At 51.1% G+C, this 56,527-nt stretch carries 61 protein-coding genes and 1 riboswitch (2 of these 62 cut by a window edge); of the genes, 12 read left to right on the top strand and 49 right to left on the bottom strand.

Annotated features, from left to right (window positions below; translation table 11 throughout):
• The 6 genes from alr to LOK74_RS23630 all read right to left on the bottom strand — a co-directional run.
• Positions 1-723, bottom strand: the 5' portion of a protein-coding gene (gene alr, locus LOK74_RS23655; RefSeq protein WP_230044448.1) for an alanine racemase. 459 nt of this gene lie to the left of the window's left edge; only the first 723 of its 1,182 coding nucleotides appear in the window; the start codon lies at positions 721-723; its stop codon lies beyond the left edge, outside the window.
• A gap of 3 nt (positions 724-726) precedes the next feature.
• The gene (locus LOK74_RS23650) at positions 727-1,167 is read right to left on the bottom strand and encodes a hypothetical protein (RefSeq protein WP_230044447.1); all 441 of its coding nucleotides are present in this window, start codon (positions 1,165-1,167) and stop codon (positions 727-729) included.
• Positions 1,168-1,304: 137 nt separating this feature from the next.
• The gene (locus tag LOK74_RS23645) at positions 1,305-2,333 is read right to left on the bottom strand and encodes an outer membrane lipoprotein-sorting protein (protein WP_230044446.1); all 1,029 of its coding nucleotides are present in this window, start codon (positions 2,331-2,333) and stop codon (positions 1,305-1,307) included.
• Positions 2,334-2,607: 274 nt separating this feature from the next.
• Positions 2,608-2,991, bottom strand: coding sequence for a holo-ACP synthase (gene acpS, locus LOK74_RS23640; protein WP_230044445.1), 384 nt, complete (start codon positions 2,989-2,991; stop codon positions 2,608-2,610).
• A 102-nt stretch (positions 2,992-3,093) separates the two neighbouring features.
• Positions 3,094-3,282: a gamma-type small acid-soluble spore protein gene (locus tag LOK74_RS23635; RefSeq protein WP_230044444.1), complete on the bottom strand. Its 189-nt coding sequence runs from the start codon at positions 3,280-3,282 to the stop codon at positions 3,094-3,096.
• A 101-nt stretch (positions 3,283-3,383) separates the two neighbouring features.
• Positions 3,384-4,304: a DMT family transporter gene (locus LOK74_RS23630; RefSeq protein WP_230044443.1), complete on the bottom strand. Its 921-nt coding sequence runs from the start codon at positions 4,302-4,304 to the stop codon at positions 3,384-3,386.
• Positions 4,305-4,528: 224 nt separating this feature from the next.
• Here LOK74_RS23630 and LOK74_RS23625 point away from each other — a divergent pair, with 224 nt between their 5' ends.
• Positions 4,529-4,717 carry a glutaredoxin family protein gene (locus LOK74_RS23625; RefSeq protein WP_420908708.1) on the top strand — a complete coding sequence of 63 codons (189 nt, stop codon included), beginning with the start codon at positions 4,529-4,531 and terminating at the stop codon, positions 4,715-4,717.
• A 92-nt stretch (positions 4,718-4,809) separates the two neighbouring features.
• Here the strand turns inward: LOK74_RS23625 and LOK74_RS23620 are convergent, their stop codons facing one another.
• From LOK74_RS23620 to LOK74_RS23605, 4 genes are all read right to left on the bottom strand, one after another.
• Entirely contained in the window at positions 4,810-5,148 is a 339-nt protein-coding gene (locus LOK74_RS23620) for an ArsR/SmtB family transcription factor (protein ID WP_230047114.1), read from the bottom strand.
• A 143-nt stretch (positions 5,149-5,291) separates the two neighbouring features.
• Entirely contained in the window at positions 5,292-6,929 is a 1,638-nt protein-coding gene (locus tag LOK74_RS23615; RefSeq protein ID WP_230044441.1) for a GMC family oxidoreductase, read from the bottom strand.
• The gene (locus LOK74_RS23610) at positions 6,919-7,518 is read right to left on the bottom strand and encodes a gluconate 2-dehydrogenase subunit 3 family protein (protein ID WP_230044440.1); all 600 of its coding nucleotides are present in this window, start codon (positions 7,516-7,518) and stop codon (positions 6,919-6,921) included. The genes LOK74_RS23615 and LOK74_RS23610 overlap by 11 nt, the downstream gene beginning before the upstream one ends.
• Positions 7,519-7,523: 5 nt before the next feature.
• Complete coding sequence (locus LOK74_RS23605; RefSeq protein WP_230044439.1) at positions 7,524-7,916, bottom strand: hypothetical protein; 393 nt, start codon at positions 7,914-7,916, stop codon at positions 7,524-7,526.
• A 413-nt stretch (positions 7,917-8,329) separates the two neighbouring features.
• Here LOK74_RS23605 and LOK74_RS23600 point away from each other — a divergent pair, with 413 nt between their 5' ends.
• On the top strand, positions 8,330-8,782 hold the full coding sequence (locus LOK74_RS23600; protein ID WP_230044438.1) for an SRPBCC family protein: 453 nt from the start codon (positions 8,330-8,332) through the stop codon (positions 8,780-8,782).
• Between the two features lie 122 nt (positions 8,783-8,904).
• On the opposite strand, the gene pstB is transcribed toward LOK74_RS23600, so the two are convergent.
• From pstB to LOK74_RS23580, 4 genes are all read right to left on the bottom strand, one after another.
• The gene (pstB, locus tag LOK74_RS23595) at positions 8,905-9,657 is read right to left on the bottom strand and encodes a phosphate ABC transporter ATP-binding protein PstB (RefSeq protein ID WP_230044437.1); all 753 of its coding nucleotides are present in this window, start codon (positions 9,655-9,657) and stop codon (positions 8,905-8,907) included.
• Positions 9,658-9,731: 74 nt separating this feature from the next.
• Complete coding sequence (gene pstA / locus LOK74_RS23590) at positions 9,732-10,577, bottom strand: phosphate ABC transporter permease PstA (RefSeq protein ID WP_230044436.1); 846 nt, start codon at positions 10,575-10,577, stop codon at positions 9,732-9,734.
• Positions 10,577-11,485 carry a phosphate ABC transporter permease subunit PstC gene (gene pstC / locus LOK74_RS23585; RefSeq protein ID WP_230044435.1) on the bottom strand — a complete coding sequence of 303 codons (909 nt, stop codon included), beginning with the start codon at positions 11,483-11,485 and terminating at the stop codon, positions 10,577-10,579. Before pstC ends, pstA begins: the two co-directional genes overlap by 1 nt.
• 115 nt (positions 11,486-11,600) lie before the next feature.
• Positions 11,601-12,608: a PstS family phosphate ABC transporter substrate-binding protein gene (locus LOK74_RS23580; RefSeq protein ID WP_230044434.1), complete on the bottom strand. Its 1,008-nt coding sequence runs from the start codon at positions 12,606-12,608 to the stop codon at positions 11,601-11,603.
• Positions 12,609-12,856: 248 nt separating this feature from the next.
• Here LOK74_RS23580 and LOK74_RS23575 point away from each other — a divergent pair, with 248 nt between their 5' ends.
• Both LOK74_RS23575 and LOK74_RS23570 read left to right on the top strand, forming a co-directional pair.
• Positions 12,857-14,554 (top strand): methyl-accepting chemotaxis protein, encoded by a 1,698-nt coding sequence (locus LOK74_RS23575; RefSeq protein ID WP_230044433.1) that lies wholly within the window; start codon positions 12,857-12,859, stop codon positions 14,552-14,554.
• A 64-nt stretch (positions 14,555-14,618) separates the two neighbouring features.
• Positions 14,619-14,813 carry a DUF378 domain-containing protein gene (locus LOK74_RS23570; protein ID WP_230044432.1) on the top strand — a complete coding sequence of 65 codons (195 nt, stop codon included), beginning with the start codon at positions 14,619-14,621 and terminating at the stop codon, positions 14,811-14,813.
• Between the two features lie 85 nt (positions 14,814-14,898).
• On the opposite strand, the gene LOK74_RS23565 is transcribed toward LOK74_RS23570, so the two are convergent.
• From LOK74_RS23565 to LOK74_RS23515, 11 genes are all read right to left on the bottom strand, one after another.
• On the bottom strand, positions 14,899-15,429 hold the full coding sequence (locus LOK74_RS23565) for a GerMN domain-containing protein (protein WP_230044431.1): 531 nt from the start codon (positions 15,427-15,429) through the stop codon (positions 14,899-14,901).
• Between the two features lie 26 nt (positions 15,430-15,455).
• Positions 15,456-17,276 carry an N-acetylmuramoyl-L-alanine amidase gene (locus LOK74_RS23560; RefSeq protein WP_230044430.1) on the bottom strand — a complete coding sequence of 607 codons (1,821 nt, stop codon included), beginning with the start codon at positions 17,274-17,276 and terminating at the stop codon, positions 15,456-15,458.
• Between the two features lie 148 nt (positions 17,277-17,424).
• Positions 17,425-17,892 (bottom strand): hypothetical protein, encoded by a 468-nt coding sequence (locus LOK74_RS23555; RefSeq protein ID WP_230044429.1) that lies wholly within the window; start codon positions 17,890-17,892, stop codon positions 17,425-17,427.
• 9 nt (positions 17,893-17,901) lie between these two features.
• Positions 17,902-18,162, bottom strand: coding sequence for a hypothetical protein (locus LOK74_RS23550; protein WP_230044428.1), 261 nt, complete (start codon positions 18,160-18,162; stop codon positions 17,902-17,904).
• Between the two features lie 218 nt (positions 18,163-18,380).
• Entirely contained in the window at positions 18,381-20,018 is a 1,638-nt protein-coding gene (locus LOK74_RS23545) for a peptide ABC transporter substrate-binding protein (RefSeq protein ID WP_230044427.1), read from the bottom strand.
• A gap of 231 nt (positions 20,019-20,249) precedes the next feature.
• Complete coding sequence (locus LOK74_RS23540; RefSeq protein ID WP_230044426.1) at positions 20,250-21,131, bottom strand: MetQ/NlpA family ABC transporter substrate-binding protein; 882 nt, start codon at positions 21,129-21,131, stop codon at positions 20,250-20,252.
• Between the two features lie 42 nt (positions 21,132-21,173).
• Complete coding sequence (locus tag LOK74_RS23535) at positions 21,174-21,857, bottom strand: methionine ABC transporter permease (protein ID WP_277613412.1); 684 nt, start codon at positions 21,855-21,857, stop codon at positions 21,174-21,176.
• A complete protein-coding gene (locus LOK74_RS23530; RefSeq protein ID WP_230044425.1) occupies positions 21,857-22,888 on the bottom strand; it encodes a methionine ABC transporter ATP-binding protein in 1,032 nt (343 codons plus the stop codon). The genes LOK74_RS23535 and LOK74_RS23530 overlap by 1 nt, the downstream gene beginning before the upstream one ends.
• A 204-nt stretch (positions 22,889-23,092) precedes the next feature.
• Positions 23,093-24,070 (bottom strand): LCP family protein, encoded by a 978-nt coding sequence (locus tag LOK74_RS23525; protein ID WP_230044424.1) that lies wholly within the window; start codon positions 24,068-24,070, stop codon positions 23,093-23,095.
• A gap of 134 nt (positions 24,071-24,204) precedes the next feature.
• Positions 24,205-24,465, bottom strand: coding sequence for a hypothetical protein (locus LOK74_RS23520; RefSeq protein WP_230044423.1), 261 nt, complete (start codon positions 24,463-24,465; stop codon positions 24,205-24,207).
• 74 nt (positions 24,466-24,539) lie between these two features.
• Positions 24,540-27,374, bottom strand: a complete 2,835-nt coding sequence (locus tag LOK74_RS23515; RefSeq protein ID WP_420908809.1) for a calcium-translocating P-type ATPase, SERCA-type — start codon at positions 27,372-27,374, stop codon at positions 24,540-24,542.
• 125 nt (positions 27,375-27,499) lie between these two features.
• Here LOK74_RS23515 and LOK74_RS23510 point away from each other — a divergent pair, with 125 nt between their 5' ends.
• Complete coding sequence (locus LOK74_RS23510) at positions 27,500-27,790, top strand: hypothetical protein (protein WP_230044422.1); 291 nt, start codon at positions 27,500-27,502, stop codon at positions 27,788-27,790.
• A 199-nt stretch (positions 27,791-27,989) separates the two neighbouring features.
• Positions 27,990-28,583 carry a YdeI/OmpD-associated family protein gene (locus LOK74_RS23505; RefSeq protein ID WP_230044421.1) on the top strand — a complete coding sequence of 198 codons (594 nt, stop codon included), beginning with the start codon at positions 27,990-27,992 and terminating at the stop codon, positions 28,581-28,583.
• Between the two features lie 63 nt (positions 28,584-28,646).
• On the opposite strand, the gene LOK74_RS23500 is transcribed toward LOK74_RS23505, so the two are convergent.
• The 10 genes from LOK74_RS23500 to LOK74_RS23460 all read right to left on the bottom strand — a co-directional run bounded on the left by LOK74_RS23500 (position 28,647) and on the right by LOK74_RS23460 (position 38,294).
• Positions 28,647-30,098: a copper amine oxidase N-terminal domain-containing protein gene (locus tag LOK74_RS23500; RefSeq protein WP_230044420.1), complete on the bottom strand. Its 1,452-nt coding sequence runs from the start codon at positions 30,096-30,098 to the stop codon at positions 28,647-28,649.
• Between the two features lie 334 nt (positions 30,099-30,432).
• Complete coding sequence (locus tag LOK74_RS23495; RefSeq protein ID WP_230044419.1) at positions 30,433-30,894, bottom strand: hypothetical protein; 462 nt, start codon at positions 30,892-30,894, stop codon at positions 30,433-30,435.
• Positions 30,891-31,013 (bottom strand): hypothetical protein, encoded by a 123-nt coding sequence (locus tag LOK74_RS24135; protein WP_255679483.1) that lies wholly within the window; start codon positions 31,011-31,013, stop codon positions 30,891-30,893. Before LOK74_RS24135 ends, LOK74_RS23495 begins: the two co-directional genes overlap by 4 nt.
• Before the next feature lie 15 nt (positions 31,014-31,028).
• On the bottom strand, positions 31,029-31,496 hold the full coding sequence (locus LOK74_RS23490) for a hypothetical protein (RefSeq protein ID WP_230044418.1): 468 nt from the start codon (positions 31,494-31,496) through the stop codon (positions 31,029-31,031).
• Positions 31,497-31,832: 336 nt separating this feature from the next.
• Entirely contained in the window at positions 31,833-32,573 is a 741-nt protein-coding gene (locus LOK74_RS23485) for a hypothetical protein (protein ID WP_230044417.1), read from the bottom strand.
• A gap of 258 nt (positions 32,574-32,831) precedes the next feature.
• Positions 32,832-33,710: an aldo/keto reductase gene (locus tag LOK74_RS23480; protein ID WP_230044416.1), complete on the bottom strand. Its 879-nt coding sequence runs from the start codon at positions 33,708-33,710 to the stop codon at positions 32,832-32,834.
• An 81-nt stretch (positions 33,711-33,791) separates the two neighbouring features.
• Entirely contained in the window at positions 33,792-34,676 is an 885-nt protein-coding gene (locus LOK74_RS23475) for a putative RNA methyltransferase (protein WP_230044415.1), read from the bottom strand.
• Positions 34,677-35,043: 367 nt separating this feature from the next.
• Positions 35,044-35,475 (bottom strand): BrxA/BrxB family bacilliredoxin, encoded by a 432-nt coding sequence (locus LOK74_RS23470; protein ID WP_230044414.1) that lies wholly within the window; start codon positions 35,473-35,475, stop codon positions 35,044-35,046.
• A gap of 118 nt (positions 35,476-35,593) precedes the next feature.
• Positions 35,594-37,243 (bottom strand): ribonuclease J1, encoded by a 1,650-nt coding sequence (gene rnjA, locus LOK74_RS23465; RefSeq protein WP_255679482.1) that lies wholly within the window; start codon positions 37,241-37,243, stop codon positions 35,594-35,596.
• Positions 37,244-37,655: 412 nt separating this feature from the next.
• Complete coding sequence (locus LOK74_RS23460) at positions 37,656-38,294, bottom strand: SCO family protein (protein WP_230044413.1); 639 nt, start codon at positions 38,292-38,294, stop codon at positions 37,656-37,658.
• Positions 38,295-38,516: 222 nt separating this feature from the next.
• On the opposite strand from LOK74_RS23460, the gene LOK74_RS23455 reads away from it, so the two are divergent.
• On the top strand, positions 38,517-38,939 hold the full coding sequence (locus LOK74_RS23455) for a VOC family protein (protein WP_230044412.1): 423 nt from the start codon (positions 38,517-38,519) through the stop codon (positions 38,937-38,939).
• 74 nt (positions 38,940-39,013) lie between these two features.
• On the opposite strand, the gene LOK74_RS23450 is transcribed toward LOK74_RS23455, so the two are convergent.
• Positions 39,014-39,325 carry a rhodanese-like domain-containing protein gene (locus LOK74_RS23450; RefSeq protein ID WP_230044411.1) on the bottom strand — a complete coding sequence of 104 codons (312 nt, stop codon included), beginning with the start codon at positions 39,323-39,325 and terminating at the stop codon, positions 39,014-39,016.
• Positions 39,326-39,532: 207 nt separating this feature from the next.
• Here LOK74_RS23450 and LOK74_RS23445 point away from each other — a divergent pair, with 207 nt between their 5' ends.
• From LOK74_RS23445 to LOK74_RS23435, 3 genes are all read left to right on the top strand, one after another.
• Positions 39,533-39,937 carry a hypothetical protein gene (locus LOK74_RS23445; RefSeq protein WP_230044410.1) on the top strand — a complete coding sequence of 135 codons (405 nt, stop codon included), beginning with the start codon at positions 39,533-39,535 and terminating at the stop codon, positions 39,935-39,937.
• Entirely contained in the window at positions 39,912-40,193 is a 282-nt protein-coding gene (locus tag LOK74_RS23440) for a polysaccharide deacetylase family protein (protein WP_230044409.1), read from the top strand. The genes LOK74_RS23445 and LOK74_RS23440 overlap by 26 nt, the downstream gene beginning before the upstream one ends.
• 111 nt (positions 40,194-40,304) lie before the next feature.
• Positions 40,305-40,412: riboswitch (SAM riboswitch) on the top strand.
• Between the two features lie 83 nt (positions 40,413-40,495).
• Positions 40,496-41,782 carry a homocysteine synthase gene (locus LOK74_RS23435; RefSeq protein ID WP_230044408.1) on the top strand — a complete coding sequence of 429 codons (1,287 nt, stop codon included), beginning with the start codon at positions 40,496-40,498 and terminating at the stop codon, positions 41,780-41,782.
• A 252-nt stretch (positions 41,783-42,034) separates the two neighbouring features.
• Here LOK74_RS23435 and LOK74_RS23430 read toward each other — a convergent pair whose 3' ends face one another.
• From LOK74_RS23430 to LOK74_RS23370, 13 genes are all read right to left on the bottom strand, one after another.
• Positions 42,035-43,147: an AbrB family transcriptional regulator gene (locus LOK74_RS23430; protein ID WP_230044407.1), complete on the bottom strand. Its 1,113-nt coding sequence runs from the start codon at positions 43,145-43,147 to the stop codon at positions 42,035-42,037.
• Positions 43,148-43,428: 281 nt separating this feature from the next.
• Positions 43,429-43,707, bottom strand: a complete 279-nt coding sequence (locus LOK74_RS23425) for a YciI family protein (protein ID WP_230044406.1) — start codon at positions 43,705-43,707, stop codon at positions 43,429-43,431.
• Between the two features lie 25 nt (positions 43,708-43,732).
• The gene (locus LOK74_RS23420) at positions 43,733-45,166 is read right to left on the bottom strand and encodes an aldehyde dehydrogenase family protein (RefSeq protein ID WP_230044405.1); all 1,434 of its coding nucleotides are present in this window, start codon (positions 45,164-45,166) and stop codon (positions 43,733-43,735) included.
• Between the two features lie 4 nt (positions 45,167-45,170).
• On the bottom strand, positions 45,171-45,485 hold the full coding sequence (locus LOK74_RS23415; protein WP_230044404.1) for a hypothetical protein: 315 nt from the start codon (positions 45,483-45,485) through the stop codon (positions 45,171-45,173).
• Positions 45,482-46,492 (bottom strand): 3,4-dihydroxy-2-butanone-4-phosphate synthase, encoded by a 1,011-nt coding sequence (locus tag LOK74_RS23410; RefSeq protein ID WP_230044403.1) that lies wholly within the window; start codon positions 46,490-46,492, stop codon positions 45,482-45,484. The genes LOK74_RS23415 and LOK74_RS23410 overlap by 4 nt, the downstream gene beginning before the upstream one ends.
• A gap of 27 nt (positions 46,493-46,519) precedes the next feature.
• Positions 46,520-47,053 (bottom strand): NADPH-dependent FMN reductase, encoded by a 534-nt coding sequence (locus LOK74_RS23405; protein ID WP_230044402.1) that lies wholly within the window; start codon positions 47,051-47,053, stop codon positions 46,520-46,522.
• Between the two features lie 136 nt (positions 47,054-47,189).
• Positions 47,190-48,674: an aldehyde dehydrogenase gene (locus LOK74_RS23400; RefSeq protein ID WP_230044401.1), complete on the bottom strand. Its 1,485-nt coding sequence runs from the start codon at positions 48,672-48,674 to the stop codon at positions 47,190-47,192.
• Positions 48,667-49,482: an alpha/beta fold hydrolase gene (locus LOK74_RS23395; protein WP_230044400.1), complete on the bottom strand. Its 816-nt coding sequence runs from the start codon at positions 49,480-49,482 to the stop codon at positions 48,667-48,669. The genes LOK74_RS23400 and LOK74_RS23395 overlap by 8 nt, the downstream gene beginning before the upstream one ends.
• 1 nt (position 49,483) lies before the next feature.
• Positions 49,484-50,062 carry an amino acid synthesis family protein gene (locus LOK74_RS23390; protein ID WP_230044399.1) on the bottom strand — a complete coding sequence of 193 codons (579 nt, stop codon included), beginning with the start codon at positions 50,060-50,062 and terminating at the stop codon, positions 49,484-49,486.
• Between the two features lie 38 nt (positions 50,063-50,100).
• Positions 50,101-51,231, bottom strand: coding sequence for an LLM class flavin-dependent oxidoreductase (locus tag LOK74_RS23385; RefSeq protein ID WP_230044398.1), 1,131 nt, complete (start codon positions 51,229-51,231; stop codon positions 50,101-50,103).
• Positions 51,232-51,402: 171 nt separating this feature from the next.
• The gene (locus tag LOK74_RS23380; protein WP_230044397.1) at positions 51,403-52,080 is read right to left on the bottom strand and encodes a GntR family transcriptional regulator; all 678 of its coding nucleotides are present in this window, start codon (positions 52,078-52,080) and stop codon (positions 51,403-51,405) included.
• Positions 52,081-52,227: 147 nt separating this feature from the next.
• Positions 52,228-52,608: a 4-carboxymuconolactone decarboxylase gene (gene pcaC / locus LOK74_RS23375; protein WP_230044396.1), complete on the bottom strand. Its 381-nt coding sequence runs from the start codon at positions 52,606-52,608 to the stop codon at positions 52,228-52,230.
• An 89-nt stretch (positions 52,609-52,697) separates the two neighbouring features.
• Positions 52,698-54,269: a BCCT family transporter gene (locus LOK74_RS23370; protein ID WP_230044395.1), complete on the bottom strand. Its 1,572-nt coding sequence runs from the start codon at positions 54,267-54,269 to the stop codon at positions 52,698-52,700.
• 368 nt (positions 54,270-54,637) lie between these two features.
• Between LOK74_RS23370 and LOK74_RS23365 the strand changes: the two genes are divergently transcribed.
• Both LOK74_RS23365 and LOK74_RS23360 read left to right on the top strand, forming a co-directional pair.
• A complete protein-coding gene (locus tag LOK74_RS23365; RefSeq protein ID WP_230044394.1) occupies positions 54,638-55,579 on the top strand; it encodes an AAA family ATPase in 942 nt (313 codons plus the stop codon).
• A protein-coding gene (locus tag LOK74_RS23360) for a DUF58 domain-containing protein (RefSeq protein ID WP_230044393.1) crosses the window boundary here: on the top strand, positions 55,579-56,527 show its 5' portion. Its footprint extends 245 nt past the window's final position; the window shows 949 of its 1,194 coding nt (coding positions 1-949); its start codon is at positions 55,579-55,581; its stop codon lies off the right edge, out of view. Before LOK74_RS23365 ends, LOK74_RS23360 begins: the two co-directional genes overlap by 1 nt.

The following is a 56,527-nucleotide window of genomic DNA, read 5'->3' as shown; positions in this document are numbered from 1 at the left end:
CTCGCGCAGAAAAGCGGATGGGGACAGCCCGTACAAGCTGATGCCCAGCCGTATCGCATCATACCCCCACTCCGGAAAAGCGGTGGCCGCCGCACTGTTGCAGCAATGGACCTGTGGCAGGGCATATCCTCTCGCCCGCAGCCCATCTAGCAGCTCCCGAAACCGCCTGTGCTGTGCTTCCACATGTGCCGTATCCGGCTCGTCGGCACAGGCGAAATGCGTAAAAATCCCTTCCCAGGACAACTCGTGCGATCGCTCAACTGCTTCAACCACTGCGAGCAGTTCCGCTTCTGAGCGCACCCCCAGGCGGCCCATGCCCGTGTCCACCTTGACATGAACAGCCAACCGGTTCAGACTGTCAGCATGCTGAAGCCGCCGTGTCACCTGTTCGATCCACTCAGCATGGTACACGGTTAGAGCTACGTTCCATTCCGCTGCCTGGTCTACGGATTCAACCGGTGTATATCCCAGCACGAGAATCGGCGCCGTAATGCCTGCCCGACGCAGGACAATCGCTTCATCCAGCATGGCCACAGCTAGCGACGCGGCACCGCTTTCCAGAGCCGCACGCCCGACGTGAACCGCTCCGTGACCATATCCGTCCGCCTTGACAACGGCCATAATCGCCGAAGACGGAGGGATGTGCTCCCGGAACGCCAGCACGTTGGCGCCGATCGCGTCCAAATCCACCTCAATCCACGTATCACGACAATAGGGTTTCATGATTTATCGCCTCTTCCCCTTACGCTGAAGGAGAAATAACCGTTCGTCCAGATGGGCGAGGAATTCGCGCGAAATCATCAAAGATTCTTTCTTCCCCTGCAGCCGATAGACGTTTCTCCCCTCGTACACCTGCTCAACCGCAGAAAGCGGATACGACCGTTCCTGACCGGCAATCGAGACGATCAGATGCGATTTCGTCAGTGTGTAACGCGGGCGTAATACAGCTTTGTACAGAAAAGGCGAAAGACCGACTACTCCAAAGGCAATCGCAAAGGCCAACAGCTTAAACGTATTGCTTTGCGATCCAAACAAGACAGAGAGCAGCACCATGCCGACGACAAAAACGGCCGTCTCCCATATGCGCAGCTTCATATTTTTCCGCAAAAGCAAATCCTTATAGCTCGCTTCTGCTTGAAACAGTACTTCTTCCGTTCGCTTCTTCATGCCCTTGTCTGTCACCTCACGTCATGACTATGCGTATCTTATCGCTTTTTGGGCTGACGTGTCAACAAACAGGATGCCAAGAAAAAAGAGAAAAAAGAGGCAGGGTTCACCTGCCCGCGCGTGTGGATCAGCTTGTTTTACTTCCCGCTCACACCATACGTAGAGTTAGCGATTTTAACCATCTCTTCCTCCGGCAGGTTCCCCACCAACGTAAACTCTACGCCGTCCAGCTCCCAAGTCAGCATCCGCTGCTGGTCGGCCGAACCGGTCAGAACACCAACGGTAAATCCTAGGTTGATCGGCATCCCCACATCATAGCTAACGGTTGTAGCCGTAGGACGAGCCTCCATCAGCTTATAATTGTATGTCCCTTCGTACTGCAGCACGACACTATACTCTTCCCCACGCTTTACCGGTTCTACTGCACCCAACTTTACCCCTTGCGGCATATAGGTAGGCTGGATCACACCAAAAGAGCCCGATGGCGGCTCCTCAAGTCCCCCCTGCGCAAACGTTGGAATAGCCATCATCGCACTTTGCATGTTGCGGTCTTTATCGAATGCATCTTTGTCGAACTGAGGATCAAAGATAAACTCTGCGAACGAAATCTCTACCATCGTATTCATGTTGCCATCCATGATTTCGGCATGGGTCGGTTTGAAGTCTTCCGTCAGCCAGATTTTTTGCCTGGTAAGGGAACGATTGCCGCTGTAGTTCGCCTTCACCTCAAATACGTACTGCTTGTCGTCCATGTTTACCTTCCGTTCCGAGTCGTCCAGGATACTCCGTACCAACGTCTCGTACAAGTAGAGCGGACCGTTGTTTTCCGGCCAACCACTTTGGAAACGGAAGCTTTTGTTCAGGTGGGGAGTCAGCACAAACACACCTTCGTCATTACGCAGTATGATCTGTGTAATGTTCCGCTGCTTGGAGGTGAGTGCGACCCGATAGTTTGTCGGCTTTTGATACCAAACTTCCACATCATACTCTTGCGGGGTCGAACCTGTCTGCAATGTCAGCACAGCAGTTGTCTTGTAACCGGACATCTTTTCAAGCGTACTGCTCAAGTCCCCTACCACGTCTTCCGGCGACTTCGTGCCAAAGCAACCTGCTGTAAAAACGGAAAGGACAAGTCCGATCACCAACCATAAAGCTCCCCGTTTCATAGAAAACAACTCCTCCTTGTCTAGTTTCGACAAAGGAGGGCTCCCCTGTCTATTTCCAGGGAAATTTGTAAGCCCGAAAACCCCACCCATCAACGTGGTGTCGCATCTGCTTGTAACTCGTATGTCGAGTATGACGAGACGATGCAAGTAGATACGATATCGCTTTTTGAGAAGGGTCGGACCGACATTCCCGGTGCATTCACCAGAACAGGTAGTCCCTCCTAATCTACGCGATATATATCTATGTCTCTTCTCGTCCCAATATGCAGACAAGTTAGAGTTGTTCGATCACCACATAGGCGAGCGCATATGACGTACAGTGGGAAATGCTGACGTGCAGCCGCAGTTTGCTGTCGGGAAACAAGGCGGCAAGTATAGCTGGCGTGATCGACAGCAGAGGTTTTCCCCGCTCATCCGGAATGATCTCTATATCGGTAAAAGCAACCCTGGCACCAATTCCGGTGCCCAGCGCCTTGGCTGCCGCCTCCTTGGCCGCGAACCGACCTGCTGTGTACTCAACCACGCGCTGCTGCGACCCTGTCGGGACATAAAGCTGCTCACGCGAACTGAAAAGCCGATCACGCAGCCGCGGTTGACGCTGCAGCAGCGTATCAACGCGGTCAATCTCTACGATATCGCTTCCAATACCGACAATCATCCGCAACACCCCTTTCCTGCTCCATCCATTATCGCAAATGATGAGTATGATGACAAAAAAGAAATACCCCCGTCTGAACGGGGGTTTTTGGACGGAGTGAACCTATTCAGTCACCTTGTTGTTTGCTGCAGCACGAGCAGCAGATTGTTGGTTTTGACGGCGTACCTCAGCTGCATTCGTCTCAGCGGCGAACTCAGTTGCAGCATTATTGTTTTGAGCTGCACGAGCGGCAGCATTTGCAGCAGCGTTAGCGGCAGCCGGGTTTTGAGGTTGTTGGTTACGTCTTGCCATTGCGGTTCACCTCCTTGACCTTGCTGACTATAATGTGCTCTGCTCATCAAGAAGGTATCCAACCATTTATTGCCACAGCCTTCCCCGTTTTCCTCCTTTTCCTATGCAGTATCGACGTGTGCAGTTGGCTTCTGCCGCTGCATGCTTTGCATAAAAATCCCGAGACAAACAATGCTAATACCGATTAGCGCCGCAAAAGACGGCAATACTGCACCCAGCAGCAGCATCTCGCCAATGAGTGTAAAAACAATCTCGGTGGATTGAGTTGCTTCGACCGCTGCCAGCTTGTTCTGATCGCCACCCGCCATCTCTGTGGCGGCAAAAAACAGCACCGTCGCAATAAGTCCGGAGCAAACAGCTACCAACAGGGACTGTGTCACCTGCGACTGACTCGGCCACCCATGTGTGGCGTATCCTCCAGCAGCCAGCAGCAGCCAGCAAGGCAGACTGCCCAGACACATGCCGAGTATGCGCGAAAATGTGTCCAGACTGCCCCCAAGATGCTCCATCATCTTGCGGTTGCCGAGCGGATAGGCGACAGCCGCAGCTAATAAGGGCAGCACGGTTAAAGCAACTGCCAACGGCGTGACGGCCTGCGCATGATCAAGCTGAATGATCACGACCCCAATCAAGATCAGTATCGACCAGCTAAGGTTTTTCCACGGAATCTTGCTTCCAAATAGTGGGGCAAGAAGCGGCCCGCAGATGATCGTGATCTGCCAGGTACCGGCCACCAACCATCCGGGACCGTAATCGGCCGCAAAACAAGTAGCGGTGTAAAACACGCCAAAGCCGACGGTTCCCCAAAGAATCCATGTCCAGGGGTGAGCCGTCCATTCCTTCCATAGTTTTTTCATCCCGCCGCTAAGCCAGACAATCAGCAGCAACGGGGGAATCATAAAGAAAAAGCGAAGGGAGGCACTCCAGGCGAACGATCCCCCCTCAAGGCTCATGGAACGGTTCAACAAAAAGGTGGTCGAAAAAAACAGACATGACAATATGCCAAGGGCTATCGCTTTCATGATCTTTCCTCTTTTCACATAGTGTATACATAATGGCAGGAGGAATCCCTTTTCATCGCGAATACCAGTAGCGTGTCCGCTATAACGGCCCTTCTTTTCCCACCTTCCCGCCGCCCGTTTTACCTGTATTTACCAAAAACAAGAAAAGGAGCGTGACGAAACAGATGCCCAAACAAGTCATTATATACACGCAACCGACATGCGGTCCCTGTCAGGAAGAAAAAATGTGGTTAACGCAGCAAGGGATTGCTTTTGAAGACCGAAACATTCGCGAAAACGACACTTATTTCAATGAAGCAATTCAGTTGGGGGCGACACAGACCCCTGTGACCCTTGTCATTGATGAAAACGAGGAACAGTCGGTGATTCACGGATTTGATAAAACGGCACTCCAACAGGCACTAAACGATTAAACGGACCAAACAAGCAGATCTCCCGTGCGTCAGACAAAAGGTGAAGCCTAGGCTTCACCTTTTGATCATGTCCCGATACTTGTTGGTATGTATCACAATGCAGCCTTTAACCCACGCCGTTCTAACTCCTTGACCCGATGTCGCAAGTCGGGCAGGTAGTCGAGGATTGCCTTCACGATCGGTTCACAGTCGTCATTTATGGAATACAGCACCCATGAGCCCTTCTTGCTTTCTTTCACTAGGCCCTGACCCTTTAATTTAGCAAGATGTTGAGAGATAGATGGTTGGGAAACCTGTAAAATCATCACGATATCACGCACACAGAGAGCCTGCACGTGCAGAAGGGCTAAAATGGCCAGCCTCGTCTTGTCTCCCAAAATCTTAAACAGGTCGGACATATCCAGAAGGTGCATCATCTCTGAGGGTTCCATCATGCTTCCCCCCGCCTTTTGTAGTGTATAGTTTGCTCATATTAGTATACTATACGTCTCACTTGCAGGGGAACAGCACTTTTTACAATTTCTTGGCATAACTTGTCCAAGCGTACTAAAGACGCCTTCGCTGAAAATGCAGGTCAGATGTTGTGACGTGACATTTCCTCAATCAGATGATCTGCAGTTCGAGCAGCCAAAGCCATTACCGTATTGGTCGGATTTCCGCCGCCGGATGTCACGAAAACACTTGCTCCAGCGATATACAGGTTAGGAATATCGTGAGAGCGGCCGTACGAATCAACGACTGACGCGTCAGGATCGCTACCCATCCGGCACCCGCCCATCAGATGAGCTGTTTCCCCGACGACATGTGCCGGGCTGCCGCCCATCGCTTCGATCAGACGATTCATCTGTTCCACCGCGTGATCGATCAGCCGCAGGTCGTTTTCTCCGTAACTGAACGTTACCTTGGCCAACGGCATTCCGTACTCATCCGCCCCATCCGTCAACGTAACTCGGTTGTCGGGGTTGGGCAGCACTTCTCCGACCAATGTGATCCGAGCGTAGTAGTTGTAATCGAGCATGGCTTCCCGCAACTGCTTGCCCCACAACATACGCCCATCCGCCCGTTCGGTGGCGATCTGTGAAGCCATCCCAACCGGCCGTGAGCCGTGGGCATGCAGCGTGTAGCCACGCGCAAATCCCCGCCGCTTATCCGTTTCGTAAAAGTGCTGCGTCGTCGCCAGAACAGGCGTACCCTTGTAAAGGCGTACCTCCTCCGGCAGCAACCCGTATACATCGTGACTGCTGTGCGGCATGATCGCTTTGCCGACCCAACCGCTGGAGTTGGCCAAGCCGTCAGGGAAATGCGGCGTAGCAGAGTGAAGCAGCAAGCGGGGTGTTTCCACGACAAACCCGGCCAGAATGACGACACGTGCCTTTTGCTCGTAGGTTGTCCCCTCATAGTCAAATAGCACGCCGGTCACCCGGCTTCCATCGGTCAGCACCTGTGTCACCATGCAGTCCGACAGCACTTCCGCACCGTGTTCAATCGCTTTGGGGATGTGCTGGATCAGTCCACTGTACTTGGCATTGGGCATGCACCCCTGGTTGCAAAAACCGCGGTTGATGCAGGGGGGACGACCGTCAAACGGGGCGGACAGAATGGCCAACGGTGTGACTACGCTCTCGATCCCCAGCTTCTCACAAGCTTCCCGGAACACCTGCGCATTGGCGCTAATCGGTTCCCGAACCGGGTACGGATACGGCCCGTTAAACGGTCCCCAGGGGTAGTGCTTGGGTCCGGAGACGGCAATATCGCGCTCAATCTTGTCGTAAAAGGGAGCAAGATCTTCGTAGGCGATTGGCCAATCCTCTCCTACCCCGTCAGTGGTTCGCGTTTTAAAATCGCTCTCGTGAAAACGGAGAAAGACACCTGTAAAGTGAACCGTCCCTCCGCCGACACCGCGACCAGAGTTGTTGTGGCCCAAACGAAGCGGGTTGGCCCCATCGACGATGCGGGTGGCTTCCCAGCCAAGCCGTCTGGTGGCCAGTTCGTCACTGGCAAAGTCAGTCTGTGGGTTCCAATAAGGACCTGCCTCAATCACGACCACTTTCAGACCTGCCTTGGCCAATTCATAAGCCAGCACTCCACCGGCAGCGCCTGCTCCTACGATGCAAATGTCCGCTCCATCCCTGTATTTCCGTTTATCCAGTCGTTTCGAACGGTGCCCTGCATAGTGATCACTATGGTGGGTCACACGATCTTTATTTTCCATCGCGCTTTGCCTCCCATGGATCTACCAGTCCTTTTTCCACCCTCACATAACCGCGCGGATAGGCTGGGCCGCCATAGCCGATGTCGGACCAGACCAGCGGATGCGAGTAATAGGCACTGACGACGTCAAACAGCACTTTTTTAAAAAAATCCTTTGGCTGTACTTGCATCCAGGCTGGCGTCTGCGGCGCTCTGCCTGACTCCAACAAGGAGAGCAGTTCCTCCTGTTGATCTCTCTTTAACCCGATAAAGTCTGTCCGGTACATCCTATGGCTTAGTTCGTTTAGTCCGCCCATCCCAACGCGGTATAGCGTCTTCTTCTCCGGCACGCCTGCTTTGCGCTGTGATTCGCCGACCGGGCTTCGCAGGGACTCATCGATATGCTGTGTGACAAACGTTAGCACTTCTTGACGGTACTCGTCGGTGAGCACGCCAGCCAGCGTCTGAATCAGCAGAGCTTCGTCGCGGGTAAGAAAGGAGTGGCTCACCACCGGTGTACGCCGCTTCGCTACGATCTGACGGGTATGCGGGTCCCAGTGTTCATGCTCGTCCCATACGTTGTACCAAGGGTAGTAGCTTGATTCGCTCATCCTGCTCACCCCCAAAACAGGGCCAGCAGCCCCAGCACACTTAGTGCACTCACCATCAAGGGAAGAACAATCGGCGGCCCCACCAAAAAGTTCTGTGTTTCCCCGTACCCGCCGACACGCTCGCCCACCCCTGCCGTGTGTTTATACGCGCCGAACAAGCCTTCTGCCAAGGTAATCCAGAGCAGCACGCTAAACGTCCACTCAATCCACTCCGCACGAAAAAAGCCGTAGACAATGGCTGTGACAGCTACCACCGGTGTGCCCAGCACAGGCAGCCACATCGACCAGTGGCGAAAGTTTTGCCGTGAATGAAACATGGTGACCTGCACGAAGATCATCGCAAAAGCCAAACCAGTAAACAAAATGATGACACGCTCAAGCGGCCACCCCTGCCACATAGACCACCACTCCTTTTACGCCAGCATCAAGTCACTTGCAGCCGTGATGTATGCGAACCTATTTTTAGCATCAGCTCTCCTGTTTATTCCAGAAGATCCTAAATCAGTTGAAAAAAAGGTCCTGGTCGTCCTATTAAAAGTATTTCATTCCTACTACCGTGCAAACTGTTGTTTGAAGTAGGATAATAAATGAAAGTACAATAATCATCCTGAATCAAACCCTTTGATAATCGACCGTGTTTGAGGATGAACTGACAGAACAAAATTTCTCTTATCGATGCGATAAAACAACCCCGAAAATGGAGGTATGGGGGAGTCACAGGTATGACCGAACTTGATATTGAACATGATGGGTTCCCAGATTATGAACTATATTGTTTTCAAGACTAAATAAATGAGAAGGTAAAAAAAATATGCCTATAATTAGACACGATATTTATATAGATGCACCAATTAATGTTTGTTTTGACCTTGCCAGAAACGTAGAAGTACACACAGAAACAACAACTAGAACGAAGGAAAGAGCCGTTGATGGTGTTACAGTTGGACTGATGGAAAATGGCGATACAGTTACTTGGGAAGCTATCCATTTTGGAGTAAAACTCATATTAACAGCTAAGATAATAGAGATGGAAAAGCCATACAAATTTACTGATGTTATGGTTAAAGGAGCATTCCACTCCTTTAGGCATACACACGAATTTATAGAAAGTGGCACAGGAACCATTATGAAAGATACCTTTTGTTATAAATCTCCTTTTAGCATTTTTGGAATAATAGCTGATAAATTGTTTTTAGAAAAATATATGAGACATTTTATTGAAAATCGTGCAAAAGAGTTAAAGAGGATAGCTGAAAAAAAGTAATGGAGGCAATTCGTTAATTTTCAGCTTGATTTGATTTTTACAAACTGAAATAAGCATTTGTCCAAGCTGTTTTGCAAAGGACAAATGCTTATCATTTTTTATCGCTTGTAGCTATGGGCGACTCACCCAAAGCGTCCGGTGATGTAATCTTCGGTCCGCTTGTCGCTAGGGTTTTGGAAAATCACAGGTGTGGCATCGTATTCCACCAGCTCACCGTTGAGGAAAAAGGCTGTCTTGTCCGAGATGCGTGCCGCCTGCTGCATGTTGTGGGTGACGATGACGATGGTGTAGGTTTGCTTTAGTTCATCCAGCAGTTCCTCAATCTTGGCAGTAGAGATCGGGTCGAGAGCGGACGTAGGTTCGTCCATCAGCAGGATCTGCGGGTTGACCGCCAAAGCCCTGGCGATACAGAGCCGCTGCTGCTGCCCTCCGGATAAACCGTAGGCCGGCTTCTTCAGTACGTCTTTTACCTCGTCCCACAGCGCTGCCGCTTTCAAGCTTTTTTCGACGATTTCGTCCAGTTGGGCGCGGTTGGTCACTCCATGCAGCTTGGGACCAAACGTGATATTGTCGTAAATGCTTTTCGGGAACGGGTTAGGCTGTTGAAAGACCATCCCCACGTTTTTCCGCAAGATTTCTACGTCCACATTGCTCTGATATATATCTTCGCCGGATACCGTTACCGTACCGGTTATTTTCACATTTGGAATCATGTCGTTCATGCGGTTCAGCGTCCTCAAAAAAGTGGACTTCCCGCAGCCGGATGGGCCGATAAACGCGGTGATGCTGTTCCCTTCAATATCTACATTGATATCCAGCAGCGCGTGATGCTGTCCATAGTACAGATTCAGGTTACTGGTTTCGATGATGCTCACTGGTCATAGCTCCCCTCAAAAAATTTTTTCTATTTTCTTTCGTTACACGTATCTTTCCTTGAACGCCCAAAACCTTAAAAGCGTTTTTGATACTTGTTGCGCAGGAATACAGCTGTTGCATTCATTAGCAACAAGACAACCAGCAAGATGATGATACCCGATGCAGCCAGTTCGTGGAACTCCTGCTTGGGCTGCGATACCCAACTGTAGATTTGAATCGGCAGTACCGTAAACTTGTCGAGTGGATCCTCCGGGACAAAGCGGACAAAAACAAACGCACCCACAACAACGAGTGGTGCTGTCTCACCAATCGCCCGGGAGAGACTGAGAATCATGCCTGTCAGGATTCCCGGTGCAGCGGATGGCAAGACAATGCCTCGGATCGTCTGCCACTTGGATGCGCCCAGCGCATATGCCCCGTGCCGCAGTGTCTGGGGAACTGCCCTGATCGCTTCCTGAGCAGCTACGACGACGATCGGCAGCACAAGCAGCGCCATGGTAAACGCCCCCGCCAAGATGCTGGGACCCAGACTCATCGCGCGAACAAACAGCGCCAGTCCCAAGATCCCGTATATAATGGACGGAACGCCGGCCAGGTTGGAGATATTGGTCTGGACCAGGCGGGTAAACCAGTTTTTCTTTGCGTATTCCTCCAGATACAGTGCAGTCGATACTCCCAAAACAAGAGCCATCGGAGCAGTAAGAACGATCACCCAGATCGATCCCCAGAGGGCTGCCTTAATCCCTGACCGCTCCGGATTGTACGAAGGGAAATTGTTAATAAAATCCCAATTCAAGCGGGGCATCCCTTGATAAATAATGTCGATCACCAAGACGACAAGCGCCAGCATGCCAAACAGGGTAGCCGCAAAGAAGACCCACTTGTAGGCCGTATCTTTTATCTTCCTCAGCTTGTTCATTAATACTCCTCCTTGTAGCGACGGGAGATAAATTGTGCAATCAGGTTAAGTCCCAGCGTCATCACAAACAATGTCATACCGACAGCAAAAATGCTCCTTGATTCAATGCTGCCAGGCTCAACGTCGCCAAGGCTGATATTAACGATAAAAGCGGTCATGGTTTGCACACTTTCCAAAGGGTTCATGGTAACCTGAGCAAGCGCACCAGCTGCAATGGTAACGATCATCGTCTCGCCAATCGCACGGGATAAAGCTAGGACGAATGAAGCAATAATACCTGATAAGGCTGCGGGAACGACGACTCGCAAAGCCACTTCGAAGCGAGTGGCCCCCAGTGCATAAGCTCCGTTACGCAAGCTGCGAGGAACGGCCAGCATGGCATCTTCACTGAGGGAGGCGACCATGGGCAAAATCATGATGCCAACTACTAAACTGGCACTCAGCGCATTGTAGACGCTCGTATCTGGTATAATACCACGGATCAAAGGCGTCACAAAGGTTAAGGCAAAGTATCCATACACAATCGTAGGAACGCCGGCCAAAATCTCCAGAATCGGTTTGACGACCTTTCTCACTTTTTCAGGAGCATACTCACTCAAGTAAATGGCCGTACCGAGACCGATCGGGATGGCGACCAGACTGGCAATCACAGTGATCATCAATGTCCCGTTCAACAGTGGCAAAATCCCAAAGTTCTTGTCGGCAAACTGAGGCGTCCACTTGGTACTTGTCAGGAATTCCAAAAGCGAGACTTCGCCAAAGAAGCGCAATGTTTCCGACAGCAAAACCAATACGATCCCTACCGTTGTCAGAACAGTAAGCAGGGAACTGGAAAATAGGAAAGCCGGAACCAGCTTGTCTGGCCATCTGCTTACTTTTTTCTTTTCTGATGTGACAGACCCTTGCACGCGTTATTCCCCCTTTGGTCATAGACACGGAAAAATGTGGCAACCCCGCCCACATCGGTGGTTGAGCATCGCCACACTTTTCCATTTCTCACTCTGAAATGTTACACGCAGTCTTTTATTTTAATGCTTCTTCCAGTTCTTTTCTCTCTTCATCATATTTGGCCTCCGGCAACGGAGTATACCCGCCTTCTTTTGCAAACTCAGCTACGTTGTCCATGTAGAACTTCACAAAAGCAGCTACTTCCGGTTTTTTCAGCGCCTGCTTGGAAGGATAGATCCATAGTTCGCGGCCTAGCGGCGCATAGGATCCATCTTCAATCGTTTGGTCGGACGGCATCACAGCTTTACCGGACTCAGGGTTTACGATTGGCACTGCTTTCAGCTTGTCGCTGTTTTCGGCGAAATACGCAAATCCGAAGTAGCCGAGGGAGTACTGGTCACCAGCGACCCCTTGTACCAGAACGTTGTCGTCTTCAGACGGGGTATAGTCAGTACGGGAAGATTTCGCTTCACCAACAACCGTTTCCGTGAAGTACTCAAACGTACCAGAGTCGGTTCCCGGACCATAGAGCTTGATTTCCTCAGCCGGCCATCCTTCACGAACTTCAGACCAGAGTTTTACTTGGGAATTCGGTTCCCAGATTTTTTTCAGTTCTTCGATCGTCAGTTGATCGACGAAGTCGTTCTCCTTGTTGACAACAACCGTCAATGCGTCATACGCAACCGTCAGTTCTAGATGCTCAATGCCATTCGCTTTCGCTTCTTCAATAACGGAATCTTTGATTCTGGAAGAGGCGTTGTTGATATCCGTTTCCCCAACAACCCATTTCTTAAAGCCACCACCGGTACCGGTAGAGGCGACAGATACGTTTACTCCCGGATTTTCGTCCATGAATTTTTCAGCAGCCACGATGGTGATCGGATATACAGTAGAAGAACCCGCAATCAATACTTCCCCGCTCAGTTCTGCCCCTTGTTCTTTATCAGTTTCGGCAGGAGCTTGAGCTGAACCGTTGCCTTGGTTGTTGCTTGGAGCCGGATTTTGCTCAGCGGTTTGACCACATCCAGCAAGCACGCCTCCAGCCAGTGCCAAGGCCATCATTAGACCACCAAATTTTTTCATCTCGAGAAAACCCTCCTCAAAATTATCAGTATGTCTCTCACGCTTTCTAATCATACTGCCGTTTTATTATGGCAATGTTGGGCGATTGTTAAGCTTGTTTTAAGATTTGTCGATTCCCCTGGTGTTTTGCTCCCGTTCTGTCGAATCATCCCGTACACTACAGTTTCTTCATCTGATATCAACACAGCCTTTACGTTCCTACCCTAGTATTAGAGAAAACAAGGCCTTTTGAACTAGGGGGAACGTTTATGAAAACGCGATATTTCTCCATCTTTCATCGTTTGCACCAGCGGGTACCGCTAAGCGCCAAGATTACGATTCCTTTTCTGCTCATTATTATTTTGTCACTTGGCGCGATGGGCTGGCTCTTTTATACCCAGACAAAAAACAATGTAGTGACGCTGGTAGAAACCCGCCTGCTCTCCGAAACCAAAAAAGTAACGGAGAAGATATCCCTTCTTGCATTTGTGTTTGCGGCAGATGAACAGCAATTTTCCAAGCGACTCACCTATGAACTTCGCCAACTGCAGGCAGATTTGGCCCAACAAGACCTGTCTGTTAACCAGTTGGTCGTCTCGGAAGGCTCATTTCAGCCCATCGACAAGATCACCAGAGGAGAGGTTCCCTTTGGCAGTGAGTTGGCCGCATCAATCGAAGCAGAACGAGCGGGTGTGACTCATGTAGACATAGATGGAACGATCTATACCCTTGCCTACTCTCCCTCACCGGAAGAGCACTTTATTTATGTGATTACAGTGGAGCAAGAGCAGTATCTGGCTCCCCTGCACAAAACGGCAAATCTGATCTTATACGCTGTGATCATCAGTCTGCTCATGTCCCTCCTCTTTGGCTGGCTGGTGGTGCGCAGCGTCACCAAGCCATTCCGTGTCTTGATTGAACATATGAAAAATGTAAGTGCCGGCAACCTTACCGAACGTACCAACCTGCAAAAAGAGGGACCAGAGCTCCACTGGATCGCTGTCAGCTTTAACACCATGATCGAGCAAATGTCGCAGATGATCCGGGAGATTAATCAAATGATCAAGGAGCTTCATCAAAGTGGAGAACAGATGCAGCAATCGGCCGATGAAGCAAGGCAACGTTCGGCGCAGCTATTTTCCCATGTGGAGACGGTAAATCGCGGAGTGGTAAGAACCGCCTCCGCTACTCAGGAAGCTACGCTCTCTTTTTCTCAAATGACAGAAGCGATTAACCAATTGTTAGTCAATATCAATGCCGTTATCCAATCCAGTGCAGAGATGAATCAGGTATCCGACTACGGTCAGCAGCAGTTGGACGAAGTAACCTCCATGATGCGAGAATTCACGCTCATATTCCAGCGCCTGGAGGAGAAAATGGACAGGTTGAACGGCCACTCGCAATCTATTGGTCAGGTGGTCCATATGATCCAAGGACTGGCCAAGCAGACCAAACTGTTGGCCCTCAACGCCTCTATCGAAGCAGCGCGAGCAGGACAATCAGGCAAGGGGTTTGCTGTCGTGGCACAAGAAATCGGTCTGTTGGCGGATGAGTCGCAAAAAGCGGCCCTGGACATCTCAGAGTTGATCCAACGCATCCAGAGCGACGTAGCACTTGTGGCAGACGAAACAAAAGACGCTGCCGGTCACCTTCCGGAGAGTCAGCGACGAGTGGAATCGACAGAGCAGTCTTTCGCCACGTTGCGACACACGGTTGCTCAAACCAATGAACAGATGGATGTCATCTCGCAAGGACTCTCTCACTTGTCCGCCACCCTTGCTGAAGTAGATCAAACCCTGCAATCGTTCGTAGCGATTTCACAAGAGACGCTAGATTGCACGAGCGAAATGACGAGTGCTTCCAAAGTTCAATTGGACGCCATCGATAAGTCGAAACATCTGGCGGACCAATTGATTCAACTATCCAGCCGACTAGATGAAATGAGCCAGCAGTTTACCGTCGCCTGACAGGTATAATTCCTCCACAGAGGGGTAAAACTAGTAAATATATCATTCAAAGGGGTGTGAAACGATGGATAAACTGGCATTACTCCTTGTTGTAATCGGTGCACTTAATTGGGGACTGATCGGCCTGTTTCAATTTGATCTAGTAGCCTTTTTGTTCGGTGGCCAGGAGAGTTGGATCAGCCGGATCGTTTACATACTTGTCGGTGTAGCCGGAATCTATGCAATCAGATTTTTCTTTCGCGAACGAGCACGCACATAAGCGATCAAACTTCCCCTGCCATGTCCGCATCAAAAAAGCGGTATGTCCAACTGTGAACGGTTGGACATACCGCTTTTTATTCACTTTAACGGGTTAACGGTTGACTGATGTCGGCGTGGCCCATCAGCGAGTCTGCAGGTTTTCCGTCGACCAAGATCACGATTTGCTCCACTTCCGAAAACTGAAACATCGTACGTTTCAATGCTTCCATCGCCAGTGCTTCTCCGGTAGCTCCCAGATTGTACTGATTCTCCCCGGACGCGTCAATTGTCAGCGTGCCATCTGAGAAGCTGACAGTGTGATAGTCGAAGTTTTCCCAAAGCGGCTCATGCCCCTGCTCAGTCGGCATTCCCAATAGCGAAAGCGCTTGTACATACTTGTCTCCGCTCTGGTCCGGTTGATAGGAAATCTCCCGCTGTTCCGCTTCCAGCTGCTCCAAGTTGGCATCACTGTAGTACACCTGCAGTTGTGCCGAGATCTTTTGCCCCTCTTCTGCCCCCCCATTGGTGGGGTCAGGTGCGGGAGCAGGTTGACTGTCGGAAGGTACCGAACTGCCGCAGGCACTCAGCAAGGCGAGCAGCAAGAGCAGAAAAATCAGATTCGCGAATCGCTTCATGTCATACCTCCGTTACATGCGGTCAATTAATGATAGGATTCGTAGTACTCCCGGATCGCAGCCACCAGCGCTTTTGCCACCTTCTCCTGAAACTCCGGCTTGAGCAACTGCGCATTCTCCGTCGGGTTGCTCAGAAAGCCTGTCTCTGTCAGCACCGCCGGCATTTGAGTATGCTTGATCACGTAAAATGGATACTGCCTCATCTTCCGATCGGGAAATCCGGTAGCCTGCACCAAGTGTTTGTGCACAACCTTGGCAAATGCCTCACTAAACTCGTTGTAGTAGTACGTCTCCGTTCCCCCTGTCTGAGCATTGCGAAAAGAGTTGGCATGGATGGAGATAAACAGATCAGCTTCGTATTCGTTAGCCAATGCTACCCGTTCTTGCAGCTCGAGAAATACGTCCGTGGAACGAGTGGCCACGGGCTGAAACTCTGGGTACTCTTTTAACAGCTCTACCATCCGGTTGGCCACAGCGAGGTTAAAGTCTTTTTCCCAGTTGCCTGCGACACCGCGTGCCCCTGGATCGTGGGCGCCGTGTCCGGCATCGACGACGATCAAAAACCCTGTCTTGCGAGGGATGGGCGTCAGTTCTACCTCAAATCCGTTCTCTCTAGGCGTAACGGTATACTTGCTTTTCTGGTTCAGTTCGATCACGACACGGACTGTGTATGGCGAATCGCTAAACTGGCTATAGCGAACCTCCCTGATCAACGGCTGCTGATCCATTTCATTCTGCTGCTGTTGGCTCGCTTCACTCGTTGAAACCGTTTGTTCAGTGAAGGTGGTCCGCTCGGCCTCGTCAAACAGCCAGCTAGGGGGGCCCGTATCACCGGCTGATGCCTCTGCTTCATCCTCTGAGGTATCGCGATCAGCTTCGGTTTCGTCGAGAGACGCTGCCCTTGCTTGTCCCGACTTGTCGGTACGTTCTTCCGCTTCGGCAACCGCATCGCCCGCCAGTTCATTTTGGACGATCAATTGTGTCGCTTGGCTCTCCAACAGTTCTGCCAGCATCTCCTCAGACAGCTGCGTGCTTGGCAGGTCGAAGACAATACGGTGGGGCCCTGCCAGCACGAAATGCTTAGGTGCAACGGAGCCTGCCGTGCGAATGGTCACTCTCTCTTCGTCGACCGCTATCTTCTCAAGGTAACTGACTCGTTTGATATGTAGGCGGTTCTGTTCATCGTCCCAGTCGACCTCGCCTCCAGGCAATCGATCGATCAGTCGCTCTAGTTCACTCAGAGGCGCGACAACCGTCGAATCGATCACTTTAGTCGGAGCGAACCCTCCTGACTGCTCTGGAGCTACACCCAGTTTCTCGGCGATTTTCTGAACTGGCAGATACAGAGTGTCTTCCACTTGATATGCCTTCAAGGAGGCGGAGAGATCCTCTCCGTTTGCGAACAGGGCAATCGATTCATTGACCACAACAGTACGAGTACTTGCTTCCCAGCCCACCGTGGCACCGAGCGCTTCGCCGACAAAGCGGAGCGGCAGCAGCATTCGTTCCTCCTTCAGTGCGGGCGGCGCATCCAATAGTACCTGCTTGCCATTTACTTCGGCACTCCTGCTGCCCAACTGCAGCTTGAGCTGAATCTGATCCCGTTTAATCGTCGCCGTTCGGCTGTTCTGATCCCACGAGACTTCCGCTCCCAATCCTTCTGCAATTACGCGGATCGGCACCAACGTCCGCCCGTTTTGGATAAGCGGCGGCACATCCGGCTTTACCCGTTCTCCCTGGATCATCAAATCGATCGCATTCGCTTCCCCTGAGGCAGCTGCCGTCATCCCTGGAACCAGCAGACCTACACCCAGCAAGATCATCATCGTAAATACGACATATCTCATTTCTGCCCTCCCCTGTTGGTTCGTCCATGTCATATTTTGTTGAAGTCTACGATCGGTTAGACGCTGCTTGTCCGAGAAAGTTGTTAGTATTTTTGGACTAAAAATAGGAGGCCCGTGATAGGCCTCCCAAGTGATACATCCGCAGCCGCTATAGCCGGAATCGCCGGGTGGTACGCGAAACCGGCCGTGCTTTCACCGCGCTGCCGTTCGCCAAAAACTGCTGGATCATCGACATCACCGCTGGATTGGACAGCACCTTTAACGTCTCTGTCGCCTTTGGATTTTTCAATTGGGGTATAAACTTGCCGAGTTGAGGAAGCAGGGGGAGCAGTTGGTCCACCGACAGCGTCTGCTCAGGAGGCGTCTGTGCAACCTCTACAGGAACACTTCTTCTTCTTTTAAACAACCCCCGACCACGTGACTTGGCCGGTTTTAGCCGCTCCACCATCTGTTTAATGTCGTCGACATGCTGCCGCAACGTAGCCAACTCTGCCATAACCTGCTCCGATTGAGCAGCGTTTGCTTCCCGGATCTGATTCACTGCGGCTTCGACAAGCTGCAGCTGAGGGACTTGCTTTTTGGGCTTGGGTCTGGCTGGTTTTTTCTTCGCGATCATCCTCACCCCCTACTTGTGAAATCGCTTCTTGATTTTATCCAGTTCCTGTTTCCTGACCCCTTTTTGGGACAATTTGTTCATCAGGCTACTTGCGGTTTCGGTTCGAGACATGGTACGGAACTTGGCGACGTACTGATCCAGCTGCCTGTCATTCACATTTTTGCCCGCCTTTTTGGCAAGCTCGCGGATCACTTCCCGCAGCCCTTCGTCAGATTTTAATTTTTCCCTGGGGATTGACTTGGCGATTTTCGCCCACTTTTCAATGTCCAATCCGTCTCTCCTCCTTCGGTTTGCCTGTTCCCTGATACTGTATGTCAGCGTTTGTCATCTGGATTGGTCGGATGTCCCTGGGGAAAGCACCTAATTCCCATTCATACGGCCGGTCCCCTTTGCCTGTGGGTCGCTTCGTCACCCTCATTCATCACCCTAAAAAGAAAGGAACCACCCCCGCATACAGCACGGGAGCAGTTCCTACTCGCTCACAAATCCTATTGTATGGACGCCCACTTGAAGTCAATGAAGCCAAGACCGTCGATGACCACGTCTTTGACGTCCTCATTTTGTACCCAAGCATGCGTATAGAAGTAAATCGGGGCAACCGGCATCTCGTCGATGAAGATCTGCTCTGCTTGCGCCAGCAGCTTCTTGCGCTCGGCTGGATCGGTTTCTGTCTGGGATTTTTCCAGCAGTTCCTTAAACCTTGCGTTCTCCCAGCGGGTGTCATTATTGCCGCCGTACTTATCTTTAAACAGCTCAAGGAAGTTGATCGGGTCGTTAAAGTCACCCAGCCAGCCCATACGACCAACCTGATAGTTTCCTTCGTGCAAATCTTCGATGTATACTTTCCACTCGGTATTCTTCAACTGCACGTCCACGCCAAGTGACTGCTTCCACTGATCCTGGATGGCTTGGGCAATCTTCTGGTGATTGTCTGCCGTGTTGTAGGAGAGGGTGATCGGCGGCAGCTCGCTGATGCCAAGCTCTTGCATGCCTTCTGCCAACAATTTTTTCGCTGTCTCTACATCATGGTCTTTAAACAGGCCGCCTGGATTGACCGCCATCGAGCCAGGGAGAGCCCCGAGTGCGGGTACTTCGCCGGCTTGTGTCACGTTGTCGACAATCGATTGACGATCGATAGCGTAGGAAAACGCCTTGCGAATCTTCGCATTGTTAAATGGCGCTTGTTCCGTATTAAACTTGTACCAGTAAACGCCGGCAATCTCTTTTACATGCAGCTTGCCCTCGTCTTTCATCGGCGGGATCGCGTCGAGCGGAAGCAGGCCCAGCGGCTTGCCCGCCCAGTCCAACTCATCATTTAGGAACATCGACAATTCTGTATTCTCGTCTTCGATCATCGAAAACTCGATTCGATCCAGTTTCACTGCATTCTTATCCCAATATTTGTCGTTTTTGACCAACGTCATTTTGTTTTTGTGTTCCCAATTCTCCATCTTGAAAGGACCGTTTCCTACGTGGGTAGCGGCTTCATTTGCCCATTTCGGATTGGCTTCCACGACCTTTTTGTTTACCGGCATGTAGCTGTAGAAAGCCGTCAATTCCAGGAAGTATGGCGTCGGGTTTTCCAGCTCCACCTGCAACGTTTTCTCATCGATCGCTTTAACGCCGACATCGTCAGCCGTGATGCCTTCCTGCTTTTTGTTGTACTTTTCCCCGTTTTTGATGTAGTAGAGCTGATAGGCGTAGTTAGATGCCGTTGCCGGGTTCAGCACACGTTTCCATGCGAATTCAAAGTCATGAGCCGTGACGGGATCGCCGTTGCTCCATTGAGAATCGCGGAGATGGAAGGTATATGTTTTGAGATCGTCTGAAATCTCGATTTTTTCGGCAACAGACTCAACTGGTTTGCCTTCTGCATTGAGACGGGTCAGGCCGTCAAAGGTGGCACGGATCACCGCTCCGGATGTGCTGTCTTCCGCTAAGCCCGGGTCTGCTGTAGGAGGCTCACTGTGCAGATTGGCACGGAGCAGCTGTGCTTTGTCTCCTGTATCAGCTTGACTCTCTTTATTCTGGTCGCCAGTAGCAGCATTGTTTGCACTGCCGCATCCTGCAAGCGCCACGCTAAGCGCCAGCACGGAGCTCATCAGTATGAATGCGTTTTTCTTCATATGTGTTATATCCCCCTTCTTTTCCAGTCAACGGTCGGCATGCTCAAACCGATCTTTTCTCACTATACTTCTTTTCACAATTGCAAAAAATATCTTTCGTTTACATTTAATTAAAATTTATGTTTTGATTAAAAATCATAAAGATTCATTTAGAAATAAAAAGAGTTTTCCCGAATAAAAAAAATCCTCCGGCTGCTCTTGGCAGCCGGAGGATGACTCGATCTTCCCGCGTTATTCTTTCAGTTCCCCTACAAACAGGACGGAACCGCCGTATTTTTGATTGATGAACTCTTCTACTTCCGGAGAAGTGAGCGCCTTGGCCAGTTTCTTGATCCCTTCGGAATCTTTGTTGTCCTGACGGGTAGCCAGTACGTTTACATATGGGTTGTCTTTTCCGGATTCGAGATGAATCGAATCCTTGGTCGGGTTCAGCCCCGCTTGCAGAGCGAAGTTGGAGTTGATAACAGCCGCGTCAATAGCTGGATCTTCAATCGCACGCGGCAGCATGGCCGGCTCCAGTTCTTTCAGCTCAATCTTCTTCTCAACGATGTCAGCCATCGTTCCGTTAATGCCTACGCCATCTGTCAACTTGATCAGACCAGCATCTTGCAGGAGAGCGAGGATGCGGCCGTGTTCACCTTGGCCATTGGTAACAGCGACGACAGCGCCTTCCGGCAAGGAAGCGATGTCTTTATACGCCTTTTCTTTGTTGGAGTAAATGCCCATCGGCTCGATGTGCACACCGGCTACATAGGTCAGATCCAATCCTTTTTCTTTATTGGTGTTTTCCAGCCACGGAATGTGCTGGAAGTAGTTGGCGTCCAATTCTCCATCAGCCAGATTGGTGTTGGGAAGCACGTAATCCTGGAACAAGACTACTTCCAGAGTGACTCCCTCTTTTTCCAATGCAGGCTTTACTACTTCATTGAGAATTTCTGCGTGAGGAACCGCTGTCGCACCTACTTTTAACGAAATGGCTTCCTCTTGTGGTTCACTTGGTGCTGCCGTGTCACCACCGGCAGGTTGCTGCTGTTCACCGCCGCCCGCTCCGCATGCGGCAAGCGACACGGCCAACAGACCGGCAAAAAGCGAAGAGATCCATCTTTTTTTCATTACCATAACCCCCTACTGTTCTTGTATATTGGTGTATAAACATTAACGATGATCCAGCTTACGGGCGATGAGATCGCCGATCATCTGAACCCCCTGTACGAGGATAATCAGGAAAATGGTTGTAACAATCATGATGTCCGGTTTAAACCCATTAAATCCATAGTTGAATGCCACAGCGCCAAGTCCGCCTGCACCCACGACACCAGCCATCGCGGAGTAGCCGATCAGCCCAACGGCCGTTACCGTCGTGCCTGACACAATCGCCGGCAGCGACTCTGGAATCAGGATCTTGCGAATGATCTGCCAGTTGGTTGCTCCCATCGACTGCGCCGCCTCAATGACGCCGCGGTTCACTTCGCGAATCGCCGTCTCCACCAAGCGGGCGATAAACGGTGCAGAACCGACGACCAGGCTGATAATCGCCGCTTCAGGCCCGATGGAGGTCCCTATCAACAAACGAGAGAAGGGAATCAGCAAAATAATCAGGACGATATACGGAATAGAACGAAACACGTTTACCACCAATCCAAGCAGTTGGTTGATGGCGGGCAGCGGCAGCAAATGATTGCGACTGGTTACGACCAACAAGACACCGAGCGGAATGCCGATCAGCGCAGAGAAAAACAGCGAGACGCCTACCATGTAGATCGTTTCGAAAATGGATTGTTCGATGATGTCCCAGAACTTGATCACATTGGGAAGATAGGTTGCCATAAAGTCGTTCATCACTTGGCACCTCCTTCCGCGCCGCGCAGGACTTCCACCTTGATCCCCTGTTTTTTCAGGAAAGCAATCGTGCGGGCCTCTACCTCAACATCACCCGGAATCTGAATGTACAGCGTTCCAAAGGCGATATCCTTTAACCGCTTGATCTGACCCTGCAAAATATTCACTTCAACACCCAGTTCGGTCACCAACCGACTGATCATCGTCTGGTTGGCCGCTTCTCCGAGGAAGGTGCAGCGCAGTACGGCCCCGCCTTCCAAGCCTTGCAGGAACTCTTCGTCCGGCTGTTCCGAACCGGCTACCTGACTGATCAACTCCCGCGTCGTTGTCGTTTTGGGATGGGAAAACACATCGACCACATCCCCCATCTCGATGATCCGCCCACTCTCCATCACAGCAACCCGGTCACATATCTTTTCGATCACGTGCATCTCGTGTGTGATCAAGACAACCGTTAAACCCAGTTTGCGGTTGATCTCGCGAAGCAACTCCAGGATCGAGTCGGTCGTCTTGGGGTCCAACGCCGATGTTGCTTCATCACATAAAAGCACATCCGGTTGATTAGCCAAAGCGCGCGCAATGCCGACTCGCTGTTTCTGTCCGCCGGAGAGCTGGGACGGGTAAGCGTCCGCTTTGTCTGCCAAACCTACCAGGTTGAGCAGTTCCGTCACACGGGCAGCATGCTCCTTCTTGGGGATTCCGGCGATCTCCAGCGGCAGCGCTACGTTTTCTGCTACGGTTCGCGACCAGAGCAGGTTGAAGTGCTGAAAAACCATTCCGATCTTCCGCCGTGCCCTGCGCAGTTCGCGAAACGACAGTTGGTTCAGCTTCGTCTCGCCTACGGAAACCTCCCCGCTGGTTGGTGTTTCCAGCATGTTAATCATCCGCACCAGTGTCGATTTACCGGCCCCGCTGTAACCGATAATCCCAAAAATCTCTCCTTTTTGAATCGTCAGATCGATGCCGTTCAGCGCGGTGAACGAGCCAAACCGGTTGGCAAATGTTTTTACAACGTTGGACAGCGTAATCAAGCCTTTGCGCCCCCTTTCCTCATTATATGAAAGATTCGCTATAATTCCAAGCGTCTTACTCAGGATTTGCGTAAAACAATATAACAATATAAAATACTAGACTATCTGTCAATGGAAAAATAAGGGGGCCAAAACATGCTCTTTCAGCATAACGAAAAAAATCGCCCCCTGTCCGTGTTGAAACAGGGAGGCGCTCACTCGTGACTACCCTTGCGTGGCGGAGTCGGTATCCGTCTTGGGGGACTGTTCCGCCGATTTGCTCAGTACATCCTGTACATACGTCTGCACTCTTTCCACTGACGGCAGCAGAACTGAGCCGCCGCGGTTTGCTTCACGAAACGCACCGGGCTGTGGAAGCTGATGCCCTTCTGCTCCGGCCCCGTCCAGTGTCAGTCCCAGCGCCGCCAGTTTAACCATGTCAAGCGAGCTGAGGTTGGTCTGCACATAAGGGCGCATGCTTTCCAGGATATCAGGCAGCTGCAGCACCGTAGCCCCCCGCTTCATCTTGTCGGCTAACGCTGAAAGGAATTTCCGCTGCCGTTCGGTCCGCGTATAGTCGGACATCGCATCGTGGCGGAAGCGTACATACTGCAGTGCTTTTTCTCCATCCAGATGCTGCAAACCCTTTTTCAGGTTGATGTCGTATTTGCCTTTGTCGGCCGGATCTCGGTAGTACATATCTTTTTCCACCTCAAACTCCACACCGCCAACGGCGTCAACGAGCCCCTTGAACCCCTCAAAATCCGTAATCACGTAGTAGTCGATGGGAAGACCGGTGAAGTTGCTGATTGTCTGCATCGCCAAGCTTGGCCCGCCATGGCTCAGGGCTGCGTTGATCCGCGACGAACCGTAACCGGGAATCTCCACGTAGGTATCCCGCAGGACGGAAAACAGGCTGTAGGTTTTGCTTGCCGGGTCAATGCTGACGACCAGCATGGTGTCAGAGCGGGGCATCTCGTCTAGTGAACGTTCTCGTGAATCGACACCCATCAGCAAAATATTGACTCGCTCTTTGCCGCCCCAGACGGGAATCTCAGACTTGTTCGGCTTGTCCGGCGATTGATCTTTCACGATGTGCGGTTGTTGGATGTCAGAGGCAAACGTCACAAACGCATAGACGTAATATCCTACGGCAGCCGCCAAAAAGAGCAGCAGACCCAAGAAAATTCTTTTTAGTGTCAAAAGAAACGCCACCTTTTGTCAATCGTTGTCTACTTTTATCTACTAGTACGGACGATCCTATCTCAAGTATACTTCTTTTTGGATCGTGGCGGGCAAATCCATTTTACTCCATTCGCCTCGTAAGGACAAAGCCCCTATAGAGGAACATTAGGGGCTTTTACCTGCGAGGCTTGTTGAGAGAGCACTTTAATCTTGTAGATCGTCTCAATCTCATCCCCTTGTACGATAGTAAACGTCTTGGCTTGGTACGGGATGTCGAGACGATCAAGATGCTCACACCACTGCTGATACCATTGTTGATCGGTGGTACGCACCAGCGTCGTCCACCGCTTCTTTTCAATCAGGTAGGCGACCAACGAACAGGTAAGCGCGAGCAGTAACCAGAGCAACTCCATATCGTCTCCCTCCTTTTGCTACACTATGCAAAAGGATCAGGAATGTCTCACACATGTGCCGTGGAAAGCCATTGTCAACGAACGCTGCGTCTTCGCCAATGTACCTCTCCGTCTGCCGATGTGTCTCGCAACACACTGCCGATACCAGCAACGAATGTGGGGATGCCCGCGGCCACAAACACCAGTGCCCAGTCGCGCAGCGTCAGATCAGTCGTCTTGAAAATGGGCTGCAGAGCATCGATGTAGATCACAAACAGGACCAGTAGCAGCGATGAGAGAACAGCCAGCACCAGATACTTGTTTTCCAGCGGGTTTCGATGAAAGACAGAGCGCTCGCTGCGGCAGTCAAATACATGGATCAGTTGGGCCAGGACTAGTGTGGCGAATGCTACAGTCTGCGCGTAGACCAGATTATCTGGATGTTCGCGCCATGTCAGCCAGAATGCGCCCAGGGTGGAGGCGCCGATCAGGAAACCTCGGCTGAGAATCTTCCAGCCCAGCCCACGGCCGAAGATGGGCTCCTGTTTGTTGCGCGGTTTTTGATGCATGGTATCTTTTTCGGCAGGGTCGACACCGAGTGCCATGGCAGGCAGTCCATCGGTGACCAGATTGACCCACAGGATCTGAATCGGCACCAGCGGCAGGGGAAGCGCCAGCAGCATGGCAAAAAACATGACCAGAATCTCCCCCACATTGGAGGCCAGCAAATAGCGAATAAACTTGCGAATGTTGTCGTATATATTCCGCCCTTCCTCGACGGCGGCAACAATGGTTGAGAAGTTGTCGTCCCTGAGGACGAGATCAGCTGCTTCCTTGGTCACATCGGTACCGGAAATCCCCATCGCCACCCCGATGTCGGCCGATTTGATGGCGGGAGCATCGTTTACGCCATCACCTGTCATCGCCACCACATGGCCACGCTTTTGCAGCGCGCGTACGATCTGCAGCTTGTGTTCTGGCGAAACACGGGCGTATACGGCGACCCGGTCGACACGACTGGCCAAATCATCCTCGTGGAGCGTATGTAAATCCCTTCCTTCCAACACTTCATCCTGAGGCTGCATGAGCCCGATTTTGCGGGCAATCGCCTCCGCCGTAATCTTGTGATCCCCGGTAATCATCACCGTCTTGATCCCGGCTCGACGACAGACGGCGATCGCATCGGCCACTTCCTGGCGGGGCGGGTCAATCATTCCCGCCATCCCAACAAAGACAAGGCCGTTTTCCACGCGAGATGCAGGCTGCCCCGCTCTGTAGCTGTCGAGCGGTTTGTATGCAAAACCTAATACCCGCAGGGCCTGCTTGGCCATCGCTTCTGTCTCCGTCAGCACACGCTCGCGCAGCGGTCCGGTCAGCGGCTTCACTTCTCCTTGCCAGAGGATATGACTGCAGCGGGGCAGGAGCGCTTCCACCGCTCCTTTGGACAGCAAGGTAAGGGTGCCGTCGGGCGTTCGTTCAACGACTGACATCATCTTTCGCTCCGAATCAAACGGCAGCTCATCTATCCGTTCTCCCGTCGGATAGAGAGGAACTCCCTCGGCAGAGCGCTCTCCTTTGGCTGCCAGCACCAGCAAGGCCCCTTCGGTTGGATCGCCCAGTACCCGCCAGCTTTGTACGGTTCGAGACAAGACCAACAGCCTACGCTCTGTCTGCTGGTCGCTGACGAGGCGAGCGTTATTGCAGCGTTCGGCGATGCGCAACAGTTGTCGCAGAGCTCCGTCACCCTTTAGGGACACGCTCCTCCCCTGATGAGTAATCTCTCCATTCGGTTCATAGCCGCTGCCGCTCACCGCAAACGGCTGGTCCCCGTGCCAGAGATGCGTGACCGTCATCTTGTTCTGGGTGAGCGTACCTGTTTTGTCGGAGCAGATCACGGATGCGCAGCCAAGCGTCTCTACTGACGGCAGCTTGCGCACGATCGCGTTTCGCTTTACCATCCGCTGTACACCCAATGCCAGCGCAACCGTCACAATAGCCGGCAGTCCTTCTGGTATCGCGGCAACGGCAAGGCTGACGCCGGTCAGAAACATCGTCATCAGATCATGTCCATGCCAGACCCCGACGACAATCACTAGTGCAGTAAGGAACAGCGCAACCGCCACCAACAGCTTGCCCATCTGTTCGAGGCGGTTCTGCAATGGCGTCTGCGTCGATTCTGCCTGATTCATCAGATGAGCGATCTTGCCAATCTCTGTCTCCATACCGGTCGTCGTGACGATGCCTTGGCCGGTCCCGCTGACGACAAGCGTCCCCATAAAGGCGAGGTTTTTCCGATCACCCAGGGGGATCTCGACACCGCTTCCTTTTGTGCGAATCGCTTGAGCTGTCTTGCCAACCGGCAGCGACTCTCCAGTTAGCGCTGACTCTTCTACCTCCAGCCGATTTGCCGAGGTGATCCGTACATCGGCGGGAACCCGGTCACCTGCCTCCAGCAGGACGAGATCTCCGGGCACTAGTTGGGAAGCCGGGATCATCTCCTGCTCCCCATCCCGTATCACCCTGGCCATTGGTGAAGCCAATTCTTTCAACGCCTGCAGAGATCGCTCAGCTCTGGCCTCCTGAATAAAACCCAGCACACCGTTGAGAATGATAATGGCGATAATGGTGATGGCGTCCAGGTACTCTCCAAGGAAAAAAGAGATGACGGTGGCAGCGAGCAGAATTCCGACCATGAAGTCTTTAAATTGATGGATAAACAACAGCATCAGCGGGATCTGCCCAGCCTCTGTCAACTGGTTGGGGCCAAACCTCTCCTGCCGTTTCTGCACCTCTGCAGCAGACAACCCGCCGGTCAGATCGGTGCCCAGCCTTCCAGCAGTTTCTTCGGCCGTAACGAGGTGCCAGGGTTTGGTTTGATTCGTCAGGTTTGGTGTGTGCGTCCTTGCGTGTTTTGACGTTATTTTCGGTATCGCCGTCACAGCAATCTCCTCCATCGCTTGTCTTACCAACATGTGTATGCAGACGAGCCTGAGGCTATGAGAAACGGCGATCGGTTTACGGTATTTTCCAAATTGTGATAAGATGAGAAAAAACGATGAGAAGAGAGAGGATTTGGGTGCGGCACGTCGTCAGAGCGATTTTGTTTTCGATCGCGATCAACCTACTCTATTTTTGGGTGATACCCGTAGTGAGCGGAATGATTCTTAGCTACTTCTACATACCTGACATTGAACAGAAGTATGAGAATGTCAGCTACCTGCAAAATGAGGTGTCGTTTGGCTGGACGGCCTCTGCCGCGTCTCCCCTCACAGTCTCCCTATACCTGCTGGCTGGGGTGGGAGTCTATGCATGTGGGGTATTCGTACTGCGGTTGGTCAGGAGGTAGGGCCGGGCGGATTGCATAGAACAATTGGGACGTGCCGCGCGGTGGAGCAAGCTGTGATCGAACGGAGCGGACAACGGCCCTCATCGACCACGGATATAGCGCTATGCGCTACAGTAAACGCAACTGTTGATATTTGCTACATACGAACATTCGCTCTATAATTAAGTGAATCTTATGGCTCTGAGAGGGGTATGCCTTGATGACAAATAGTAGAATGAATCCTAAGGTTGATGGATTTTTAAGGAAGTCCAAAAAGTGGAAGGAAGAATTTGAGAAGTTGAGAAATATCGTTCTTGACTGTGGGCTGACCGAAGATTTTAAGTGGATGCATCCTTGTTACACATTGGAGAATAAAAACATCGTTTTAATACATGGATTTAAAGACTATTGTGCGCTTCTGTTTCACAAAGGTGCCTTATTACAGGATGCCCATGGGATACTAATCCAACAAACGGAGAATGTACAGGCGGCACGCCAGATTCGGTTCACCAATGTTCAAGAAATCATTGAGATGGAACCCATCTTGAAAGCCTATATTTATGAAGCCATCGAAGTGGAAAAAGCCGGTTTGGAAGTGGATTTTAAAGCAAAAACTGAACTTGCATTTCCTGAAGAATTTCAAAAGAAAGTAGATGAGAACCCTGACTTGAAAACTGCATTTGATGCTTTGACGCCAGGACGGCAAAGAGCATACATTCTTTATTTTTCTGTGCCCAAACAATCCAAAACTCGGGAGTCAAGGGTTGAAAAATACATGCAGCATATTCTCGATGGAAAGGGATTAAATGATTAGAAGATTCGATGAGAAAAAAAAACAAGCAGCCGCGCTCTTTTGAGCTGGCTGCCTTTTTCTTAATTATTCACTATCAGTTTGCGAACTGCTTGCTTCGCTTGTTTGTGCTTCACTGCTGTCAGAGGTGTCCGCCTCAGCTTCAGCCGTTCCCTCCGCCTCTGTAGAGGTATCTGCTTCAGCTCCAGCCTCAACCGTTCCTTCTGTCTCTGCAGAAGTATCTGCTTCTGCTGCATCGGTGATCACGATCACTTGTCCGGTCGCAACCCAATCCACCTCGGCCTGCAGTGCTTCCGCCACAAAGCGGATCGGTACAACTGTGCGTCCGTTGCTTATCGTAGCCGGTACATCCAGTGTTACGGTTTCTCCGTCTACCGTAGCATCGGTGCTGCCTACAGGCAAAGTTACGGTTACACCGTCGCGAACAATCGTAATCGTTTTGGTCGCATCATCCCAGGTTACTTCTGCATCCAGAGATTCAGCGATGGCCCGGATCGGCACGAGCGTGCGTCCTTCCTTAATCACCGGTGAAACGTCAAATGCCGGCTCTTCCCCGTTGACAAAAGCCTTGATCCCTTTTTTGCCAGCCTTTTCGTACAATTCGCCAATCCGTTTGTAGATCTCTTTGTTCTTTTTGTTCTTCTGGACTAACTTCTTCTGGGAGGTTAACGCCAACTCCCACTGCTGCTCCTGCTCAAACTCGACCGTGAGCGAGTTGAGTGTCGCTTCGTACTCGGATTCCTCCAGCGTTCCCTCCAGTTCGTCCAACTGCTCCTCTAACTCATCCAGCAGATCATCCGCTGCATCGTCGTCAGTTCCCTCATCGGTTCCCGCTTGTCCATCATCAGACTGTTCGCCATCCTGCTCTCCATCGTCGGTCCCGTCTTCGGTCCCAGTATCCTCCTCGTCGGGAGTCTCTTCATCATCTGAGCCTGTTCTGCCTTCCAGCAACGCCTTGATCACACTTTCAGCCGGTGTTCCTTTCACACGCTCAAGAGCGTTTTCCAGTCCCTTTTTCTTGTCGCCTTTCTTTCCTTTGCCGCTATCGTCGCCGTCTTCCGCATCGTCACCCTCGTCGGTGTCGTCACCATCTAGAGCATCATCACCTTCGTCGGCGGCGTCATCATCTTGAGCATCGTCACTTTCGTCGCCATCCTCATCACCTGCATCTTCTTCGGTGTCATCACTGTCGTCAGCGTCATCCTGATCGCCTTCGTCTGCGTCGTCACCACCCTTACCTTTGCCTTTGCCTTTCCCTTTGCCTTTCCCCTTACCTTTTCCCTTGCCGTCTTCATCCGTATCTTCATCATCTGAGTCATCTGCATCATCATCCGCTTCGTCCGTGGAATCGTCGCCACCATCATCGTCGTCAGAATCATCCTGATCATCGTCTGATGTATCGACACTTGCCCCGACGCTCACACTATATTTTGCGTCTACAGAAGCTGCAGCAGCTACGGCACTGTTTGCACCTACCACCAGCATGGTTGCCAAAACCCCAAGAGCTACTTTTTTCATGTTGTTCTTTGCCTCCTTGTCTCCTTTGTCTTTCCCTTAAAAATTATCGTATATATTCGAATACCCCTATTTTTTTGAAACGAAACTGGGACGATAGTATGAATTTATCCATAAAAATAGAGCTGACATCAGGAAGCCGTTTGGCTGTCAGCTCTGTTCACCTGTTATTTTGTTCATTGCGGCTACGGAGGCTCAACCGAGTTGTGACTTAGGTGAGAAGTCGTGCGCGAAACTGGATGATGGGCTACTCAATTTTTACATCGGTTCACTGTACCGGAGGTGAAGGACAAAAAAACGTGGCCTTCCAACAGAATAGAACTGTTACATTAAAATTTTACCTCTGTTCAGAACTATCAATTTGTTTAAACGGACCTGGCAACGGTATCGTTCCAATATATACCCTACTATATAGAGTGGATTCGGTAGACCCAGCTTTATACTGCGTTCTAACTGCCGCTCCAGCGTATCCAAAGCTGTCACTAATCAATACATAGTCCCACTTTGGAACTTTTACATAACGTATACCCCAACTTGGAGGATAATAGGTTGAGGGATCACTTTCAAAAATCGGATCTCGATCCATTGTATCGCCTTCTGTCTTGGCTTCAAAAGTTCCACTTTTAATCGTCAGTCTATTGCTATCCAGTAAATCCCACCTTGCTTCATACCTCGTGCCTTTTCCATACTCCATCGTTCCATCTTGTACTTTATCGAACCAACCCCAGATAGTCTGTCGAAAGTTTAGTCCAGAATTTTCGTCACGGTCCCGCTTATCATAACCTGTTGGATCAGTCACTGCCATAACAACATAGCTTGTGGTTTCTTTGCCTTAGGTTCTTCCGCTACAACACCATTACCTAGAAGAGCCAAGGAACAAAAGGCATAAACAAGAAAGCCGGTCAAAACCTTTTTCATTTAAACCTTCCTCCTCTACTCCAATACATCAAGAGTAATCGTTTCCGAGTGATCACCTGTATCGTCTTTCCAGTTAATAGTAAAGGAAACGTTATACAATATTTCTTGCAGCTCCTGTCTGGACAAATCTTTTTTAAACGCTTCGGCTTCTGTTTCAGTAGATGGGACATCAATGAATATTCTTACAATTTTGTTTTTGGTGAAATTCTTCCCGCTTTCTTTTCCTCCTGGATTGCTATTGTTGATTACTGCGTCATAAGTGATAGACTCAACATCAAAGTCCTTAATCTTTTCTACCATACCAATATAAGCTACATCACCTAAAGAGTCCCTTTTTTCATCCTCTGTAATTGGTACAATATCCAAGATAGCGCGCCAATGCTCTCCTGTTCCTTCAAGTCTGTAACTCCAATCATTGTTAGCACACCCTATCAATAAGCAGAGTAAACAAACAATAGCTAGCCATACACCCACAAGTTTCATGTATTGTCTCTCATCCCCCTGTGTTTGGCAAATTAAAAAGCAGAATTCGGCAATAATCAATATACATCAACATTCGTGTTTATAGTGCATAGGCCTGACATGGAGCGTATACGGGCATGATTTCTTTCGAAAGGTGAAGCCACACATATCGAAAAGCCAGTTCAGCCTATCATGCCCACCTCTCCAAGTAAAGCCGAATGAATTGATTGGAAACTGCATCAAAAACGACTACCAAATCCTGCATTTCGTATTTGCCGCTAACAATCCTCCAGCTTGATGTAATGATACCAGTTGCATTTTGTAGATTCCCTTGGCAGTATACTATAGTTAGTTGTGTTAATTAACTTGTACAACACTTCTTAACTTACCCGACGAAGAACCTGCCTGGTAATCTGTAATAATTTCAGCGCCGACCCATCCCTCTCCACTAACATTTACATAATCCCATTTGGGGGTTTTTACATATCTTATTCCCCAATCAGGAGGATAATAAGTACTTGGGGATTCCTCCTCTATCCTATCATTATTTGGGCTAAAGCCGTCAGCTACTGCTCTAAATGTTCCGTTTTTGATTGTTAATCGGTTACTGTCAAGTAAATCCCATCTCGCTTCGTACCTAGTACCTTTCGCATAAGTAATAAAATCGTGAGTATAAACGTCATACCACGCCCAAATCGTTTGTCGGAAGTTTAATCCATTATTTTGATCTCGATCTCGATCATCATAACCGGTAGGATCAGATACTGCCAAAACGACATAGCTTTCAGTCACGTTATCCCCTTCTCTAACTTCCTTTAATTTTTGAACTGTATAATATGTATTTATTTTCTGACTACTGTTTGCTTTCTTTCCTTCTTTACCAGATATATTGACATCTTCATTGTCTAGAATTTCTGCGCTATAGGAGACATCCAAGCCAGTATCCCTTTTCCCTGCTAAAGCATCCTCCAATAATTCTGTTTCAGAATTCATATCTGCTTCAAATACAACCTCTGCTTCCAAAGAATTTGCACTCACCACACTAATAAGCATCATGCACAAAAGTACGGTTAAAAGGCTAAGCAAGGACTTACTCAACCTAACTTTCTCCTTTTAAGTATTTATTTACTATATAATGTCACAATTTGGATTTTTAGTGTATAGGTCTTTAGGTCCATTTCCTTATTTGTGGAGGATGTTACGAAAAAGTAGAGGGGACCGTTGATGACAGAACAACAAACAGGACGAACTACTCATTTCCGTCGCAATCCGTCCTGTTTACCGTTAAGTCAGTTTGTTACTCTTCCGATTCCCGGTTACGCTCCCAGGGTAATGATAATAGGCGTTCCTGCCGAATCAAGTGGCAAACGCCAACTTGGGCAGTTGATACCACTCACCCGACATCCACTCGCTCGCTTTCCAGCGCAGAATATCGGCTCGAACCAGCGGGATGATCTCCTGGAAAAAGGCGACACGCTCCGTCTCGCTCATCGGTTGAAAGCGCTCTGCTGCTTGCAGGTCCGCCTCCAGTTCGCTCATCTTGCTAATGCCCAAGATGGACGTCGTCACCGGAAGGCTCCAAGTATAACGCAGCGCCTGCTCATACCAAGGGGCGAGCTTGCCGAGCGCCATCACCTTCATGCCGATCACGGCTACGCCCTTCTCTACCGCCAGCGGCACGAAATCGTGCGCGAAGCTATAGATGAAGTGATCCAACGCTGACAGGGCGACCAAGGCACTGTCAAATGGGAAGCGACGGATCGCTTCCGCCAGCAGACGCGGGTCGGTATGACCGCTGATGCTCAGTTTCCTCACCAGTCCCTGTTCTCTAGCCTCCAGCAGCGCTTCCAGAACACCCCCCTTGGCGAAAATGGCTTCCAAGTCATGCGGTTGCATCACATTGTGGATGCGCCATTCGTTGACGTAATCGGTTCTCAGCCGCTTGAGGCTGGCTTCCAGATCGCGCCAGGCCAGGTCGCGTGTCCGCCCGCCCGTCTTGGTGGCGATCCAGACCGTATCTCGCAGTCCTTCCAGACCAAGACCGACCCTTGTCTCCGACTGGCCGTCGCTGTAGCTGGGAGCGGTATCGAAGTAGTTTACACCTCTCTCTACTGCCTTGCGGATAATCTCAACCGCTTGTTCTTCCGTACAGTCGTGTTCGTCTACGATCCGCTGGGCACCAAATCCGAGCAGCGACACCTGGTGCGGATCTCGGCCGAATGCTCTTGTCTGCAACCGTTGTTCATCCTTTCTGCTGGTGTGTCGATGTTATCAGTGATTGTACCCCAAATGAAGGCAAATGAAAAATATCGCGCCTTATTTCCTTCCAAACAGGACGGTCAGGTCAACCGTTATCTCTTTTGGTTCCATCTTAAGTGCTCTCTGCAAACGCCCCTGCTCCATTCCCCACGATAACGGCGTCATATGGAGCAGAGGCTCAAGCAGGGTCTGATCCAGGGGGAAACGATACTGGACCTGTTCGACGTCCACGAGCGTAAATTTTGCTTTAAAATGTTCCAATGTATCATCGTTGGAATACACCTGTCGATGCGTGCCTGCATATAGCATCTCCCTTAATTCTTGCAGATGATACCTGGCAGGAATCACTTTGATCAGCATGCCATCATCCGCAACCAGCCTCTGAAACTCTGCATAATGAGCGGGCGACAAGATATTGAGAACGAAGCGGAATTGATAATCGGCAAACGGGCAGTTGGCAATGTCGGCGACACACCACATCGCGTCTGGATATTCCCTCGCCGCGCTCTGTATCGCTTCTTTGGAAATATCCATGCCTACCGCCAACAGTGGATTGGTGGTGTTTTGCATTACGGTTCTCTGAATCGCGGCCAGATGTGATCCTTCTCCACAACCGGCATCCAACACCCGAATCCGTTCGCTTTGGTCTTGGAAGCGATGGGACATTTTGTCGCTGATCACAGCATGCAATGGTGCAAAGAAGCCGCTCCTGCACATGATTCTCCTGGATGCAAACATGCGCTTGTCATATTTCGTTTTCGAGGGGCGAGACAGTAGATTGACATATCCCCTCTTGGATAGATCAAAACAGTGATCGTTGATGCATAACAAACTTTTCAGATCAGCCATACGCATAGGACCGAAACAGATGGGGCAGCGAAACATCCCTTCCTCTTGTTTCATCAGTCCGGCGCTGCTGATTTTTCCGCTATGTTTAGACATAAAAAAATGCACCCCATTCATTCGTAATCGGTTGAATGAAAAAAGGCACAGTCAAATAAACCCGCTCCGTTTACCTAAAAAAACGGAAGGGATTACGTGATCTGTACCTCACATTACCGAAAACGGATGAATTGGATGATCATAAAACAGCTCTCTCCCATAGCTCTATACTGTCCTGCGACATTCTCATTATAGCATGGACGTGTTGACTCGTGCTGAGGCGGACATGCACAGGAGAAAAAAGATTGGTAGTTGGACGTGACCAACCATCCTGGATAACAAAAAAACGAGTGTGATCCCCCAAGGGGGTATCGCACTCGTTTTTTGTGCTGTTTCCTTGTGTTCGTTACTTGTGATCCGTCATCCCTTAGCTGCAGTACTGATCATAGGCCGATGTAAGCAGGCGGGAAATCGTCACCAGATCGTTGTTCTCGATCTGGTGCCGCTCGATCATCGTGACCAGTTTGCCGTCTTTGAGCAGAGCGAACGAAGGAGAAGACGGAGGGTAGCCCTCAAAGTATTCCCGTGCTTTTGCCGTCGCTTCCTTGTCCTGACCGGCGAAAACGGTATACAAATGATCCGGTTTTTTCTCATTGCGCATCGAATGAGCCACTGCGGGACGCGCTAATCCGGCAGCACAGCCGCAGACCGAGTTCACGACGACCAGCGCCGTCCCTTTGGCATTGGCAAACGCTTCTTCTACTTCTTCCGGAGTACGCAGTTCCTGAAAACCGACGCGAGTCAGCTCGTCGCGCATCGGTTGAATCACCTGACTCATATACGCTTCATAGGACATCATCAGAAATTACCCCCTCTTGTGAGTAGCTACTTCTTATTATACCCGTTATCTACGGGATAGAGAATGGCTGGGTATGCTCAACAGAGAACAGTCTCAACCACGGCTGCCCTCTTCTGCTTTATACTTCCATCAAGATCGTCAGGATCATCGGGTTGCGGCCCGTCTTTTCAAACACATATGGTTTCAGCACCTGATTAATCTGAGACTTCAACTCGGACCACTCTTTCACCTTCTTGTTGAGCAGTTCGGCCAGTCTCTGCTTGACCAGTACGGTCGCCTCCTGGATCAGTGCTTCCGATCCGCGGACGTAGACGAATCCGCGGCTGACGATGTCAGGACCGGTCAGGATCTTGAAGTTTTTCATGTCGATACTGACCACGACTACCATCAATCCGTCTTCCGCCAGATGCTTTCTATCGCGCAGCACGATATTGCCAACATCGCCAATACCGCTGCCGTCGATCAAGACAACCCCAGCCGGCACTTTGCCCCGTGTCGCCTGCTCACGTGTACAGGAGAGCACATCGCCGTTATCCATCACGAAGATATTCTCGGGATCGATCCCCACCTGCTGGGCCAGTTTGGAGTGGGTTACCAGCATCCGGTACTCGCCGTGGATCGGAACAAAGTAGCGTGGGCGAATAAAGTTGAGCATCATCTTCAACTCTTCGCTGCTGCCGTGACCGGAAGCGTGGATGTCAAACACGGTACCGTGGACCACATTGGCTCCCGCCCGGAACAGCTTGTCAATCGTCCGGCTGACGTTGATCGTGTTGCCGGGAATCGGTGAGGCGGAGATAATCACGGTGTCTTCCGGATAGATCTGCACGGTGCGGTGCGCGCCAGAAGCGATGCGGGTCAGTGCAGCCATCGGTTCCCCCTGGCTGCCCGTACAGATAATCAAGATCTGGTTGTCCGGGTACTGGTCGATCGTCTTGATGTCGATCAACATTCCTTCCGGCACCTGGATATAGCCCAGTTCCTGGCCGATCAGGAACACCTTTTCCATACTGCGGCCAATCACCGCAATCTTGCGGTCCACGCTCATCGCGGCTTCTACTACCTGCTGCAACCGATGCACATTGGAGGCAAATGTGGCGAGGATGATCCGCCCTCTCGCCTTGGCGATCACTTCCTGTATGCCCTCGCCTACAGCCCGCTCCGACATCGTAAAGCCCGGCCGTTCGCTATTGGTGCTGTCTGACAACAAGGCCAGCACATCGCCGTTGCCGATCTTGGCCATTTTGGCAAAATCGGTCGAAGGGCCAACCGGCGTCATATCCAGCTTGAAGTCACCGGTGTGCACCACCGTACCTTCCGGTGTCTCTACCGCGATCCCAAACGAGTCGGGGATACTGTGATTGGTCCGGAAGAACGAGACGGACAGATGACGGAAGGGCACGACTGTCTCATCCGTGACGGTAACCAGCTCGACGTCGCTGAGCATCCGATGCTCCTCCAGCTTCGACTTGACCAGTCCCAGCGTCAGTCGGCCGCCATAGACCGGCATGTTGATCTGCTTCAACACATAAGGAATAGCCCCGATGTGGTCCTCATGTCCGTGAGTGAGAAACAATCCCTTGATTTTATCTTGATTGTCCACCAGGTAGGAAACGTCGGGGATCACCAGATCGACACCGAACATCTCATTTTCCGGAAACTTGACGCCGCAGTCGATCACCACGATCTCATCCAGATATTCGATGCAGTACATGTTTTTGCCAATCTCCCCGAGTCCACCCAGCGCAAATATTTTTACTTCACTCAATCGTACTCCTCCTACTTGGTTCGTCTAGGTTCGTTCAGCTTCTTTTCTCTTTCACAAAAAATATCAGCCGTCCACCTGTCTTATCTTTATTGTATTATAGCTGGTCACTCCTGTCTTGCCAAACTTGCCGAACCGGTTGGGAAAAAGGGATTCATTGCGCTCAGGAACAGAGAGGGAAGTCATCAAGACCGACTGGGGGAGAGAGAAAGGATAACGCTAAAAATTAAGAACAACGCGCTGTTAGAAAACGAATGACCGCAGTCGAACATCATCCGCGTCTGTTTTCACGATCGGACGAGTCACTTGTTAATCAGAAATCCGATGAATGCGAACATACTCAGGATAACCAAAAAGCCGCAGTTCCCCCCATCCTGACCAAGGGAAAACGGCGGCGTTATTCATCAAATGACGACTATTCTTCGACGAGTTGTTTAATATCCAACTTCAATTCTTCGAGATCCAAGTCAGAGGCCATTCCGTGCAGTTTTCGCAGATTGCTCTCACCGTCGATCAAAAACGTATACATGGAATGATCGTAGAGACCCTGCTTGTTCTTCTGAATGTAGACGCCGAACATGTCCGCCACCTGCTTGATCTCTTGCTGACCGCCGCGAACGAAGTACCAGCCGCTGGTATCGGCCCCAAACGCTTCCGCGTACTTTTGCAATGCCTCTGGCGTGTCTCGCTCGTGATCAAAGGCAACGGTCACAAACACCACCTCTTTCCCGAACAACCCTTCTTTCTGCAAGTCGTCTTGCAGTTGGGCCATCAAGTGGGTAGTAGCCGGGCAAACATCTGGGCAGTTGGTGAAGATAAAGGAGACCAGCCGCACTTTTCCCGCGGTATCGTCGAAGTTGAACGTATCGCCGTTCATGTTTTGCAAGGTGAAGTTGTCCATCTGCTTTAACACCGGGATAGGTTCTATGGACCAGACCAGCTTGTACATCAATACACCTGCCAGTGCAATTACCATCACAGCGGCAAACAGGAGCATTTTGTATTTTTGCCAAAAACTTGGGGCGTGCTGCTGCCCATCGTTGATTCCACTCATTTGTTTACCCCCTCATACTTCTCTACATGTTGATTGTATCGTGAGCCAGCCGATTGTTCTGTGTCAAGGTTGTGACGGTTTCGAGCTGATCAAACATCATTCCTTACAACAGGCGGGCAAAAACAGCAATCGAAAAGAAATCACAATGTCTCAGTCACGCTATAATGTAGGAAGTCCTACACATGCGTACATAACGATATTATCATGTCGAGGTGATTTCACATGGCAACCAGAGCAGAAAAAATTTTCGTCAACCTGCCAGTCAAAGACCTGAATCGAACGATGGACTTCTTCAGCAAGGTAGGGTTCGAATTCAACCCCCACTTCACCGATGAAAAGGCAGCATGCATGGTCATCAGTGATCATATCTTTGCCATGCTGCTGGTTGAGGAGTTTTTTCAAACGTTCACCAAAAAAGAGATTTGCGATGCAACCAAAAGCACAGAAGTGTTGGTAGCCTTGTCTGCTGAAAGCAAGGAACAGGTGGACGAGATCGTGAACAAGGCCCTGGCGGCTGGCGCAACGCCTTCGAAAGATCCGGTCGACCATGGATTTATGTATGAATGGGGCTTTCAGGATATCGACGGTCACCTGTGGGAATTGATCTATATGGATGAAAGTGCAGTAAGTCAAGAGCAGCAGTAAGCGTGATAGAAAGAGTATGGTTGCGCCAAATAGAGAAAAACCACCTATGCCAAGGTGGTTTTTCTTATCGCCCTCTACTTCTCGACTTCGCCGTTCCAGGCAAGCATCCCGCCCGCCATGTTCTCCGCCTGATAACCGAACTGCTGCACGTACGCCGTCGCATTCCAACTGCGGGCGCCGCTGCGGCAAACCATCACAATCGGTGTTTCCTTGTCTAGCTCCTCTAGGCGCACGGGCAGTGTCGCCAGTGGTATCAATGTCGCTTGCGGGATATGTCCTTCCTCCCACTCATGCGGTTCGCGCACATCGATGATTTGCAGCTTGTCGCCCCGGTTGATTCTTTCCTGCAGTTCTTCCGGAGTGATCTCTTTTACCTCAGCATCCATCGTAATCCTCCTTCGGGGGGTCTTGCTTTTCTCATCATAGCATAAGCTGCCCCCGGGGTGAAAATGCTTAGAGTCTTTCCAAGTCAGGTTGTTTTCTATCAAAAAGTTTTTTACCCTTTTCTGTCACAAAAAAGGGCAGCCTGGATCAAATAAATAGTCCAAGCGCTTGGGCATCACCGAACTATATAGAGATAAGGCGGGGCTCAAATGTTTTTTCCTTCAGACGATTCTGCTGATCAGGCCGCGAGGAAAAAAGCGAATCGAACGATCAAGACGTTCAGGAAAAGCATGATTCATTTCATGATCAGCGTGTTCCTCATCATCTTATGCGTGATCAGCGTCGGCATGGGAGCATGGAGCCAAAGGGAAGAGGCAACAACTAGCCCGATCTTCTACCAGGACAAAGCACTGGTCCTGATCTACCATCAGATCGTATCAGATGAGAGCCCGGCCAAAGGGAACCCCAGCACCGTTACCGTTGGGCTGTTCCGGGAACATCTCCACTTGTTGAAAAAAGAAGGGTTTCAAATCGATGCCAGCTCTGACCCAGCCTTTGTTTCTAGAGGGCAAACAGCGTACGGAAACGATGGACGAGTATCGTGCCCGCATTAAAAGCGATCTCGATTTTATGAACAAACGACTGGAACAAGAACTGGGACCGCAGCCCAAACTGCTGGCTTTTCCTTTCGGTGCCTACAACGATCAAGTGATCAGCATCGGACGAGAACTGGGAATCGAATTGTTTTTTACGACCAAGGAGGGGATCAACACGCCGGGAAACGGGGAAGTGTACCGGATCAATGCAGGAGAGTCGGAAATGTCTGGCTCCAGGTTGCTCGCCAAGCTGAAAGCACAAGTGAAACGTTGACGACGGGCTAACGATGCATCATAGCTCGTCCCATAATCTACTGGGTTCCTCATTTCTGATTGACAGCATGGCAACACTCCCCTATAATGTGAAAATACAAAAGAAAAAAAGTTTTCATCCAGAGCGGCGGAGGGACTGGCCCTATGAAGCCCAGCAACCGGCATGGCGACATGCAAGGTGCTAATTCCTGCAGAATCAGTGGATTCTGAGAGATGAACGTGCGACCGGACTCGTGTGCGAGAGCCTTCTTCTACTCAGAAGAAGGCTTTTTTGATGCAACCAATCAGAAGGAGTGATCGATGATGTCAGATCAAAACTGGAACCTGGAAACATTGGCCCTGCATGGGGGACAACAGCCTGACCCGGCTACCGGCTCGCGAGCCGTACCGATCTACCAAACCAGCTCTTATGTTTTCCGTGATACGGAGCATGCGGCCAACTTGTTTGCACTCAAGGAGTTTGGCAACATCTACAGCCGCATCATGAACCCGACGCAGGACGTGTTTGAACAGCGTGTCGCGCTGCTGGAGGGCGGTGTTGGTGCACTGGCCACTTCCTCTGGGCAAGCGGCGATTACCTTTTCCATCCTCAACATCGCCCACGCCGGTGACGAAATCGTCTCTTCCAGCAGCTTGTACGGCGGGACCTACAACCTGTTTGCCCATACCCTGCCCAAGTTTGGCATCAAAGTTCATTTCGCTGACCAAGCCAATCCCGACAACTTCAGGGAGAAGATCAACGAGAAAACAAAAGCGATATTCTGCGAAACGATCGGCAATCCCCGTATCGATGTAGCCGACCTGACCGCTATTGCTGAGATAGCCCATGCACACGGGATTCCTCTGATCGTTGACAACACCTTTGCTTCCCCTGCACTTTGCCGGCCCTTTGAATACGGCGCCGACATCATCGTCCACTCCACAACCAAGTTCATCGGCGGCCACGGCACATCTATCGGCGGAATTATTGTCGACTCCGGCAAGTTCGACTGGAACAACGGCAAGTTTCCAGGGCTGACCACACCCGATCCGACGTATCACGGTGTTGTCTACACGGAAGCAGTCGGCAATCTCGCCTACATCATCAAAGCACGCGTGCAATTGATGCGCGACATCGGGGCCGCTCCGTCTCCGTTCAACTCGTTTTTGTTCCTGCAGGGCTTGGAGACGCTCCATCTGCGTATGGAACGACACAGCCAAAACGCGCTGGCTGCTGCCAAGTTCCTCCATGCCCATCCTCTGGTGGAATGGGTGAATTACCCCGGCCTGGAAGGTGATGCGCAATACGAACGGGCCCAGAAATACTTGCCAAAAGGGCAGGGCGCGATTCTTACCTTTGGGATCAAAGGGGGAGTGAAAGAAGGGCAAAAACTGATTGAATCGGTCAAACTCTTCTCCCATTTGGCCAATGTCGGTGACAGCAAGTCGCTGATCATTCATCCGGCCAGCACGACACACCAGCAGTTAACGGATGAAGAGCAGCGGAAAGCAGGCGTCACCCCTGAGATGGTTCGTCTCTCCGTGGGAACGGAATCGATCGACGATATTTTGGCGGATCTGGATCAGGCACTGCAGGCCGCTATCCAGTAAACCGGCTAGACCTGCCAGCATAGGCGACGGACCAAACATACCAACTACCAACATATACTACGAAAACACCGACCAAAAAGCCCCTGTTACCGGCAGTGTTCCGGCGTGACAGGGGCTTTGGGTTTCGCTGTGTATCTATTGGTGCTGCATCCGTTCGTGCTGTATCCGTTCATGTATCCGTAGGCTCTGTATTTGTTGGTGCTGCAGTCATTCATGATGTATCTGTAGTGCTGCATGTGGCCAAAGGAAGGGCTATTCCCTCACTCCTCTATTTCTCCCCCTGTTGCCTACACGCAGCACAAACCAGCGGACAAACACAGGCAGTATCGTCACGATGAAAAGAACGCGAAACAGTTGAAAGGCCGTCACAAGAAGCGGATCAGCGTCTGTGGCGATTGCTGTCAGGCTCATCTCTGCAAGACCGCCAGGTGCTGTCGCCAAGATACTGGTGATCAGATCGATCCCAGCGGTGTAAGAAAGGATGGCCGCCAGCGAGAAGCTCATCAACAGCAGGAGCAGCGAGAACAGCAAAGCCCAGATACAGAGTTTGCGGTAGTGAATCACTTCCTCTCGCTTAAACTCCACCCCGATGCTCATCCCGATCAACAATTGGGCACTGCTCACCAGAATTCCCGCCAATGCGTGTCTCTCCCCGACCAACGTACTGAACAGGGAAATGGCCATAGTAAGAAAGAAAGGGCCTAGCAAAAACGGGGCAGGTACGGACAGGCGTGCGGCTAGTGCTGCTGCTGCCACGCCAATAAGCAGAAGAATAACGGTTTGGACCCCTCCCAGTGTCTGATTGACCGGTGCTGCTGGCGGCAGGACACCGTGATGGGAGAGCAGCATCACCAGAAAAGGAGTCAAGACGACGATGATCATGACACGAATGGAGTGAAACATCGAAATGATCTGTAGATTGCCTCCCTGACTCTGCCCTAGAGAGACCATCTCCGACAGGCCGCCCGGAATATTGCTAAATACCGCTGTTGTCAGATCTACTTTGTGTACCTTATAGAGCACCCATGCACTTAACAGGCCAAATGCCAGCGTAATCACGGTTGCCAGAACCATCTCTCCGATATGCTCTGCCATCGTCTGCCAGATACTCGGCGTGATCCTCAGACCCAAGGTGACCCCGACGATAATTAGACCCATCCTGCGGAACCAGGCGGGCACCCAGAGACGATCAAACCCAAGAATGACGCAGACGACCAGTGAAATCAGCGGCCCAAGCAGCCAAGGCAGGGGGGAATGAAGTGTCCAGAACAGGGTTCCTCCCGCCATCGCCACCAAACATGTGATGATGAACCGCACTCCGCGTGGAGACTGATTGAACCGTACGTAGAGATGTTGGAGTGACATATCATTACCTCAACTGTCGTTTTGATTAGTGATTTCCTCGTTTGGATAAACATTTGTGACAGATGTTCTCTACATTTGAAACAGTTCGATTTTATCAAATCTGCCGCATGTTTTCTACGCAGACACCAGATTTCTCCAATAGCAGTCTCTGAGAAAAAAAAGAGAAACCAGACACAGCCGGTTTCTCATCAGAAATGCTTTCCCTATCTATCGCCTCGTTCTCCCCCAGTGACGCTTTCTGTTTGAGAGAAAGGCTTCCCTTCCCTCTCCTGGCGGCTCTCTCAAGACGGGCTCTCTGTCTTCGACAACCTCTTCCATTCCTTCAGTTCCAAACGGCGAACCTTCTCCACAACATGAGGGTCATGGTTGGCCATTTGCCAGGCTTCTTCATACGTGTCGGCGATGTAGATGACCAACCCGCCCGATCCATCTGCAAAGGGACCCCTGCCAAAAACTTTTCCCTGCTGATCGAGCTTATCCAGGTAAGCGATGTGGCGCGGGAGCACCTCTTTGTTTTTTTCCGGATCCAGCATATGCAAAATGGCCGCATAATACGCCATGCTCACTTCCTCCTACAGAACGTGATCAGTTTCGGTTCCAGATGACCAACTTCAATTCCGTCATTTCTTCCACCGCATACTTGAGTCCCTCTCGACCGACTCCGCTCTCCTTCACCCCGCCGTATGGCATATGGTCCACGCGGAATGTAGGGATGTCGTTGATCAACACACCCCCGACGTGCAGTTGTTCCGCTGCTGTCAACGCCAGGTGAACGTTTTCGGTATAGATCCCTGCTTGCAGCCCAAAGCGTGAGTCGTTTACGAGGTCAATCGCTTCCTGGGCGGACGATACCTTATTGATCAATACGATGGGAGCGAACACTTCCTGGCAGGAAACGCTTAGGGCAGCATCTGCTTTCAGCAGCACGGTCGGAAGCAGGACATTTCCTTCTGCCGTACCGCCCGCAGCGACGACCGCTCCCCCTTGCTTCGCTTCCTCAATCCAGTTGAGACAGCGCTGTACATCTCCAGGAGTAATCAATGCAGACAGTTCTGTCTTCGGGTCAAGCGGGTCGCCGATCACCAGCTTTTTGGTCTCTGCCACGAACTTTTCCACGAACTGGTCATAGATCTCTTCATGCACATACACCCGTTGCAGCGAGATGCATACCTGCCCCTGAAAGGAAAAAGCTCCTGAAACACAGCGGGGGATGATTTTCTCCAAGTCAACCCCTCGATCCACGATCAGCGCCGAATTGGAGCCCAACTCCAACGTCACTCGTTTTAATCCCGCCTTATTGCGGATCCCAATCCCGACAGCCGGGCTTCCGGTAAATGTGATCATAGCGACTCGGTCATCGGTCACAATGCGGTCTCCTACTACTCTGCCACTGCCTGTAATCACATTTAGCGCTCCACTTGGCAGCCCCGCCTCTTCCAGCAGATGCGCGATAAAGAAAGCGGATAGAGGCGTCTGCGAAGCTGGCTTCAACACAACCGTATTTCCGGCGGCAATCGCCGGGCCTACTTTATGGGCAACCAGATTCATTGGAAAATTAAACGGAGTAATCGCTCCGATCACGCCAATCGGCTCTCTGGTTGTATAAGCGAGCCGCCCTTCTCCGCCAGGCGCTGCGTCCAGCGGCAGCGATTCCCCGTGAATCCGCTTGGCTTCCTCGGCAGCAAATCGATAGGTCTCAATCGTCCGCGCGACTTCCGCTTTGGCAGTAGTTAGCGGCTTGGCCGCTTCCAGCGCGATGATCTCCGCTGCTTCGTTCGCTCTTTCCTTTAACAGACGAGCCAGTTCGTACAAAATGGCAGATCGTTGGTGCGCCGGCATCTTGGCCATCTTGCCGCGTGCCTGGTAAGCCGCTTCAATCGCCTGATCGGTTTGCTTCTCGGTGGCGACAGGGAGCTCGGCGATCACGTCCCCGGTATAAGGAGAACGCAGCAAACTATACGTCTCCGTCTGTATCCATTGGCCATCGATCCACAACTTTCTTTTTTGCGATGTTCCCATCTCTCTACCCCCATCCCTTGATTCTCTCCGATGATCCCACCTGCGACGCGTCGGCTGAATAGTAGGTTTCCAACTTAACCGATAAGCCACCAGGACCGAACTTGCGGCGAGCGTTTCCTTGGCGATCCGATTGGCTCCGCATGAACTCGAGAAAAGACAAAATAGTTTGGCGACGATGCAAAATATCTTTTATGCCTTGTCGAAAAAACCAGGCATCGATCGTATTGTATATTCCGCGATTTATGCCGTAGCGGGACTCGCACATGTTGATAAACCACAAGTCGGGCAAGTGGATCTCCTCATCTCTCGCTTGACTCATTCCGCTCCTCCTATGCGAGCAGGCCTTTCCTCCGCTTTTGCCGCGATATGCCGGCGATGTTTGACAAACTCCACATCTTTCTTGATTTGCGAAATCAGATCATGCATCGTCGCAAAAGAACGTTCCTCACGCACAAAAAATCCGACCTCTATTTGCAGCTTCTCGCCGTAAATCGTCTCATCGAAGTCAAAGATATGCACCTCGTAATGAACAGCGGTTTCTTCCGGATGAATGGTCGGTCTGAGCCCCACATTCATAATCCCGAGAAATCGCCTGTTATCGTAGTGAACGTTTACGCCATAGACGCCATTGGGCAGTTGCCCCTCTTTTGAATCTACCTGTAGATTGGCCGTCGGAAATCCAATTTTACGACCGATCTGTTTCCCGTGGATCACCTGGCCAACAAACGTGCACAACACATCTTCTCTTCTCATCTCAACGATCTCGCTGACGGTTAGCACCGGGAAGCCGCATTCGCGAGCCAGTTTTTCGATGTCCTGGATCGATGCGATCTCTCCCTGCTGATTGAGGATCTCGCAGACATAGCCTACTGGCGAAGCAGAAGTCTCCTTGGCCAAATCGATCACCGCCTCTACCAGAGCTGTTCGTTGCAAGATTCCGTGCTCTTTTCCTGCCAGAGGGAAGACATGCCCAGGCTTGCGAAAATCTTCTGGCCGGATATCCTCTCTCGTAAACGCTTTGATCGTTTCGGCCCGTTCAAAGGAGGAAATGCCAGTCGTACAAGTTTTGTAGTCTACAGAGAGAGTGAAGGGTTTCATGGGGTCCTCCACCATGAAGGGAAGATCCAGCTTCTGCGCTACTGATTCGGGCAGACAGACGCTAACCAGTCCTTTCCCCGCTTTGGTCATCATATTCACCTTTTTGGGAGTTACATGCTCGGCAGTTCCTACGAGGACACCGATCCCGGTATGAACGTCATCCAACAGAACAATCAATTCTCCCTCTCTCAATACACGAAGCCCACGTTCAACTCTACTGTTGTTCATGCCTTTCCCTTCCCTTCAACTGTCCCCTTATTTCAACGCTTTCTGCATATGGACCAATTCTTTTGCCAGATCGGACACGCGTTCCAATACTTCGGGGGCGACCAATTCATTCTGTTTACTGAAATGATCCTGATGGGCATACACGTAGCCAGGGGCAACAAAAGCCCGGAAATAGCCGGCGATCGGCTTCAACTGGTTCTCGATGACCAAATAATGCTGATACGTTCCTCCGGTGGCGACAAATCCCATCACCTTGTGGCGAAAGGCTTGGGGAGGCACCAAATCAAACAGGTTTTTCAAAGCCCCGGTAATCGAGCCCTGGAAGATCGGCGTCCCAATGATGTAGAAATCAGCCGATGCGACCATATCGATCACTTTCTTCGTGTCCCCTGTGTAGGTAGACGGATCTCTCCCATCGCAAAACTGAACGTCATAATCTTTCAAATCAAGCATTTCGGCTTCGATCTCCGGGTTGGCTTGCTTGATTTCCTCCAACACTTTTTGCACGACAACCCGTGTCTTTGATCCGGTAATCGTACCCGAGATAGCCAGCAGCTTCAATTCTATTCCTCTCCTTTTTCCAACGTTGTATCGGTACAACCCTGCCAAAGCTGTCAGTCAAGAACTGGTCAGTAACAGAGGATCAGCCAGTACCTGTCAATATCGGTCAGTATCGGTCAGCCAGCGCTTCCGTCCGTTACCGCATGATGAACGGATCCGGCATCGGCTCGCCAGACGTATTCACCCAGACCACTTTGCTCTGCGTATACTCGTATATCGCCTCATAACCGCTTTCTCGTCCGTAGCCGCTCCAATGGGAGCCGCCGATCGGGGCGATCGGGGAAATGCTGCGATAGGTGTTCACCCAGACGATCCCCGCCCTCACCGATTTGGCCACGCGATGAGCCTTTGCCAGGTGATTAGTCCAGATCCCGGCTGCCAGAGCGTAATTGGTGCCATTGGCCAGAGCAATCGCCTCTTCTTCTGTCTCGAATGGAATCACCGTAAGCACGGGGCCGAAGATCTCCTCTTGGGCGATGGGACTCTTGGGATCTGTATGTTCAAAAATGGTCGGCTCAAAATACCAGCCACTCCCTCCGGCCTCCGGCTGTTTGCCGCCATAAACCAGGCGAGCACCGTGCTGTCGACCAGCATTCACATAATGCTCCATTCTTTTCACTTGAGCTTCAGTGGCCAAGGGTCCCATCTCAGTCTCAGCCGCCATCGGATCGCCAATGATGATGCGGGACGCCCGGTCGGCCACTTTTTCCAGCACCTGATCGTAAATCTTCTTGTGAAGAAATGCCCTTGAACCGGCGACACAGCTCTGGCCGGCCGCTCCAAAAATCCCGGCGATGATCCCCATCGCGGCATTATCTGCGTCCGCATCATCAAACACGATGTTGGGTGATTTCCCGCCCAGTTCCAAGGTGACCCGGGCAAAGTTCTCCGCTGAATTGCGGATCACGTGACGAGCTGATTCGGGACCACCGGTAAAGGCAACGCGACGAACGAGCGGATGACTGGTTAAGGCACTTCCTACCGGATCTCCGAAACCGGTTACAACATTGACAACACCTGGCGGGAAGCCAGCTTCTTCGATCAGCGGCATCAGTTCAAGCAGTGATGCCGACGTAACCTCTGAAGGCTTGATCACGATGGTATTGCCAGCCGCCAATGCTGGTGCCAGCTTCAGCGTTGTTAGGTAGAGCGGAGAGTTCCAAGGTGTGATCGCAGCCACTACACCGAGCGGTTCACGGGATGTAAACGCTAGCATATCTGGCTTGTCGATCGGGAGCGTCTCACCGTGAATCTTGTCAGCCAAGCCGGCATAGTAATAGAAAAACTCCGGTAGATACTGCAGCTGCCCGCGCATCTCGCGAATCAGCTTGCCATTGTCAAGCGTCTCATAGACAGCCAGTTCACTTGCACGCTCTGCGATTAAATCTCCCAGACGTCTCAATAATTTTCCGCGCTGCGTATAGGTCATCGAGGCCCAGCGAGGGTGTTCAAAGGCTTTCTGTGCCGCCTGTACAGCCCGATCGACATCTTGCTCCGTACCTTTGGCAACGAGACACCAAGGCTCCCCCTCTGCCGGGTTATAGCTCTCAAAGTATTCGCCGCTGCTTGCTTCCACCCATTCCCCATTGATATACATGCGGTATTTTTTCCATTCAGCCATTTCTCCGCACCTCTCCCTCGTACTTCTCGAATGCCGAAATCAGGAGCTGATTGAACCGCTCTGCCGCTTCGATCGGCAGCATATGCCTGATTCCCGGCAGCACCGTCACTTCCGCCTTGGGAATCCGTTTGGCCATAAGCTCCGCCATCTCAGGGGTTGACCCTCGATCCAGCTCACCCGTAACGATCCATGCCGGGCAGGAGATGAGGGGCAATTGTTGATACAACTCCTCATCCGCGGCGGCGAATACGCGGTAAGCGGCCAGGTAGGCATCCGGATGATTGGCCCGCAAGCGGTGACGGATGCTCTCGATCACTTGCGGATGCTTCGCCATGTACGCTGGACTGAACCACCGTTGAATCGCCGCTTCAATGGTCGCCTGATGGCCGCGTTGCTCTACTTCTCTCACCCGGGCAAGCACCGCTCTACGCTGCTCTTCGGTGCGTTTGGCCACAGAGCTGACGATCGTCAAGGTAGAGACTTTTTCCGGGTGCAGGGCGGCAAAGCCTTGGGCCACCAGTCCCCCCATCGAGAAACCGACGACATGCGCTTGATCCAACTCCAGTTCCTCATACAGATCTTCCAACTGCTTCACAAACTGTGCCAACGTGTAAGGACCGGCCGGGCAGGCCGATTGACCATGCCCGATCATGTCATAGCAGATGACCCGGTATGCTTTCGATAACGCCTCCACTTGCTGTTTCCAAATCGTTCCGTCCAAACCGACACCATGGATGAAAATGACAGGGGCACCATTTCCCGCTTCTGTATAGTGCGTGAATGGAGAAGTTGCCATCGGTTGCTCCATGTTATTTCAATCCCATCTCCACCATGTCTTGATGGCGGTCGCCAATACGTGGATGGGGTCTGCCTCCGGTTGCCGCCCCGATCGCCACCACGATCTCGTCCGCTCGCGGAGCATCCGGGATATTCATCTCAAACGTGAGGAAATGGGACCGCTGGGATTCATCCGTCTTGTGAACCATCGGGATGGTCACATAGGTGCCTGGACCGCCACGCTTGTTGGTAAAGGATAAAATGCTTGTTCCTTCGACAGCATCGCGGAACTTGTTGCCAAAACGGAAGGTGTGGATCATCGCGGAGGCATGTTCCAACTCTCCATCCACTCCTACAACCGCTGCCTTTCCGAACGCTTCTACTTCATCTGCTGAACCGATCACTTCGAATAACTTCTTGACCAGTAGCTCTCCCAACTCCGGACAGCAGGCGAGAATTTCCGGTTTCAGATCCTCTACATACCCCCTGCCATGCCAAGGATTCTTGATTACGGCTACCGTCGCAATGTTTTTGATCGATGGCCGGACTTCTTTTCCTCCTTCGAGAAACGTTTCTTCGACGTGTGTATATACTTTGCGGATTTCCAGCATACTCTTTTTCCTCCATACCTTTTATTTCTGAAAAGACGTTATGATTGGAATCTTGGCATAACTTCTTCTGCGAACAGCTTCGTGCTGCGCATGATTTTTTCATGGGACAAGCTGCCGTGATTGGTCCAGAGCAGCAAGTGTTTCAAGTTTAGCTCTTCTTTCAGTTCCTGGATTTTTTCCGCTACATAATCCGGCGTTCCGAACAGCAGGTTTCGCGGATGCAGAAAGTCATAGCTCAGTTCGGTTCCCGGCTTCAGCTCTTCGCCCGGATCCAGCAAGTTCCCCAGCCCGCGCCAGTGGCAAATCCAACGGTACGTATGGAGGACAGCAGCTTCGGCATCCCTGCGCGCTTCTTCCATCGTCTCAGCCACGTAGCAATCGCGAACAAGCGCGAGCCCTTCACCCAATTCCGCCTCTGTTCCCTTCGCTTGTGACAAGCTCTCGCGATAAAGCTCAAAGCGGATTTTCAATTCCTTTACCGTCGGCATCCAGAAGATCCCGTTCACTTGGTGTTCAGCTGCCCATTTGATCGAGCGCGGCGTATCGATTACCTGCCAGAGCGGAGGATGCGGCTTTTGAAGCGGCGGCGGCATGATCGACATCTTTTTGATTTCGCCCTTTTCCATATCGATATACTCATCCGTTTGCGGGCTTAGCGGATGATTCCACTTCAAGCCTGGCGCAGGAAACTGGTAAAACTCTCCCTGATGGGAAAAGAACCGTTGCGACAGCGCTTTCTTTACGATTTCGTAAGTCTCTTCAAACAGCGCCCTGTTCTTTTCCTGATCACGCGGGTCGGCCAGTTGATTCAGATTCATCGCTTCCCGACCGTAGAGCCCACGCCCGATGCCTACATCGACGCGACCGCCACTCAACTGATCCAACAAGGCGATATCTTCTGCCAAACGGAGCGGATGCCAAAAGGTGATGATGTTGGCTGCTTGGCCGATGCGAATGTTCTTGGTGTGAGCCGCAATATCGGCACCCATCAAAATCGGGTTGGGAATCAATTCGTATCCTTCATGTCCGAAATGGTGCTCCGTATACCAAATCGAGTCAAACCCAGCTTGATCACAGTAGACGGCCTGCTCCCTTGCTTCCTCAATCACCTTGGCAAATTCCTGCTCTCTTCCCGGGCCTGCCAAGTTTGCAAATATGCCAAATTTCATGTCCATACCCCTTTCCCTTGTCATCTGCATCATCACTTGAGATATAAGCTCCTACTTGAAACAAGACGTCTCGATCTCCTGCCATGTACCATGTACCATACAAGTGTTGTTTATGGGTATAATGCTACAGACTCTGCTTACGCCTGTCAATCTGTTTATGCCAATATTCCGCTATCCATACAACTCCGCTTTCATTACTTGGATTAACTTGTCGCCACTCGCTTTGACGTGCTCTCTCATCAGTTTTTCTGCTAATTCAGTATCCCTTGCTTGGATCGCTTCTACAATTCGTCGATGTTCATTGATTGATTTTTCGAGGCGATCCGGCTGATCCAACGTGATATACACAAATCTTTTGTAGGGAAGCTGATTGATCAGCAGATTAAAATGGTACAGCAGTTTACTGTTGCCAGACCCCCTCAGGATGGCATCATGAAACCGCCCGTTGCTTTCCACGTACCGATCAATATCCCTCTTTTCTACGGCTTCTTCCATGCTTTCCATCGCCTGGACCAGTTGATTCGATTCCGGTATCTCTCCTCTTTCAGCCATCAAACCTGCAGCAAGCCCTTCCAGAGATTCTTTGATTTTAAACAATTCAAAGATCTCTTTTTCAGTTGGCTTCCTAACACAGGTACCTACACGTGGAATGATTTCAACTAACCCCTCTTGCTGCAGTTGTTTCAACGCCTCGCGGACAGGCGTCCTGCTGACACCCAAACGCTGTGCAAGAGCGGTTTCTGACAGTTTTTCCCCCAATGCGAACTCTCCGGATACGATCGCGTTTCGCAGCACATTTGTTACTTGTGTATGAATGCTCTGAGTAGAAACAGTAAGATTCAATCCCAAACACCTACCTCTCTATCTTTTTCTGTGCCATGCACCATGTACCATGCACCTGATCTGCTGGTACACCCACGGTAATCAACAGATTCATTCCGTGTCATCGATCATCAGCCTGGCACACCATGACCGTATCCAGACTGCTTTACTACTTTACTCGATGTCCAAATCATGAAACACTTCTTGTGCCAGTCTAAAGCTGTCAATCGCTGCAGGAACCCCACAGTAGATCGCCGTCTGCAATAACACTTCTCTGATCTCTTCTTTGGTCAAGCCATTCTGAATGGCGCCGCGCACATGCAGCTTCAGCTCATGCGGACGGTTTAACGCCGTCAGCATGGCGAGATTGATCATGCTGCGCGATTTTCTGGAAAGGCCAGGCCTACTCCACACCTCTCCCCAACAATACTCCGTGACCAACTCCTGCATCGGACGATTGAAGTCGGTCGCGTTTTGAATGGATTGATCCACATACTCTGCGCCTAAAACCGCACGCCGAACCTCAAGTCCCTCTTGAAATCGTTTTTGATCCATCTATTCACCACTCCTCGTCCTCTTCGTCAACAGGCAAGATAAACATTCCACTGATCCCTGCGTTTTCCATTATCCGACTATGGCATTTTCTACACGACTACTTCCTTTTCCTTTACTTCCATTGTCTCCGTTTTAACAATCCCTTGTTCAATGGCCATCTTTTTAGCCAGCTGAGGTGCATGCCACAAGGAAGGCAGTAGCAAAAGGGAGACCGGAACAGCCGCAATGACGACAAAGGATTGCAGGGCGCCAACACCGCCAGATCCGATATTGATCAGAATAATGGCGATAAAGCCCATCAGCACACCCCAGAATACACGTAAAACATTGGGCGGATCTCCTTCACCCGTGACGCCCATAGCCAGCGTGTAGGACATGGAGTCTGCTGTTGTGACGACGAAGAGAATCGTCAAGATCAAGAAAACAGAAGGCATGATGACGGAGAGCGGCATTTGCTGCGCGATGGCAATGATCGCCGCCGGCAGCCCATTCTCTTGCAATGGCCCGCTTACCGAACCGGCATTGCTCAGTTCATAAAAGATTCCCGAACCTCCCAATACGGTAAACCAAAAGTTGGTTGTTAACGAGGAGATCACAGAAACCGCTAAAAACACCTCTCTGATACTGCGTCCTCTCGAGATTCTGGCCACCAGCAAAGCGACCATCGGCCCAAATCCAATAAACCAGCCAAAGAAAAAGAGCATCCACCAGCCAAGCCACTCTTGATCTCCACGATACGTGCTGATGTGAATAAACTCGCTCAAATAAAAGCCAAGTGAGGATACAAACGAATCAATAATAAAACGACCGGGTCCAAACATCAACAAAAAAATCGCAATGATAATGGCCATCGATACATTTAGTTTACTAAGCCATTGAATCCCTTTGTCAATTCCGGTGATTGTTGAAACAATCGTGATGCTAATCAAACCGATGATAATCAACGCTTGGGTTATGAAATGATCTGGAACGCCGAAAATCGAATTGAGACCATAGCTGACTTGCAGCCCCAGAAAACCAATCGGCCCGATGGTCCCAGCTGCCGCCCCAATAATGCAAAAGGAATCGGCGAACGTTCCCCATTTGCTCGTCAGGATTCTATCCCCCAAAATCGGATACAGCAACGTTCTAGGCTTTAACGGCATCCCTTTATGATAGTGGGCGTACATGATGATAACCGCGCTGATTGATCCATATACCGCCCATGCCGTAAACCCCCAAGACATAAAAGCTTGTGCGAGTGCCGGAGCTACTGCTGCTTGCGTACTGGCCTCGATTCCCTCGTGCATCGGAGGCACATCCATGAAATAATACATAGGCTCCGCTGCCGCCCAGAAAACGCCCCCTGCTCCTAATCCTGATACCACAATAATCGCGACCCATTTAAACATACTCATCTCTGGCTTAGCCACATTCCCCAGTTTCACGCTTCCGTACCGGGAAAAAGACAGCCCCAACCCAACGGCAAATGTGGCCAGCAGCAGCAACTGCCAGTACGCGCCGAAATAACGGATCGAAAGTTCGAAACCTGTATTTACAAACGTTGTTACCGCTTCCACATTAAAGAGCGAAAGGATGACAAATAGCAGCAAGAGTCCTCCACTGATATAAAAGACAGGCCAATCGATCTTGCTGCTTACGGATTCCCACTTATTCTGCACCGTTGATCTCCTCCTTCACATTCTCTTCTCGTTCTACTGACCGACAGAAACAGGGCGGCTTCCAGAGCAACCTCTCCTCTGTTTGTATGCGCTTTCATTCCACCTCCTAAAGAAAGTCCATAACAAATGGACTTTCTTAACTTGTTGCCATACGACAACTTGCATGACATATTGTTCCATGTACCATGTACCATGCAAGATGGTTATCTAAAAAATAAACCACCCACCCACAAATGTCAATAAATTTTATACTTTCAGAAATAGGAAATCATTCTTTCATCATTGCTTACTATTATATGGTAAAAAAATTTTTGGCAAACTATAATAGGATTAATTATGAAACGATTTAGAGAAAAAGGAGAAGGTGTATGGAGAACCAAAAGCTCGAACAACTGCTTCAGTCCATCAATCGCGTCATCGTCGGAAAAGAAGAGCAAACACAGCTGCTCGTCGCTGCTTTACTGGCACGTGGTCACGTGCTGTTAGAGGATCTCCCCGGCATGGGCAAGACCATGTTGGCCAAAACGCTGGCTCAGGGGATTGGCGGGGAGTTTCGCCGGATTCAGTTTACCTCCGACCTGCTTCCTTCCGATGTGGTCGGACTTCACTACTTCAATCCCCAGACGAGTGAATTCGAACTGCGGCGCGGTCCGGTGTTTGCCGATGTACTGCTGGCCGACGAGATTAACCGGGCGACGCCTCGCACGCAGTCAGGACTTCTGGAATGCATGGAAGAGCGTCAAGCAACGATCGAGGGAATCACCCTGCCGCTGCCTCCTGCCTTCTTCGTCATCGCCACCCAGAATCCGATCGAATCGGAGGGGACGTATCCCCTGCCTGAGGCACAACTGGACCGCTTCCTGTTCCGCCTCTCACTAGGGTATGGCCGCCGGGAGGAGTCCCGGGAGATGCTGCGCCGGTTCCGCAGTGATTCGCCGCTGGAACAGATCCAACCGGTTCTCACCATCGAAGACGTGATGACCATGCAGCAAGCGGTAAAAGAAGTCCATGTTAGTCAAGCAATCGAAGATTATGTGATCGATCTGGTCGAAGCGACCCGCGAACACAAGTCGATAGAAGTGGGCATCAGTCCCCGTGCCATGTTGGCTCTAGTCCGCTCCGCGCAAGCGCTCGCCTATATGCAGAGTCGTTCGTTTGTGCTGCCTGACGATGTCAAACGGGTTGTTCCTGCGTTGTTTACGCATCGCATCGTGCTGACCATGGAAGCAGAGCTGCATATCTCAGAGAGCGAAGTGGTTGCCGAGATTCTGCAATCGGTGCCCGCTCCGGTAGAAGAAGGCGTGCAGTAATGGGTGCACGGCAATTGTATCAACTGTTCGGCAGCCTGTTCCTCTTCTTCGGACTGATCTCGGGAGAATGGTTTCTCTGGCTGCTTGGCGGATTTTTCTTTTTCGTAGTCGTCTGGCATCGTTGGTGGAAGCGCAACCTGCCCCGCTGGATCTCCATCTCCTGTCAAGCAGACGGCTCCCGGGTGATGCCAGGAACTGCAGTCAGAGTACGTCTGGTGCTCGGCAACCGTTCCTGGTTCCCGCTCCCGTACACCACTATTCGCTTTACCCTGCCGGAGCATGTCCTCGTCGAGGGAGCGGACAAGCTGGAACTGCAGAACAAGCGCCACGTAATTCAGCTCTGGCTAAGTGTCCCGCGCCGGTCCCAGGTGGAGAGGAGCATCACCTTGATCCCGCAAAAGCGCGGTATCGTCTGGCTGACCGCAGTGGAGACCGAACTGATCGGTTCGTTTTGGCCCGAGAGCATTCAGACAGAGTTGCGGATGCCTTTTTCCCTGCTGGTGTACCCCGCTTTACTGCCGATCCCGTCTGTCTCGTTTGGCGATACGGAACCGCTCGGACGGCGTCTGTCCCGGCAGCGTGTCCAGGATGACAGTGCCTTCATCCGCGGTATTCGTCCGTATCAGGGGGGAGATCGGCTGAAACTGATCGATTGGAAAGCAAGTGCCAAGACACAGTCGTTAAAGACACGCCAGTTGGAGTACACGTCCCAACCACACTGGCTGATCCTCGGCCATATCCTGCCGTCGTATGAGCCGCTGCTGCAGAAGCACAATGACGGGTTGAACGAACGGACGATCTCAACGCTGGCTTCTGCCGCTGTGCAGTGCCGCCGGAGCGGACTGCCTTATGAATTGTGGATCAACGTCAAATGGCGTGGCAAAGAGTTCCTGCAATTCGCCAAGGGGAGCGGCAAAGCCCATCATGTGCAGGTGATGACCCAGTTGG

This window comes from Brevibacillus humidisoli, assembly GCF_020923435.1.
Taxonomy (GTDB): domain Bacteria; phylum Bacillota; class Bacilli; order Brevibacillales; family Brevibacillaceae; genus Brevibacillus_E; species Brevibacillus_E humidisoli.
Note: the sequence above shows the minus strand (reverse complement) of the source record. Positions and strands in the feature narration are given on the sequence as shown.

What these genes read in the sequence shown, in the direction of transcription:
- LOK74_RS23650 (WP_230044447.1), bottom strand. Translation starts at nt 1,167, where the DNA reads ATGAAGAAGCGAACGGAAGAAGTACTGTTTCAAGCAGAAGCGAGCTAT.
- LOK74_RS23645 (WP_230044446.1), bottom strand. Translation starts at nt 2,333, where the DNA reads ATGAAACGGGGAGCTTTATGGTTGGTGATCGGACTTGTCCTTTCCGTT.
- acpS (WP_230044445.1), bottom strand. Translation starts at nt 2,991, where the DNA reads ATGATTGTCGGTATTGGAAGCGATATCGTAGAGATTGACCGCGTTGAT.
- LOK74_RS23635 (WP_230044444.1), bottom strand. Translation starts at nt 3,282, where the DNA reads ATGGCAAGACGTAACCAACAACCTCAAAACCCGGCTGCCGCTAACGCT.
- LOK74_RS23630 (WP_230044443.1), bottom strand. Translation starts at nt 4,304, where the DNA reads ATGAAAGCGATAGCCCTTGGCATATTGTCATGTCTGTTTTTTTCGACC.
- LOK74_RS23625 (WP_420908708.1), top strand. Translation starts at nt 4,529, where the DNA reads ATGTGGTTAACGCAGCAAGGGATTGCTTTTGAAGACCGAAACATTCGC.
- LOK74_RS23620 (WP_230047114.1), bottom strand. Translation starts at nt 5,148, where the DNA reads ATGGAACCCTCAGAGATGATGCACCTTCTGGATATGTCCGACCTGTTT.
- LOK74_RS23615 (WP_230044441.1), bottom strand. Translation starts at nt 6,929, where the DNA reads ATGGAAAATAAAGATCGTGTGACCCACCATAGTGATCACTATGCAGGG.
- LOK74_RS23610 (WP_230044440.1), bottom strand. Translation starts at nt 7,518, where the DNA reads ATGAGCGAATCAAGCTACTACCCTTGGTACAACGTATGGGACGAGCAT.
- LOK74_RS23605 (WP_230044439.1), bottom strand. Translation starts at nt 7,916, where the DNA reads ATGTGGCAGGGGTGGCCGCTTGAGCGTGTCATCATTTTGTTTACTGGT.
- LOK74_RS23600 (WP_230044438.1), top strand. Translation starts at nt 8,330, where the DNA reads ATGCCTATAATTAGACACGATATTTATATAGATGCACCAATTAATGTT.
- pstA (WP_230044436.1), bottom strand. Translation starts at nt 10,577, where the DNA reads ATGAACAAGCTGAGGAAGATAAAAGATACGGCCTACAAGTGGGTCTTC.
- LOK74_RS23580 (WP_230044434.1), bottom strand. Translation starts at nt 12,608, where the DNA reads ATGAAAAAATTTGGTGGTCTAATGATGGCCTTGGCACTGGCTGGAGGC.
- LOK74_RS23575 (WP_230044433.1), top strand. Translation starts at nt 12,857, where the DNA reads ATGAAAACGCGATATTTCTCCATCTTTCATCGTTTGCACCAGCGGGTA.
- LOK74_RS23570 (WP_230044432.1), top strand. Translation starts at nt 14,619, where the DNA reads ATGGATAAACTGGCATTACTCCTTGTTGTAATCGGTGCACTTAATTGG.
- LOK74_RS23565 (WP_230044431.1), bottom strand. Translation starts at nt 15,429, where the DNA reads ATGAAGCGATTCGCGAATCTGATTTTTCTGCTCTTGCTGCTCGCCTTG.
- LOK74_RS23560 (WP_230044430.1), bottom strand. Translation starts at nt 17,276, where the DNA reads ATGAGATATGTCGTATTTACGATGATGATCTTGCTGGGTGTAGGTCTG.
- LOK74_RS23555 (WP_230044429.1), bottom strand. Translation starts at nt 17,892, where the DNA reads ATGATCGCGAAGAAAAAACCAGCCAGACCCAAGCCCAAAAAGCAAGTC.
- LOK74_RS23545 (WP_230044427.1), bottom strand. Translation starts at nt 20,018, where the DNA reads ATGAAGAAAAACGCATTCATACTGATGAGCTCCGTGCTGGCGCTTAGC.
- LOK74_RS23540 (WP_230044426.1), bottom strand. Translation starts at nt 21,131, where the DNA reads ATGAAAAAAAGATGGATCTCTTCGCTTTTTGCCGGTCTGTTGGCCGTG.
- LOK74_RS23535 (WP_277613412.1), bottom strand. Translation starts at nt 21,857, where the DNA reads ATGAACGACTTTATGGCAACCTATCTTCCCAATGTGATCAAGTTCTGG.
- LOK74_RS23520 (WP_230044423.1), bottom strand. Translation starts at nt 24,465, where the DNA reads ATGGAGTTGCTCTGGTTACTGCTCGCGCTTACCTGTTCGTTGGTCGCC.
- LOK74_RS23510 (WP_230044422.1), top strand. Translation starts at nt 27,500, where the DNA reads ATGAGAAGAGAGAGGATTTGGGTGCGGCACGTCGTCAGAGCGATTTTG.
- LOK74_RS23505 (WP_230044421.1), top strand. Translation starts at nt 27,990, where the DNA reads ATGACAAATAGTAGAATGAATCCTAAGGTTGATGGATTTTTAAGGAAG.
- LOK74_RS23500 (WP_230044420.1), bottom strand. Translation starts at nt 30,098, where the DNA reads ATGAAAAAAGTAGCTCTTGGGGTTTTGGCAACCATGCTGGTGGTAGGT.
- LOK74_RS24135 (WP_255679483.1), bottom strand. Translation starts at nt 31,013, where the DNA reads ATGAAAAAGGTTTTGACCGGCTTTCTTGTTTATGCCTTTTGTTCCTTG.
- LOK74_RS23490 (WP_230044418.1), bottom strand. Translation starts at nt 31,496, where the DNA reads ATGAAACTTGTGGGTGTATGGCTAGCTATTGTTTGTTTACTCTGCTTA.
- LOK74_RS23475 (WP_230044415.1), bottom strand. Translation starts at nt 34,676, where the DNA reads ATGTCTAAACATAGCGGAAAAATCAGCAGCGCCGGACTGATGAAACAA.
- LOK74_RS23470 (WP_230044414.1), bottom strand. Translation starts at nt 35,475, where the DNA reads ATGATGTCCTATGAAGCGTATATGAGTCAGGTGATTCAACCGATGCGC.
- LOK74_RS23460 (WP_230044413.1), bottom strand. Translation starts at nt 38,294, where the DNA reads ATGAGTGGAATCAACGATGGGCAGCAGCACGCCCCAAGTTTTTGGCAA.
- LOK74_RS23455 (WP_230044412.1), top strand. Translation starts at nt 38,517, where the DNA reads ATGGCAACCAGAGCAGAAAAAATTTTCGTCAACCTGCCAGTCAAAGAC.
- LOK74_RS23450 (WP_230044411.1), bottom strand. Translation starts at nt 39,325, where the DNA reads ATGGATGCTGAGGTAAAAGAGATCACTCCGGAAGAACTGCAGGAAAGA.
- LOK74_RS23445 (WP_230044410.1), top strand. Translation starts at nt 39,533, where the DNA reads ATGTTTTTTCCTTCAGACGATTCTGCTGATCAGGCCGCGAGGAAAAAA.
- LOK74_RS23440 (WP_230044409.1), top strand. Translation starts at nt 39,912, where the DNA reads ATGGACGAGTATCGTGCCCGCATTAAAAGCGATCTCGATTTTATGAAC.
- LOK74_RS23435 (WP_230044408.1), top strand. Translation starts at nt 40,496, where the DNA reads ATGTCAGATCAAAACTGGAACCTGGAAACATTGGCCCTGCATGGGGGA.
- LOK74_RS23430 (WP_230044407.1), bottom strand. Translation starts at nt 43,147, where the DNA reads ATGTCACTCCAACATCTCTACGTACGGTTCAATCAGTCTCCACGCGGA.
- LOK74_RS23425 (WP_230044406.1), bottom strand. Translation starts at nt 43,707, where the DNA reads ATGGCGTATTATGCGGCCATTTTGCATATGCTGGATCCGGAAAAAAAC.
- LOK74_RS23420 (WP_230044405.1), bottom strand. Translation starts at nt 45,166, where the DNA reads ATGGGAACATCGCAAAAAAGAAAGTTGTGGATCGATGGCCAATGGATA.
- LOK74_RS23415 (WP_230044404.1), bottom strand. Translation starts at nt 45,485, where the DNA reads ATGAGTCAAGCGAGAGATGAGGAGATCCACTTGCCCGACTTGTGGTTT.
- LOK74_RS23410 (WP_230044403.1), bottom strand. Translation starts at nt 46,492, where the DNA reads ATGAACAACAGTAGAGTTGAACGTGGGCTTCGTGTATTGAGAGAGGGA.
- LOK74_RS23400 (WP_230044401.1), bottom strand. Translation starts at nt 48,674, where the DNA reads ATGGCTGAATGGAAAAAATACCGCATGTATATCAATGGGGAATGGGTG.
- LOK74_RS23395 (WP_230044400.1), bottom strand. Translation starts at nt 49,482, where the DNA reads ATGGAGCAACCGATGGCAACTTCTCCATTCACGCACTATACAGAAGCG.
- LOK74_RS23390 (WP_230044399.1), bottom strand. Translation starts at nt 50,062, where the DNA reads ATGCTGGAAATCCGCAAAGTATATACACACGTCGAAGAAACGTTTCTC.
- LOK74_RS23385 (WP_230044398.1), bottom strand. Translation starts at nt 51,231, where the DNA reads ATGAAATTTGGCATATTTGCAAACTTGGCAGGCCCGGGAAGAGAGCAG.
- pcaC (WP_230044396.1), bottom strand. Translation starts at nt 52,608, where the DNA reads ATGGATCAAAAACGATTTCAAGAGGGACTTGAGGTTCGGCGTGCGGTT.
- LOK74_RS23365 (WP_230044394.1), top strand. Translation starts at nt 54,638, where the DNA reads ATGGAGAACCAAAAGCTCGAACAACTGCTTCAGTCCATCAATCGCGTC.